The sequence below is a fragment of the Micromonospora sp. NPDC048898 genome (assembly GCF_043198035.1).
Lineage (GTDB): Bacteria > Actinomycetota > Actinomycetes > Mycobacteriales > Micromonosporaceae > Micromonospora.
In genome coordinates this window covers 55,495-110,433 of the sequence record NZ_JBICUF010000014.1, presented here as the reverse complement: position 1 = coordinate 110,433, position 54,939 = coordinate 55,495, and the positions used below count along the sequence as shown (strand labels likewise).

Here is a 54,939-nt window from a genome sequence, read left to right as displayed (position 1 = left end):
CGAGTTCTGCGTCCTGCGTGAGAAGTGAGCAGTGAGCGGTGAGCCGGGCGCCGCGGACGCGCGGTTGGTGCGGGAGGCGCCCAAGGACACCGGGCATCGCCGCTCACCGTACGAGCGGGACCGCGCTCGGGTGTTGCACTCGGCGGCGTTTCGTCGGCTGGCCACCAAGACCCAGGTGCACACCGCCGGCACTGACGACTTCCTGCGTACGCGGCTGACGCACTCGTTGGAGGTGGCGCAGATCGCCCGGGAGATGGGCGCCCGGTTGGGCTGCGATCCGGACGTGGTCGACGTCGCCGGGCTGGCCCACGATCTCGGGCATCCGCCGTTCGGGCACAACGGCGAGTCCGCTCTGGACCTGCTGGCCACGCCCTGCGGTGGCTTCGAGGGCAATGCGCAGACGTTGCGGGTGCTGACCCGGTTGGAGGCGAAGGTGCTCGCCCCGGACGGTTCGTCCGCCGGCCTGAACCTGACCCGCGCGTCGCTGGACGCGATCGGCAAGTACCCCTGGCCGCGCCGCCCGGGGCAGCGCAAGTTCGGGGTGTACGCCGACGACGCGGCGGTCTTCGGCTGGATCCGGGCCGGTGCTCCCGGCGACCGGCGCTGCCTGGAGGCGCAGGTGATGGACTGGGCGGACGACGTGGCGTACTCGGTGCACGACGTGGAGGACGGCATCCACGGCGGGTACGTGACTGTGGGTCCGCTGCTCGTGGACGCCGACGAGCGGGCCGCGCTGTGTGCCGACGTGGCCGCCGCGTACTCCGGCGAGTCCGCGGACGACCTGGCCGGGGTGCTGGTGGACCTGCTGGCCGACCCGCTGCTCGCCCCGCTTGTCGGTTACGACGGCAGTCACCGCGCCCAGGTCGCGCTGAAGGCCACCACCAGTGGGCTGACCGGCCGGTTCGTGTCGGCGGCGGTAGCCGCCACGGAGGAGCGCTCCGGCCCGGGCCCGCACCGCCGCTATGACGCGGATCTGGTGGTGCCGAGACTGGTCCGGGCCCAGTGCGCGCTGCTCAAGGGCATCGCCCTGCGGTACGTGATGCGGCGGTCCGGTTTCCGGGGCCGCTACGAACGGCAGCGGACGATGCTCGCCGAGTTGGTGGCCGCGCTGCTCCGGCGTGCGCCGGACGGGCTCGATCCGATCTTCGCGCCGATGTGGCGGGCGGCGGGGGATGACGCCGCCCGGCTGCGGGTGGTGATCGACCAGGTCGCCTCGCTCACCGACCCGGCGGCGGTGACCTGGCACACCCGCCTGGCCGGTAACGGCACACCGCCGAACGGTCACGAGTCAGCTTAGGCTAGCCTAACTGGCATGACGGAGTGCCCCAGGAACGTCACCTCGGTCCACGTGCTGCGCACCGAGCGGCCCACCCCGCACCTGATCCGGCTGGTCCTCGGTGGGGACGAGCTGACCGGCCTGCCGGTGGGCGACTTCACCGACCACTACATCAAGCTGGTGTTCCCGCAGGCCGGTGTCGCGTACCCGCAGCCGTTGGACCTCGCCGCGATCCGCCGGGACCTGCCCCGGGAGCAGTGGCCCCGGCTGCGCGCGTACACCGTGCGGCGCTGGGACCCGCTGGCCGAGGAGCTGACCGTGGACGTGGTGCACCACGGCGACGAGGGGTTGGCCGGCCCGTGGGCCGCCGCGCTGCGTCCGGGTGACCCGGTGCACTTCGTCGGCCCCGGCGGGGCGTACGCGCCGAGCCCGGACGCGGACTGGCATCTGCTGGTCGGCGACGAGAGCGCCCTGCCGGCGATCGCCGCCGCGTGCGAGCGCCTGCCGCTGGGTACGCCGGCCCACGTCTTCGTGGAGATCGCCGACCCGGCGGACGAGCAGAAGCTGCTCAGCCCCGGCGCGGTCGAGCTGACCTGGCTGCACCGGGGCGACCGCCCGGTGGGCGCGGCGCTTGTCGAGGCGGTACGGGCGTTGGAGTTCCCGGCCGGCCAGGTGCACGCGTTCGTGCACGGCGAGGCCGCCTTCGTCCGGGACCTGCGCCGGCTGCTGCGCGGCGAGCGGGGCGTACCCCTCGACCGGCTGTCCATCTCCGGCTACTGGCGGCGCGGCATGGACGACGAGGGGTGGCGTTCCACCAAGGCCGACTGGAACAGTCAGGTGGCCGCCGAGGAGGCCACCGCCGCCTGAGTCAGCCCTCGGGCGTACGGTTCGCCTCGCCGGCGCGGGTGAGTCGTCGGCTGAGCAGCACGGCGTACCCGACGACCGCCAGGGCGAGCAGCGACAGCAGCACCCTCGGTTGGTGCACGACCGCGGTGATCAGGGAGACCGAGAGCACCCCGTAGGCGGCGATCGCCAACCGGGCGATGCTCGGTCGGGTCCACAACCAGTACAGGGCCAGGCCACACACCGTCCAGATCACCATCGACGCGCCCAGCAGCAGCCGCAGCTCCAGCGGCAGCCGGGCCGCGTTGGCGTCGACCAGCCGGACCACCTGCCCGAGCGACCAGCCGAGCAACAGCAGCGCGCCGCCGAGCGGTATGTGCAGGTAGCTGTACGCCTGGCCGCCGCGCAGCCGACTCTGGAGCAGCCGGGTGGTGACGAATGTGGTGTAGACCCACCAGACCGCCGCCGGGATGAGGAAGGCCATCGCGGCGGTGAGGATCATGTGCGGCGGGGGGTGGTCCGGCACCGCGAAGAGCAGGCTGGCCAGCGCGCTGCCCAGCACGATGATGGTGAACTGGCCGATGCGTTCCGGCAGGTGCCGGTTGTCCACCGGCCAACGGTTGAGCCACCGCGCACCGACCCAGGGCGTGGCCAGTTCGATGACCATCGCGACGATCCACAGGACCGGGCGGAGTTCGGTGGGCAGGGTCAGCGACACCAGCCAGATCAGCCAGCCCGACCCGAAGCCGATCAGGTAGACGGTCGTCACCAGCCGGGCCATCGAGCTGGTCGGGCGGGCCCGCAGGTACAGCAGGAGCAGCACACCCCGCACGATCAGGTAGCCGACCGGCAGGAGCACGCTCTCCGGCACCTCGTCGACCCCGAGCGTCATCGCGCCCGCGCCGACAAGTGCGACAAGCACCAGCAGCCGGTGCAACGCGTCGTCCGGGTCGAACCGGGTGTCGTAGTAGACCTGCCCGATCCAGGCCCACTGGATCACCACGAAGAGCCCGATCACGGCCAGCACCGCCGTCGGCGACGGGGTCGGCTCGTTGCCCAGCCGGGCCACCACCGCCGCCAGCGCGTACACGAAGATGAGGTCGAGGAAGAGCTCCAACCAGGTGGCGTGCCGGTGGCCGGCCTCGTCGGCCTGCGGGGTCTGCCCGCGCAGCCCCATCCGAGCGGCCAGCCGGCTCGGCAGGTGGAGGGCGTCGGTGCGTACCCTGCGCATCTGGTCATGGTCCCCGCGCGGGCCCGGCCGGCGGGCCGGAACCGCCCAGCCGGCAGCGGTGGCCGCCACACCGGCGTCCCCCGGCCGGCGTGTCGTCGGCCCGGCAGGGCAGGATGTACGCCGAGGGGGTGGCGCATGGCTGGGCGGATCCGGGACGAGGACATCGCACTGGTCCGGGAACGCACCTCGATCGGGGATGTGATCTCCGAGACGGTCACCCTCAAGTCCGCCGGTGGCGGCAACCTCAAGGGTCTGTGCCCGTTCCACGACGAGAAGAGCCCGTCGTTCAACGTCTCCCCGGCCCGCAATGTCTGGTATTGCTTCGGCTGCGGGGCCGGCGGCGACGCGATCAAGTTCCTGATGGACGCCGACCACCTCAGCTTCGTCGAGTCGGTCGAGCGGCTGGCCGGCCGTGCCGGCATCCAACTGCGCTACATCGAGGACGACCGGGGCACCCCACGCCCCCGCCCGCAGCAGGGCCAACGGCAGCGCCTGGTCGCCGCGCACGCCGCCGCCGTCGAGTTCTACCGGGCGCAACTCAGCACGGCCGGGGCCCGGCCGGCACGGGAGTTCCTGGCCAAACGGGGTTTCGACCGGGCCGCCGCCGAGCGCTACGGCTGTGGCTTCGCCCCGGAGGGTTGGGACCTGCTCACCAAGCACCTGCGCCAGCAGGGTTTCACCCACCAGGAACTGGTCACGGCGGGGCTGTCCCGGGAGTCGCGCTCCGGCACCCTGATCGACAGGTTCCGCCGCCGGCTGCTCTGGCCGATCCGGGACCTCGCCGGTGACGTGATCGGCTTCGGCGCGCGCAAGCTCTTCGACGATGACGACGGCCCGAAATACCTGAACACCCCCGAGACGCCGATCTACAAGAAGTCGCACGTGCTCTACGGCATCGACCAGGCCAAGCGCGAGATCGCCAAGCAGGGTCGGGCGGTGATCGTCGAGGGGTACACCGACGTGATGGCCTGCCACCTCGCCGGGGTGACCACGGCGGTGGCGACCTGCGGCACCGCCTTCGCGGCGGACCACATCTCCGTGCTGCGGCGGCTGCTGTTCGACAGCGACGAGGTGGCCGGCGAGATCATCTTCACCTTCGACGGTGACGCGGCCGGCCAGAAGGCCGCGCTGCGGGCCTTCGAGGACGACCAGCGGTTCGTCGGGCGCACGTTCATCGCGGTCAGCCCGGACAACATGGACCCGTGCGATCTGCGGCTGGCCAAGGGCGACCTGGCCGTGCGGGACCTGGTCGCCCGCCGCGAGCCGCTCGTCGACTTCGCGTTGCGGCACGTGATCGGCCGCTTCGACCTGGACACCGTCGACGGCCGGGTCGAGGCGATGCGTCACGCCGCGCCGCTTGTCGCGCGCCTCAAGGACCGGGAAAAGCGCCCGGAGTACGTCCGCAAGCTCGCCATGGACCTCGGGATGGAGATCGAGCCGGTGCAGCGGGCGGTGCTCACCGCCGCCAACACCCCGCCGGCCGGCACCCGCGACGCCGCCCCCGCCGCCCGGCCCGCCTCGGCTCGTCCGGAGCCGGCCTTGGACAGCCCACAGTCGATGGTCGAGCGGGAGGCGCTGAAACTCGCCCTCCAGCAGCCCGTCCTGGCCGGGCCCATGTTCGACGCGGTCGAGGCGACCGAATACCGCCACCCGGTGCACGTGGCGGTGCGGGCGGCCATCGCGGCGGCCGGTGGCGCCGCCTCGGCGACCGGCGGCGCGGTCTGGATCGAGTCGGTCCGGGACGCCTGTGACGACCTGGCCGCGGCGGCGCTTGTCGGCGAGTTGGCGGTGGAGCCGCTGCGCATCGACGGGGAAGCAGACCCGCGCTACGTGTCGATCACCATGGCCCGGGTGCAGTTCGGGTCGGTGACCTCCCGCATCCGCGACATCAAGTCGCGCATCCAGCGGATCAATCCGGTCAACAACAAGGACGAGTACTTCGCCGCCTTCGGTGAGCTGCTGTCCCTGGAGCAGCACGCGCGGGCACTACGCGAGCAGGCTGCGGGAGGCCTCTAGATGGGACTGTTCAGCCGCAAGCCGAAGCTGCCACCGGCCAGTCGGCCGCCGCTGACCCCCGACGAACGGGTGCTGGCCTGGGCGGCTGCCGGCAACGGCGAGGGCGACGGGGTGGTGGTCGCCAGCAACCTCGGGCTGTGGCTGCCCGGTCGGGGGCACCGGCTCGGCTGGCACACCATCCTCAAGGCCGTCTGGTCCGGCCGGCAGTTGACAGTCACGCCCGCCGAGACCGTCGTCGAGCGCGACGGCTACACGGTGGTCGCCGACGGCCCGGCCGAAACGTACCTGCTGCTCGACCCGGGTGAGCTGCCGCACCAGGTGCGGGCGCGGGTGACCCGTTCGGTGGCGTACACCGAGCACCAGCCGGTGCCCGGCGGCGCGGCGCGGGTCGCGGCCCGCCGGGTGGCCGGGGCCGACGGTCTGACCTGGACGGTCCGTCTGGATCCCGGCACCCCGGCGGACGACGAGGCCCTGCTCGCCGAGACCGATCGCCTGGTCGGCGTGGCCCGCGCCGCCACGGCTCCCGGCGACCTGTGAGGGCACGCTCGATCGCTCAACTCCCCCGGTAGTAGCGGCTGGCACCGGGATGCAGCGGGATCGGCTCGCTCAGCGCGGCACTGGCCCGGGTGAAGTTCGCTGCCTCGGGATGGACGGCGATCAGCTCCGCCTGGTGTTCGAAGAGCATCCGGGTGAGGTCGTACGCCAGGCCGTCGGGCATGTCGGCGCTGACCAGGATCACGTTCGCCACGGTGATGGTGGGCGCGTCACTCGCCGTGTTGTAGACGTTGGCGGTCAGCGTCGAGGTGGTGTAGACGGGACCGTAGCCCTTTTCCAGCGGCGGGAGGAGGTTGTCCAGCGGTAGCAGCCGGAACGCGCCGGGCGAACTGGTGAGCAGGTCCTTGATGCCGGGGGTGGGCAGACCACCGGAGAAGAACATGGCGTCCAGGCTGTTGGCCCGCATCTGTTTCACCGTCTCGGGCAGCGACAGGGTGAGCCGTCGCACGTCGCGGTCCGGGTCGAGATTGGCCGCGGTGAGCAGCCGGCCGGCGATGATGTCGGTGCCGGACTTCGGCGAGCCGGTGGAGACCCGCTTGCCGCGCAGGCCGGCGACGTTCTCGATCTTGCTGTTGGCGCGCACGATCAGGTGGGTGTAGTTGCTGTAGATGCGGGCCAGCGCCCGGACCGACTGCGGCTTCCCGTCGAACGCGCCCCTTCCGTCGATGGCGTCGGCCGCGGTGTCGGCGAGACTGAACGCGATCTCCATGTCGCCGCTGGCCAGGCGGTTGATGTTCTCCACCGATGCGCCGGTCGGTTCGGCCCGTGCCTCGTAGCCGGGCAGATGTCGATTGATCAGGTCCGCGTAGCCGCCGCCGAGCTGGTAGTAGACACCTGTGGTGTTGCCGGTGGCCAGGAAGATCCGCCCGCCGTGCCAGGCGTCCGACGTGGACGGTTCGCCGCCGCAACCCGCGACGAGCACGGCCAGCAGCAGTGCCGCCCCCAGCCGCCGTACTCGTGTGGTCACCGGCGAACCGCCGGCTCCAGGGCCTCGGCCACCCGCTGCACCAGGGTCGCGGTTTCGTAGCCGATCTGGCCGAGGTCACAACCGGGTGCCGCGAGCACGCCGAGCAGCGCGCGTGAGCCGACAGCCATCACCAGCAGCACACCGCCGTCCATGTCGACGATCTGCTGGCGTACGCGGCCGGCGGACATCAGCCGAGCCGCGCCGACGGTCAGACTCGCCAGTCCGCTGATCACGGCGGCGAGCTGGTCGACCTGGTCGATCGAGAGGTGCGGGGAGGCGGCCAGTCGAAGCCCGTCCTCGGAGACCGCGAGGGCGTGCGACACGTCCGGAACCTGGTCCACGAAGTTCGCGAGCAGCCAGTCCAGGCCTGTTGTCACAGGTGGGTTCATCGGATTCTCCCGTTGGGTGTCGTGTACGGGTTGGAGCGGGCGGCGCTCGCAACGCCTTCGGCGAGGGCGGAGAGGCGACGCCGGACCACCTCGGGATCGAGCAGATCCGACTCGCTGACGGGGGTCGGTGGTGGGGGAGGCACGTACGTGGGCAACTGCGTGGGCAGTGAGTCACCGCGGCTCCGACGAGGCAGCCCACCGGCGGTGAGCTGCGGGGTTGGCGGGGCAGCCGGCGGCGACAGGGGGGCAGCGCCAGGGAATGGCCCGGTGGGCGGCGGCACCGTGGCGACGCCGCGAGCCTGCCCGCCCGCCGCGCCCTGGGCGGCGACGAGTGGCCGTGCCCCGGCCGCGGCGTCGCTGATCGGCCGGAACCAGGCCGCCGGCCGTCCGGCCAGCGGCCGACCCGCCACGGGCTGGTGATGGGCGACCGTCTCGATCCGGGTCAACAGCAGGTCGGGGAGTTCCACCTGGGCGATGGTGCCGGTGCCGGTGCTGTAGAGCTGCACCCGGATCCCGTACCGGACGGCCAGGTGAGCCACCACGTGCAACCCCATGCTGCCGGCCGCCGCACTGCTGATCATGGCTGGGCTCGCGAGCCGCGCGTTGATCGAGGCCAGCCGGCCCGGCCGGATGCCGATCCCGTGGTCGTGGACCCGCAGCAACAGCCCGTCCACCGTGTGCCGGCCGTCGACAAGCACCGGCGTGTGCGGCGGTGAGTAGACGGTGGCATTCTCCAACAGTTCGGCGAGCAGGTGCACCAGGCTGCCGACCGCCGCGCCCTGCACCCCGGCCGTCGGCAGGTTCAGCTCCACCCGGGGATAGTGCTCGATCTCCGAGGCCGCCGCCCGGACCACGTCCTCCAGGTGCAGCGGAGCCTCGTGCCCCCGGCTCGGTTCGCCGCCGGAGAGGACCAGCAGGTTCTCCCCGTTGCGACGGAGGCGTGCGGCGAGGTGATCCAGTGCGAAGAGGCGTTCGAGGATCCGGGGATCGGTCTCCTCGCGCTCGAAGTCGTCGAGCAGCCGTAGCTGACGGGTGATCAGGGTGCGGATCCGCCGGGCCAGCGCCTCGGCCATCCGCGTCATGTCCAGGCGCAACTCGGCCTGCGCGCCGGCGAGGCGCAGCGTGGCCTGGCTGACCGTGCCGAAAGCCGCGGCGACCTGGGCGACCTCGTCGCGACCACGCGCGATCGCGGCGGTGGCCGCCCCGGCGGCGCTCTCGTCCGGGCGCTCCGCCCCGGCGGCGATGGCGGTGATCCGCTCCGGTAGCTCGTGGTTCGCCATGGCCAACGCCGCCGCCCGGAGGCGGCTCAACCGCCGGCTGATCCGTATCGCCAGCACCACGGCCGTGATCAGCGAACCGAGCGCCACGGCACCGGTCACCCCACCGGTGAGCAGGGCCGTCCGCAGCGTGTCGCGGGCCAACGCCGCGGCGTCGCGGTCGAGGCCCTCGGAGAGTTCACGGCCGAGCAGGTTGTATCGGCGCAGGGTGCCACTCTGCGCCACGAACCAGGCGTCGCCGTCGGTCGTCATCGCCTGGGCGCCACCGTCGGTGTCCAGCACCGCGTCCCGCATGGTGCGGGCCGTCTCCACGTCACCGCCGGTCAGCAGCCGGGCCCAGGAACTGCTCGCCGTGTCGGTCGCGATCCGGAGGAACTCGGCCTCGCGCTGCTCCTGGGCACCGTTGAGCGAACCGAGCCGGGCAAGCTCGCCGGGGTTGAGCCGGCCCCGGACGAAGACGGCGCGCAGCAGGTCACGTTCGACGGAGGCCAGGTGCTCCTGGGTGGCGACGGAGGCGACCTCCCGGGCGGCGTTCGCCAACTCCGGGTCCCGCAACTGGGCCGGCAGCGCGTCCGCGACGGCCAGCAGGGACTCGACGGTGCGGGCGTACGCCACGTCCGCCTCCGTGCCGGTCAGCGCCAGGGCGCGGTTGGGGGAGAGCTGTTCGAGTTGACCTCTGGCACTGCCGAGCACCGACGACAGCGCGGGCACCGACTCCCGGGCCTGCTCATCTGCGGAGCGGAACCGCTCGACGGCGGCGTCGACGCGACGCCGTTGGGCGTCCACGAGGGGCCGTCCGGAGGTGCCGCCACGTTGGCGCAGCGCCGCCGTTTCGCCGAGTTCCCGCTCCAGTTCGTGAACCAACTGGACGGTGACGGTGGCGGTGCCGGAGAGGACACGGGCCCGTTCGGCGTCCGCGCTGGCGTCGAGCGCGGCGGTGGTCTGCGCGGCACCGAGCACGGTCAGACTGATGATGGTCACCAGGATCGGCGCGAGTAGCTGGGTGCGGATCGAACGAAGGTTCTCCAGAACACCGCCGGAGCGGTGCTGGCGTACGTGGGCGGGGAGCGGCACGGGGTCTCCCGGGTCGGGGTGGTGCCCGGCCCGGGCGCTGGGCCCGGGCCGGGACGATCGGATCAGCTTGCGGCGTTCAGCTTCGTCAGTGCCGTCTCCGCCCCACGGTGCAGCTGCACCGGGTCGGTCTTGCGTGCGTTCGTCAGGTCGATGCCCTTGGCTGCCGGGTTGGCCTGGCTGAGGGCATCCTTCTTCTCGAACACGGTCTTCGTGATGACGCAGGCGACGTTGGCGTCGAGGTCGTCGCGGACCAGCAGCACATTCGGCACCACGATGGTCGGGACGTCGGCGGGAGTCTTGTAGACGTCCTTGGTGATCGTCCCGGCCTGGTACGCGGGGTTCAGCTCTGCCATCTTCGGCAGCAGCGAACTGATGTCGATGAACTTCACCTTGTCGGCCGCGGTGGTGAAGAGGTCGGTGACGCCGCCGGTCGGGGTGCCGCCGGACCAGAAGAAACCGTCGATGCTGCCGTCCTTCATGCCGTCGACGGTCTTGGTCAGGTCGAGCCGCTGCGCCTGGATGTCCTTTGCCGGGTCGAGGCCGGCCGCGGTGAGCAGCCGCTGAGCGATGACCTCGGTGCCCGACTTGGGCGATCCGGTGGAGATCTTCTTGCCCTTCATCTCGGCGACCGAGGTGATTCCCGAGTCGGCCCGGACGACGACCTGGGTGTAGTTGTCGTAGATCCGCGCGAGCGCCTTCACCGGCTGCGGCCCCTTGAAGGTGCCCTTGCCCTGCGTCGCGTTGACCGCGGTGTCGAAGAGCGAGAAGGCGACGTCGTACTGTCCGGCGACGAGTTGCTCGATGTTCTGCACCGAGGCGCCGGTCTCGGCGGCGGTGCCGGTGAGCTTGCCGCCGCTGGCCGTGGCGAGTTGCCCGGCGAGCGCGTTGCCGACGACGTAGTAGACCCCGGTGGCGTTGCCGGTGGCGATGCCGACCCGGGTGTCCTTGGTGACCTCGCAGCCGACCGCGCTGGAGGTGTCGTCGGTGGCCGCGTTCTTCTGACGGCCTCCGCATCCGGCGACGCCGGCCGCGATCAGGGTCACTGCCCCGAGACTCGCGGCTATTCGCACGTTGATCCGTCTCACCTGTTCTCCTCCTGATGGTCTTTCCGGTTGACGCCCCTGTCCGCGGCGGCCGTCCGGTTGGCCGTTCCGCGACGGAGCAGAACACCCGCCACGGTGAGCGCGACAAGTGCGGCGCCGACCGTGACGGGGACAGGTTCGAGCCACAGCAGAACCAGCCCGGCGAGCGCGCCGACGATCCGCTCGGGTTTTCCGGCCGGGCCGATGCCGGGCAGCCATCCGCCGGCCGCCACCGCGAGCACCGCGACTCCGAGCGCGGTGGTCAGGCCGGCCAGCAGGATGCGTTCCACCCCGCCGATGCCGAGCAGCCCGAGCCCGGTTGGCGTGAGCACGAAGGCGATCGGGATGAGGTACGCGGGTAGCGCGTACCTCAGGGTCTGCCACATGGTCGGGACCAGTCGACCGCCGGTGACGGCGGCGGCGGCCACCGCGGCGAGCGCGGTCGGCGGCGACGCCTCGGAGAGCACCGCGAAGTAGAAGACGAACATCGCCGCGGCGGGTGCGTCGACACCCAGGTTGAGCAGCGCGGGGCCGATGATCACCCAGCCGATCACGAACGAGGCGGTGACCGGCACGGCCAGGCCGAGCAGCGTGAGGGCGAGCGCGGCGAGCAGGGCGGTGAGCAGGAGCACGACGAACGGGTCGGAGCTGACCGCCTGGGCGCCGCTGAGCAGCAGCGCCGCGGCCTGCGGGCCGAGCCCGGTCTTGGTGGTGGTCGCGGTGATGATGCCGGCGGCGGCGCAGACCGCGCTGACCGCCAGCACTCCGCGCACCCCGTTGGTGAGCGCCTCGACCAGGCGTGCGGGGGTGAGTCGGTGTCGCCGGTCCAGGAAGGAGAGCACGGCCGCCAACACGGTGGCCAGCACCACGGCCCTGGTCGCCGAGGCGCCGAGGGCGAGCATCACGACGATCACGATCAGCGAGAGGAAGTGGTAGCCGAAGCGGGCCAGCAGCGACCAGGCCGATCCGGCGTCGATCGTGACCCGACGTACCCCGGAGCGGCGGGCGTCGATCTCCACCGCGAGCAGGATGCCCAGGTAGTAGAGCAGCGTCGGCACGGTGGCCCAGCCGAGCACCTGGAGGTAAGAGACGCCGAGGTACTCGGCGATGATGAACGCGGCGGCCCCCAGCGTCGGCGGCGACAGGATCGCGCCGACGCCGGCGGCGGCGAGCATGCCGCCGGCCCGTTCCGGCGGATAGCCGGCTCGGCGCAGGATCGGCCAGGTGACCGAGCCGATGCTGACCGTGGTGGCCGCGCCCGAACCCGAGACGGTTCCGAGGAGGAAGCCGGCGGCCACCGCGGTGCGTCCCGGTGCGGTTCGGGAGCGGCGGAACGCGGCGGCGGAGAGTTCCACGAAGAATCGGCCAGCGCCGGAGAGGTCCAGCACCGCGCCATAGATGGTGAAGAGCACGATGTACGAGGCGGCCACGTCCAGTGGGGTGCCGTAGAAGCCGCTGTCGGAGTTGTAGAACGCGTCGACGAGCTGCCCGAAGTCGAGGCCGGCATGGGCCACTGGCCAGGACTGCGGTAGCAGCCCGCCGTAGTAGCCGAAGGCCAGGAAGAGCAGACAGACCGCCGGCAGGATCCAGCCGGTGGTCCGGCGGCACGCCTCCAGCAGCAGGAGCAGCAGCACGGTGCCCAGCACCAGGTCGACCGGGTCGAGCAGCCCCTGTCGATCGAGGAAGGCGTCGTATCCGCCGCCACCCGTACCGACGGCCATCGGCAACACCGGGTAGAGGCAGCTCAGCAACGCGGCCACGGCGAGCACCCAGTCGACCGGGGTGGGGCGCGTCCGGCTCGGCGAGCTGGCCGCCGGGTCGGCCGGCGCTGCCGGTGTGCCTCGTCGGGGCCGGCGCACTCCCGATGGATACGCCAGGAAGACCATCGGCAGGACGCCGGCGAGGAAGATGATCAGGTAGAACTTGCTGCCCTGCGCCAGCGGAAAGAAGACCTGGTAGATGGCGAGGAGAGCGACGGCGAGCGTGACGCCCGCGAAGAAGAAGCCGAGTGGCCCGGTGAACACCCGGCCCGGTTTCTCGTCCTCGAACTGTGCGGTCAACTCCGGGTCGGGCTGCCCGCCGACGGCTACGGGGGTGGGGTCGGTCCCACCGGGTTCGGCGGCCGGGCCCTTCTCGGCGGGTGGCCTCAGCGGCCGTTCGTCGACGTCGACCGATGCGGGCACGTCGTCGCCTCGGGGCGAGGGGACGGAGTCCTGAACGGGGTGCGCTGATGACACGCTGGGGGACAATACGGGGGACTGCGCTGTATGGGAATATTGTTGACCATGATTGCTCTGGGTGACTACTGTTTCGTGAGGGAAATCCCTGGGAATGTCGATTGTCGAATGGTTTTCGTGTTGGCAACAGTCTCATACAACGACGATTCGGCAGGTCGTGAAGGCTGCGTGGCCCCGCTCGCGGCGGCGGTGAGTTGTCGGCGTCCCAGACACGCATCCCCCAGCTCGCGATCACCGACAGTGACATCAACCGTCTGAGCGCGCCGGTTTGGTGCTGCTTTAGATAGCTTGGCCTGGTTGGATCTCGCCCGGCTGTCAGCCGAAAAAACTTGCCGGTGTGACCTTCTTGTTATCGCGCTGGCCAGTCGTATTGCCGAATCCCGCCGAACCTCATTGCCTCCATGATCACTGTGGATGGCCCGGGCCGGCAGCACCGTCGGGTCCTTGCATTTCTTTCGGGTTCTCTGGGGTGTTGGCTAGGGGTCGTTGACGCCTGCGGGGCCACCACTCGGCGCCGCTCCAAGATCGACTCGCCTTTCCTGAAGTCGGGGCATCGAGGCGGCCTTGACACTCCGATTTCATGAAAGCCGAGTCGATCAAATGTCGAAACGCCGGGCGCGGTCCGGGTTATCGGCGCGGGTCCACGGGGCATGTCGGAGGTGACACCACCACCGACGTGTGAGGAGGGGCGATGGCCTCGGACGAGTCTGCCGCCCACCGGACGCCTGCCGACGCCAGTGCGCCGGTCGGGCCCGACGCGGGGCCGGACAGCCCCACCGACCTGCCCGGCAGCGGCTGGAAGGCGGCGTTGCGGCGCACGGTCCGCGAATTCCAGGACGACAGCCTCACCGACTGGGCGGCGGCGCTCACCTACTACGGGGTGTTGTCCATCTTCCCCGGCCTGCTGGTGCTGATCTCGATCCTCGGTCTGCTGGGCGCGGGCGCCACCGAGGGGGTCAAGGACACCGTCAACCAGGCGGTGCCGGAGGGCAGCATCCGGCAGATCATCGTCGACGCGATCACCGCGGCGGACAAGAACGGCAGCCTGGCCAGCATCGCGGCGATCGCCGGTGTGGTGGCCGCGTTCTGGTCGGCGTCCGGCTACATCGGCGCGTTCATGCGCGCCTCGAACAGCATCTACGACGTGCCGGAGGGCCGGCCGATCTGGAAGACGCTGCCGATCCGGCTCGGCGTGACCGCGGTGGTCGGAGTGCTGCTGCTGGCCAGTGCGGTGATCGTGGTCTTCACCGGCCGCCTCGCCGAGACGGTGGGAGACGTGGTCGGCCTCGGCTCGGCGGCGGTCACGGTGTGGGACGTCGCCAAGTGGCCGGTGCTGCTGATCCTGGTCAGCCTGATGTTCGCGATCCTCTACTGGGCCTCACCCAACGCCCGGCACGGCGGTTTCCGCTGGGTCAGCCCGGGCGGTGTGCTGGCCGTGGTGATCTGGCTGGTGATCTCCGGCCTGTTCGCCTTCTACGTGAGCAACTTCGGCTCGTACGACAAGACGTACGGGGCGCTGGCCGGGGTGATCATCTTCTTGGTCTGGCTGTGGCTGAGCAACATCGCGATCCTGCTGGGTGCCGAGTTCGACGCCGAGTTGGAGCGGGGCCGCGCCATCGCGGCCGGTCACGGCGTCGACGACGAGCCGTACGTCGAGCTGCGCGACGACCGCAAGCTCCGCAAGAGGCGCAACGCCGCCAACCGCCGCTGACTCCCGCAGCGCCGGCGCCCCGCACCGGGAACGACCGGCGGCTCCGCACCGACCGTCCCCGCAGCCCATCGCCCCGCCAGTGAAGATCGACTGGCGGGGCGATTTCGTGCGTGTCGATGGAACTCCAGGCGAGCGGACGCGGGCGGCCCGTGATCCTTTTCTTGATCGACTAGTAGCTTTTGTTCTTTCGGACAAAAGTTCATCTCGGAACGGTTGAAGCTCTGGACACGCGGCACAGCGCGCTCCTACTGTGTCGGACACAACACTTCGACGTTGCGTCGATGTGAACGATGCCAATGAAGAGGTGACCCCCCGGTGCGGACCGCCGACCCCCTGCACGTGCGACTGTTGCGGTTGCTCCGCGACGAGGGGGCCGTCTCCCGCGCCGAGTTGGGCGACCGACTCCAGATGCCGCGCCCGCGCATGCTGGCCGAGCTGGATCGCCTGGTCGCGCTCGGTTATGTCGCCGAGGCGGGGCTCGCCGCCTCCCGGGGTGGGCGGCGCTCGACACTCGTCGAGCTGAACCCGAACCTGCGCTTCGCCGCCGTCGACCTCGGTGCCAGCTCGATGGACATCGAGGTGGTCAACGGCCGCCTCGAACCGGTCGCCCAGTACGCCGAGCCGGCCGACATCCGCAACGGACCGAAGGTGACCCTGCAGCGGGTCAACGAGCTGCTGCACAAGGCCCGGGTCGACGGCGCCTATGAGCGGTTGGACGCGGTGGGCATCGGCGTTCCCGGCCCGGTCAGCTTCCGCGACGGCGTTCCGGTGTCGCCGCCGATCATGCCGGGCTGGGACCGGTTCCCGGTGCGCGAGTTGCTCAGCCGGGAGCACGGCTGCCCGGCGGTGGTCGACAACGACGTCAACATCATGGCGATCGGCGAGCGGCACGGTGGGGTCGCCCACTCGGTGGACGACTTCCTCTTCATCAAGATCGGCACCGGCATCGGCTGCGGCATCTACCTCACCGGTGAGGTCTACCGGGGCACCGACGGCTGCGCCGGCGACATCGGCCACATCCAGGTCGACTCGCACGGTCCGATGTGCTCCTGCGGCAACGTCGGCTGCCTGGAGGCGCTGTTCAGCGGCGCCGCGCTGGCCAAGGACGCCCTGGCCGCCGCCCGCAGCGGGACGTCGCCGGCGCTGGCCGAGCGGCTGGCGCTGCGCGGGGTGGTCACCGCGCTGGACGTCGCCGAGGGCGCCGTCGAGGGCGACGTGACGTGCATCCAACTGATCCGTGACGGCGGACGGCGGGTCGGCGGAGTGCTCGCCGGCCTGGTCAGCTTCACCAACCCGTCGATGATCGTGATCGGCGGTGGGCTGGCCCAACTCGGGCACATCCTGCTCGCCGAGATCCGCAGTGTGGTCTACCGCCGGTCGCTGCCGCTGGCCACCGGCAACCTGCCGGTCGTGCTGTCCGAGTTGGGTGGACGTGCCGGTGTCACCGGCGCGGCGGTGCTCGCCGGCGATGTCGCCTTCGCGGAAGCCGCATGAACCAGACCGAGATCCTGTCGTGAGCGAGGAGGAGACTGTGGCTCTGTCCGAGGATGACCCCGCCACCGCGTCGGCCGAGGCCGCCGCCGAGGCACCGTTGGTCGAGGCTCCCGCCGACACCGTCGCGGGCGAGGTGGTCCTGCGCCTCACCGACGTGGTCAAGACCTTCCCCGGTGTACGCGCACTGGACGGCGTGCAGCTTGAGGTGCGTGCCGGCGAGGTGCACTGCCTGCTCGGGCAGAACGGCGCCGGCAAGTCGACCCTGATCAAGGTGCTCTCCGGTGTGCACCAACCGGATTCCGGGCAGGTGGAGTGGCGCGGCGAGCCGGCCACGTTCACCAACCCGCAGGCCGCGATGAAGGCCGGCATCGCCACCATCTACCAGGAGCTCGACCTCGTCGAGGACCTGTCGGTGGCGGAGAACGCCTTCCTCGGTCACGAGTACCGCAGCTTCGGGTTCGTCCGGCGCGGCCGGATGGCCCGGCACACCCGGCAGATCCTCAGCCGGCTGGGCCACGGTGAGATCCCGCCCGGGCGGATGGTCCGGTCGCTGCCGGCCGCCGGCAAGCAGATCGTCAGCATGGCCCGCGCGCTGTCGCACGAGGCACGACTGATCATCATGGACGAGCCGAGCGCGGTGCTGGCCCACGACGAGGTCGGCAACCTGTTCCGGATCATCCGGGAGCTGACCGCGCAGGGCATCGCCGTCATCTACATCTCCCACCGCATGGAGGAGATCCGCGAGATCGGCGACCGGGTCACCGTACTCAAGGACGGCCGGACCACGGCGGCGAACCTGCCGGCGCGCGACACCCCGACCCGCGACCTGGTCAGCCGGATGACCGGCCGCACCATCGAGTACGTCTTCCCGGACCGCCCGGCCGAGGACCCCGCCGGCGCCGACCTGCTCCAGGTGGAGGGGCTGACCCGCACGGGTGAGTTCGCCGACGTCTCGCTGAACGTGCGCGCCGGGGAGATCGTCGGCATCGCGGGCCTGGTCGGCTCCGGCCGCTCGGAGCTGCTGGAGACCATCTACGGCGCCCGCCTCGCGGAGGCCGGGTCGGTCCGGATGAACGGCAAGGTGCTGCGTCCCGGCGTCGGCGCCGCCGTGCGGGCCGGCATGGGAATGGCCCCGGAGGAACGCAAGAGTCAGGCGCTGCTGCTCGGCGAGCCGATCTACCGCAACGTCACGCTGGCCACCTTCGGTCGGTACGCGCGGCTCGGCTTCACCAACGCCGCCAAGGAGCGCGCCGAGGCGGACCGGATCGCCGAGAGCCTGGAGCTGCGGCCCCGGGACGTCGACCGGCCGGTACGCACGCTGTCCGGCGGCAACCAGCAGAAGGTGGTGGTCGGGCGGTGGCTGCTCGGCGGCACCAAGCTGTTGCTGCTCGACGAGCCCACCCGGGGCGTGGACGTGGGCGCCCGGGCTGAGCTCTACCAGGTCATCCGGGGTTTGGCCGCGCAGGGCGTCGGGGTGCTGCTGGTCTCCAGCGAGGTGCCCGAGGTGCTGGGTCTGGCCGACCGGGTGCTGGTGATGCGGGAAGGGCGGGTCGTGCGTGAAGCAGCGGCCGGCGAACTTGACGAAAACACTGTGCTCGACCTCGTGATGGCGGGGTCCTTGATGGAAGGCGCACCGGCATGAGCGACGCGACTCCCACTCCCACCGCGACACCGGAGCGCCCGCAGCTTCCGGCCCAGTCGCCGCCGGTGGACCCGGCGGAGACGGCGGTGGCCAGCGACAAGGCAGCATCCGGGGGCCGGCTCTCCTGGTGGCGGGGCGACGGCGGCGACGGCGCGAAGCGCAACCTGGGTCTGATCGGGGTCCTGGCCGCGCTCATCATCGTCGGCGCGATCACCAAGCCCGACCTGTACGGCGACCCGACCTGGGTCTGGAACAACGTGCTGGCCATCCTGCAACTCGCGTCGGTCGTCGGCGTGGTCACTGTCGGAATGACGTTCGTGATCATCGGCGGGGGCATCGACCTGTCGGTCGGTGCGATCGTCGCGCTGGCCGGTGTCTGGTGCACCACGGTGGCCACCCAGAGCTACGGCGCCGGCGGCATGATCTTCACCGCGCTGGTGGTCGGCATCTGCGTCGGCCTGGTCAACGGCGTGCTCATCTCGTACGGGAAGCTCGTTCCCTTCATCGCGACGCTCGCGATGCTGGTGGCGGCTCGCGGGCTCGCGGCGTCGATCTCCAACAAGCAGACCCAGGTGTCGAGCAGCACCTTCATCAACGACATCGCGGCGCGCAAGGTTCTCGGGATCCCGATCCTCGTCTACATCCTGGGCGCGGTGGTGGTAGCCGGCTGGATCCTGCTCAACCGGACGACCTTCGGCCGGCGGACCATCGCCGTGGGCGGCAACCCGGAGGCGGCCCGGCTGGCCGGCATCAACGTCCGGCGGCACACCATGCTGCTCTACGCGCTCTCCGGTCTGTGCTGCGGCATCGCGGCCATCATGCTCACCTCGCAGGCCACCTCGGCGCAGGCGGCGATGGCCAACCTGTACGAGTTGGACGCGATCGCCGCGGCGATCATCGGTGGGACGCTGCTCAGCGGTGGCCGGGGCACGATCGTCGGCTCGCTGCTCGGCGTCATCATCTTCGCCACGATCACGAACCTCTTCGCCATCAACGGCCTCTCCATCGAGGCACAGAACATGGTCAAGGGCGGCATCATCGTCGCCGCCGTCCTGATCCAGCAGTTCCAGTTCAAGTCCGTCACTCGGCTCCTCGCGCGGAACAGGGTCACCACCGCAACCTGACGCACCGCACCGATGTCCCGGGCCACGTCGAGAAATTCGACGGCGGCCGGGCCCCGCACACCCTTATCAACTGAAATTCCGCTCCCAGGAGGTCGTTCATGACCCAGCACAGTCGCGACCTGTCGCGCCGCCGGTTGCTCTTCGGTGGAGCCGCAGTTGGCGCCGCCACCCTGCTCACCGCCTGCACCAGCAACGAGACCCCGGCGGCGAGCACCCAGACCAAGGCCGCCGGCAACGCCGAGGGCAACAACGCCCCGGGCAAGAAGGTCGTCATCGGCTTCTCCGCCCCGGCCGCCGACCACGGCTGGATGGGCGCCATCCACGCCAACGCCAAGGCGCAGGCCGCGGCCTACTCGGACGTGGAGTTCAAGGAGGTCGACGGCGGGTCGAACTCGGAGGCCCAGCGCTCCACGCTCGGCACGCTGATCGCCCAGAAGCCGGACATCATCGTCGTGCTGCCGCACGACGGCAAGGAGGTCAACGCCGTTGCCCTCCAGGCGATGCAGGCGGGCATCCCGATCGTGAACCTCGACCGGGCGTTCCCCGACGCGCTGGCCTCCCGGCTGGTGATCAAGGGTGACAACTACGGCATGGGCGTCTCGGCCGGGCACTTCATCGGCAAGATGCTCAAGGACAAGGGTGTCACCAACCCGGTCATCGGTGAGATCGCCGGTCTGGAGATCCCGCTGACCGTCGAGCGCAGCGAGGGCTTCAAGGCCGCCCTGGCGACCTACGGCTTCACGGTGAAGAACCGCCGTTCGGCGGAGTTCACCTCGGACAGCGGCCAGCGCGAGGCGTCCCAGCTGCTCCAGGCGCTGCCGAAGATCGACGCGATCTGGAACCACGACGACGACCAGGGCATCGGTGTGCTCGCGGCCATCAAGCAGGCCAACCGGTCGGAGTTCTTCATGGTCGGCGGCGCCGGCTCCAAGCTCGCGATCGACGCGATCAAGGCCGACAACACGGTGCTCAAGGCGACTGTCACCTACAACCCGTCGATGGCCTCGTCGGCTATCTCGCTCGCGCGGCTCATCGCGCAGGGTCGGGGCCTGGGCGACCTGACGGAGCTGCAGGTTCCGAAGGAAGTGACCCTGGCTTCGGAGACGATCACCAAGGAGAACGCGAGCAGCTACGACAAGCTCGGGTTCTGACATACCAGGGGAGGCCACCTTGTCCACGACACACAAAGAACTGCGGGTCGGCATGGTCGGCTACGCGTTCATGGGCGCCGCGCACTCACAGGCGTGGCGCACCGTGAACCGCGTTTTCGACCTGCCGGCGCGGGCCCGGATGGCGCTGATCTGCGGCCGAGACACAACGAAGGTGGCAGATGCCGCCGATCGGCTCGGCTGGGACGCGTCCACCACGGACTGGCGTGAACTGATCAACCGGGACGATATCGACGTCGTCGACATCTGCACCCCGGGCGACAGTCACGCCGAGATCGCCCTGGCCGCGCTAGCCGCCGGCAAGCACGTCCTGTGCGAGAAGCCGTTGGCCAACACGGTGGCGGAGGCGCGGGCGATGACCGCTGCGGCGGACGTCGCCCGGGCCGCCGGAGTGCGGTCGATGTGCGGGTTCAACTACCGCCGGGTCCCCGCGGTCACGATGATGCGCCAGATGGTCGCCGACGGACGACTCGGGGTGATTCGACACGTCCGTGCGACGTACCTACAGGACTGGATCGTGGACCCGCAGTTCCCGCTGGTCTGGCGGTTGCAGAAGGACAGGGCGGGCTCCGGCGCGCTCGGTGACATCGGTGCGCACATCATCGATCTGACCCAGTTCGTCACCGGTCAGCGGATCAGCGGGGTCAGCGCGGTCACCGAGACCTTCGTCAAGGAGCGGCCGTTGCCGGCCGAGTCCAGCGGTCTGGCGGCCACCGTGGACGGCGGCTCGGTGCCCACCGGGCCGGTCACCGTCGACGACGCCGCGGTCTTCGTGGCCCGGCTCGACGGCGGCGCCCTGGCCACGTACGAGGCGAGCCGGTTCGCCACCGGTCGCAAGAACGCGCTGCGTGTCGAGATCAACGGCTCGCTGGGCAGTGTGGTCTTCGACCTGGAGCGGCTCAACGAGCTGGAGTTCTACGACGCCACCCGGCCCACCGTGGAACAGGGCTTCAGCCGCATCCTGGTGACCGAGGGCGAGCACCCGTACATGTCGGCGTGGTGGCCGCCGGGCCACATCATCGGCTACGAGCACTCGTTCACGCACGAGATGCGCGACTTCATCGAGGCGGTCGCCACCGGCGTCGACCCGACTCCCTCCTTCGCCGACGCGTTGCAGGTCCAGCTGGTGCTGGACGCGGTGGCCCGCTCGGCGGAGCTCGGCTCCTCCTGGGCCGAGGTGGAACCGGCGCTTGTCACAGCCGCCGCCTGACCTCTGACCATCCGCGACGGCGGTGTTCGCACCGCCGTCGCCCGACCGGCTTTCCGACGCCGACCGGCGAGGGACCGACCGCGGATTGCGCCCCGCGGTCGGGACGAGGTCGGCGGCGGGGAGCGTGCAGCCGGGCCGTACGGCCCGGTGGCGCACGAGCAGGACGGTCGTCCGGTGCGACCGGACCGGGATTCCCCGGCCGCACCGGAGGACCGCCACCACCGGTGGAGACCGGATGCGGGGGAGGCAGGGTCGAGACGCCGACCCGACCCTGCCTACCAACCCCGTCCGCCCGCACCCGTACCGGGGACCGGTCCGTCGTCGTCGCCGCCGACGCCGACGTCGGAAAACCGGTGCCGTCCCGGTGCGGAGCGGGTGGGCGGGGTCCATCCAAGCAAGGCCGTATCTTTCCGAAACTTATTCTGATATTCCTATATTTAGCGGTACCGACGATTCCTCGAGGACGGGGAAGGAGCACCATGCGAACAGGTGTCTGGCTGATAGGAGCGCGTGGTTCCGTCGCGACCACCAGCATCGTCGGAGGGCTCGCGTTGCGAGCCGGTCTGGCCGGGCCGACCGGCTGCGTCACCGAGCTACCCGAGCTGCGCGGCCCCGCCCTGCCGGCCTTCGCGGACCTCGTCTTCGGTGGGCACGACCTGGCCGCCACCCCGCTGTCCAAGCGGGCCGAGGCGCTGGCCGACGCGGGCGTCATCCCCTGGCGGCTGGTCGCCGCGCTCCGCGACGAGCTGAGCGTGGTCGAGCAGGAGCTGCGCCCCGCACCGGTCGGCGACAGCCAGGCCGACCGGGCCGACGCCGTGGTCCGCGACCTCACCAGCTTCCGCGAGCGGCACGGGCTGGACCGGGTGGTGGTCGTCAACGTCTCCGCCACCGAGGCCACCGCAGCACCGCACCCCGGGCACACCGACCCCGACGCGTTGCGCGCCGCGCTCACCGGCCCGGACGAGGTGCTGCCACCCAGCTCCCTCTACGCGTACGCGGCGCTGCTGGCCGGCTGCCCGTTCGTCGACTTCACCCCGTCCACCGGGCTGCGGCTGCCCGCGTTGGCGGCGCTTGCCGAGCAGGCCGGCCTGCCGTACGCCGGGCACGACGGCAAGACCGGGGAGACCCTGGTCAAGTCCGTGCTCGCGCCGATGTTCGCGATGCGCAACCTGGACGTGCGCTCCTGGTCCGGGTTCAACCTGCTCGGCGGTGGCGACGGCGCCACCCTCGCCGACCCGGCCGCCAACGCCGCGAAGGTGCAGAGCAAGCAGCGGGTGCTCGGTGAGACGCTGGGCTACGTCCCGCAGGGCGGCACCCGCATCGAGTACGTCGAGGAGCTGGGCGACTTCAAGACCGCCTGGGATCTGATCACCTTCGCCGGCTTCCTCGGCACCGGCATGCGGATGGAGTTCACCTGGCACGGCTGCGACTCCGCGTTGGCCGCGCCGCTGGTGCTCGACCTGGCCCGACTCACCGCCGCCGCGCACGCCGCCGGGCACGTGGGGCCGCTGACCGAGCTGGGCTTCTTCTTCAAGGACCCGCTCGGCTCGCCCAGCCACTCGCTGGGTGAGCAGTGGGCGCGGCTGACCGACTTCACGCGGCTGCTGCACACCGGCGGGGACGGTGCCGATGACCACGCTGGCTGACCTCGCCGAGCTGGTCCGGGCGCCGGCCGCGCTCTCGGTCCCCGGTGACGTGGTCGCCGGCGCGGCGGCGGCCGGCGCGTTGGGTCCGCGTACCCCCGCCCTGGCCGGCGCCTCGGTGCTGCTCTACTGGGCCGGCATGGCCGCCAACGACTGGGCCGACCGTGGCCTGGACGCGGTGGAGCGGCCCGAGCGGCCGATCCCCAGCGGGCGGATCACCCCGGCCGCCGCGGTCGGCCTCGCGGCGGGCCTCACGGCCGCCGGCGTGGGCCTGGCCGCCGCCGTGGGCGGTCGCCGCGCCGCCGCGCTCGCCGTGCCGCTGGCCGCCACCATCTGGGGGTACGACCTGCTGGCGAAGAACACCGCCGCCGGTCCGGCCGTGATGGCCGCCTGTCGTGGCCTGGATGTGCTGCTCGGCGCGTCCGGCGGCCGGGTGACCAGGGCGTTGCCGGCGGCGGTCACCGTCGCCGCGCACACCTGGACGGTCACCGCGCTGTCCCGCCGGGAGGTCAGTGGCGCCGACGCCGCGCTGCCGATGCGCACCCTCGCGGGCACCGCGCTGGTCGCCGCCAGCGCCGCCCTCCCGCACACCCGACGCGCAGCCGCCAGTGCCGCCGACCGGAGCGGTGCCACCGCCCGGGGCCCGGCCGACGAGGTCGGCGGGCGTGCTGGTCGTACCCGCTCGGCCGGGGTCGCGGCCGTGCTGCCCGCCGTGCTGGCCGGGTGGTACGCGGTCCGCTACGGCGCGGCCCAGGTCGAGGTGATCCGGGATCCGTCGGCCGGGCGGGTTCGTGCCGCCGTCGGTGCCGGGATCACCGGCCTGCCCGCCCTCCAGGGGGCGCTGACCGCGCGCGGTGGCGCCGGCCTGCTCGGGTTGGCCGTCGCGGCGGCCGCGCCGCTGGGTCGACGCCTGGCCCGGAAAGTCTCGCCGACATGACAGCTCCCCAGCCCCGATCCGCACCGCCGACGGCAGACGCCACGACGCTGCGACTCGGGTACGGCACGAACGGTTTCGCCAACCACCGACTCGACGACGCGCTCGCCGTCCTCGCCGACCTCGGCTACGACGGGGTGGCGCTCACCCTGGACCACGACCACCTGGACCCGTTCGCGCCGGGGCTCGCGCGCCGGGTCGCCGTCCTCGGCCGCCGGTTGGAGGAGCTGGGTCTGGCGGTGGTGATCGAGACCGGGGCCCGTTACCTGCTCGACCCGTGGCACAAGCACGCCCCGACGTTGCTGCACGACGACCCGACCCGGCGGATCGAGTTCCTGCGCCGGGCCGTCCGGATCGGCGCGGACCTGGGCGCGGAGGCGGTCTCGTTCTGGGCCGGTGTGCGGCCCGAGACGGTGTCACCGCAGTGCGCCTGGGACCGGCTGGTGGCCGGCTGCGCCACAGTGGTCGACGCGGCGGACGCCGCCGACGTCACCCTCGGCTTCGAGCCGGAGCCGGGGATGCTGGTGCAGGACATCGCCGACTGGCGTCGGCTCCGCACGGCCCTCGGTGACCCGGCCCGCTTCGGCATCACCCTCGACATCGGCCACTGCCGGTGCCTGGAGCCGTGGCCGGTGCCGCAGTGCGTCGCCGAGGTGGCCGACCACCTGGTCAACGTGCAGATCGACGACATGCGCCGGGGCGTGCACGAGCACCTGGAGTTCGGCGTCGGCGAGATCGACTTCCCGCCGGTGCTGGCCGCCCTGGCCGAGGCCGGCTATCGGGGCCTGGTCGCCGTCGAGTTGCCCCGCGACTCGCACGCCGCACCGGAGGTGGCCGCCCGGTCGATCGATTTCCTGCGCGCCGCCGCCGCGACACCCGCTGCGGCGGCACCTGCTGAGGCGACACCCGCCGACGAGGCTCCGGCGCATATATAGGTGCAGAGCAAAGGGTGATGGGGGCACCTGGAGCAGCACGAGGGAGGAGACGGGATGACACCGGATTCACTGCGGGCCGCGCTGGGAGGCGTACCCGATCCCGACTGGCTGGACACGGCGCTGCGCCGGGTCGCTTCCGAGCCCACCGCGATCACCCGGCTCTTCCCCGCCGCCGGCCGACGTTGCGGTCGGGCCGCGCTGCCCGACGCCCCCGGCTGGACCGCCGACGACGCGGCCCGGGTGCTGCTGCTGACCAGCCTGCCCGGCGACCACGCGACGTACGCCGAGAGCCTCTACCAGCACGGTGACGCGGCCGAGCGGCGTGCCGTGCTGCGGGCGCTGCCCCTGCTGCCGATCGGCGCCGCCGGGGTGCCGCTGCTGCACGACGCGATCCGCACCAACGACACCCGGCTGGTCGCCGCGGCCCTCGGCCCGTACGCCCGGCACCTCGCCCCGGCCGCCTGGCGGCAGGCGGTGCTCAAGTGCGTGTTCAGCGGGGTGCCGTTGGCCGCGGTCGCCGACCTGGAGACCCGCGCCGACGGGGAGTTGGCCGCGATGCTGGCCGCGCTGGCCGCGGAGCGGAACGCCGCCGGCCGGGAGTTGCCCGCCGACGCCACCGACCTGCTCGACCGGCTCACCGCCGCACTGCCCCGGGAGGCGTGACATGCGAATCTTCGACCCGCACATCCACATGACCTCGCGCACCACCGACGACTACGAACGGATGGCCGCCGCCGGCGTACGTGCCGTGGTGGAGCCGTCGTTCTGGCTGGGTCAGCCGCGCACCAGCGCCGCCTCGTTCACCGACTACTTCGACTCGCTGATCGGCTGGGAGCCGTTTCGGGCCGGGCAGTTCGGGGTGCGGCACTTCGCCACCGTGGCCCTGAACCCCAAGGAGGCCAACGACCCGCGTTGCCGCCCGGTGCTCGACCTGCTGCCCCGCTACCTGGACAAGGACGCGGTGGTGGCGGTCGGCGAGATCGGGTACGACTCGATGACGCCGGAGGAGGACGAGGCGTTCGCCGCGCAGCTCGCCCTCGCCGTGGCGTACGACCTGCCGGCGCTCGTGCACACCCCGCACCGGGACAAGGCGCGCGGCTGCGAACGCACCCTCGCCGTGGTCGCCGAATCCGGCATCGAGGCGGGTCGCGTGGTGGTCGACCACCTCAACGAGGTGACCGTCAAGCTGGTCCGGGACAGCGGCTGCTGGTTGGGCTTCTCCATCTACCCGGACACCAAGATGACCCCGTCGCGGATGGTCGAGTTGCTGCGGGAGTACGGCACCGAGCGGATGCTGGTCAACTCGGCGGCCGACTGGGGGCGCTCCGACCCGCTGCTGACCCGGGCCACCGGCGAGGCGATGCTCGCCGCCGGCTTCAGCGACGACGACGTCGACAGGGTGCTGTGGCGCAACCCGGTGGAGTTCTACGGGCAGTCCGGGCGGCTCGACCTCAGCGACCTGGACGTCACCGCCAAGGTGGACCCGCAGACCGGCAACTCGATCCTGCGCGGCGGCAGCTGATGCGGCTGCGACACGCCGGCGGCGACACCGTCCACCTCAGTTACTGCACGAACGTGCACCCCGCCGAGGACCTCGCCGGCATCCTCGGTCAACTGGACACCTACGCCGTGCCGGTCCGCGAGACGCTCGGCGGTGACCTGCTCGGGCTCGGCCTGTGGCTGGCCGCCCCGGTCGCCGCCGAGCTGGCCGCCGACCCGACGCTGCGCCGCCGGCTGCGCACCGAGCTGGACGCGCGCGGGCTGGAGGTGGTCACCCTCAACGGTTTCCCGTACGCGGCCTTCCAGGCCCCGGTGGTCAAGCAGGACGTGTACCACCCGGACTGGACCACCGGGCAGCGTCTGACGTACACCCTGGATCTGGCCCGGGTGCTCGCCGACCTGCTGCCCGACGACGCCGCCCGGGGCTCGATCTCCACCCTGCCGCTGGCCTGGCGGCAACCGTGGGACACCGCGCGGGCCGACGCGGCCCGAGGCCGGTTGGATGAGCTGGCCGCCGGCTTGGCCGCCGTGCAGCGGGACACCGGCCGCGAGGTGCGGGTCGCCTTCGAGCCGGAGCCCGGCTGCGTCGTGGAGAGCACCGGTCAGGCGGCCGAGCTGCTGTCCGGGATGGACACCGAACGGTTGGGCGTCTGCGTCGACCTGGCGCACCTGGCGTGCGCCTGGGAGGAGCCGGCCGAGGCCCTGGAGCGTCTGCGGGCCGCCGGGCTGCCGGTGGTGAAGGTGCAGGTCTCCGCCGCCGTCGAGGCCGCCGACCCGGAGGGCGGGGCCGACGCGCTGCGCCGCTGGGTGGAGCCGCGCTTCCTGCACCAGACCCGGGGCGCCGGGTGCGCCGGTCTGGCCGACCCGGCCGACCCGGCGTACGCGGCCGACGACCTGGACGAGGCACTGGACCGGGAGCTGCCCGGCCCGTGGCGGGTGCACTACCACGTGCCGCTGCACGCCCCACCCGAGGAGCCGCTCGGCTCGACCCTGCCGGTGCTCCGCGCGGCCCTGAGAGCGCTCTTCGACGGCCCGGCCGCCGGCTGCGACCACCTCGACGTCGAGACGTACACCTGGGGGGTGCTGCCGGCCGCACGACGGCCCGGCACCGACGCGGAGCTGGCCGCCGGCATCGCCGCGGAGCTGGCCTTCGCCCGAGACGAACTGGTCGGCCTCGGCCTGACCACAGACCGAACCGTGAGCATGGGGGTGACGCGATGAGCCGACGACTTGTGGTCCTCGACGTGGTGGGGTTGACGCCCCGACTACTGGCGCACATGCCCCGGCTGCGGGGTGTCGCCGACGGCGGCTTCCGGGCCGAGCTGGGCACCGTGCTGCCCGCGGTGACCTGCTCGGTGCAGTCCACCTTCCTCACCGGCGAGCCGCCCAGCGGGCACGGGATCGTCGGCAACGGGTGGTATTTCCGGGAGCTGGGTGAGGTGTTGCTGTGGCGGCAGCACAACGCGCTGGTCGGCGGGGACAAGCTCTGGCAGGCCGCCCGTCGGGCCGAGCCCGGCTACACCGTGGCCAACGTCTGCTGGTGGTACGCCATGGGCGCGGACGTCAACTGGACGGTGACGCCCCGCCCGGTCTACTACGCCGACGGGCGCAAGGAACCGGACTGCTACACCGACCCGCCGGAGCTGCACGACGCGCTCACCGGGCGGCTGGGCACGTTCCCGCTGTTCACCTACTGGGGGCCGACCGCCGGGTTGCCGTCGTCGCGATGGATCTGCCAGGCGGCCGAGCAGATCCTGGCCGACGTGTCACCCGACCTCACCCTGGTCTACGTCCCCCACCTCGACTACGACCTGCAACGCTTCGGCCCGTCGTCGGCCCAGGCCGCCGCCGCGGCAGCCGAGCTGGACGCGGTGCTCGGGCCGCTGCTGGACGCCGCCCGCGCCCGCGACGCCACGGTGGTGGTGCTGTCCGAGTACGGCATCACCGACGTGTCCCGGCCGGTGGACGTCAACCGGCTGCTGCGCGCCGAGGGGCTGCTGCGGGTGCACACCCAGGCCGGAATGGAATACCTCGACCCGTGGACGTCGAAGGCGTTCGCGGTCGCCGACCACCAGATCGCGCACGTCTACGTGAAGGATCCGGCCGACGTGCCGGCGGTGGCGAAGCTCTGCGCCGGCCTGCCCGGGGTGGCCGAGGTGCTCGACGCCGAGGGCAAGGCCGCGCACGGTCTGGACCATCCGCGCGCCGGTGAGCTGGTGTTGGTGGCCGAGCCGGACGCCTGGTTCACGTACTACTACTGGCTCGACGACGACCGGGCACCGGACTTCGCCCGGCTGGTGGAGATCCACCGCAAGCCCGGGTACGACCCGGCCGAGCTGTTCTTCGACCCGGCCAACCCCGGTGCCGCGAAGGCCCGCGCCGGGGTGGCCCTGGCCCGCAAGAAGCTCGGCATGCGGTACCTGATGAGCGCCGTCGGCCTGGACGCCGGAGCGCGGGCGGTGAAGGGCTCGCACGGACGGCTGCCGGACGACCCGGCGGACGCCCCGGTGCTGCTCTGCTCCGATCCGACGGCCGCCCGGGACAAGATCGCGGCCACCGAGGTCAAGGCGCTGCTGCTGGAGCTGGCCGGGCTGCGTGACGGCGGGCCGGGGGAGGGGTCGTGACGCTGACCGTCGCGCCCGCCGACGCCGGCGGGCTGCGGGCGCGTTTCGACGCCGAGTTGGCCGGGTTCCTCGAACGGCAGGGCCCGGACTGGCCCGACGGCGCGCCGCGCGGCGTGTTCACCGCGTTGCAACGGTTCGTGCTGGCCGGCGGCAAGCGGCTCCGCCCGCTGTTCTGCTACTGGGGCTGGCGCGGCGCGGGGGCACCCGACGGCACCCCGATCGTGGTGGCCGCGGCGGCGCTGGAGCTGTTCCACGCGTTCGCGCTGATCCACGACGACATCCTGGACGGCAGTGACCGCCGCCGGGGTGAGCCGTCGGTGCACCGGCTCTTCGCCGACCTGCACGCCCGCTCGGCGTGGCGCGGCGACCCGGAGGCGTACGGGCGCAACACCGCCCTGCTCTGCGGGGACCTCTGCGCGGCCTGGTCGGATCAGATGTTCCACGAGTGCGGGCTGAGCACCGAGCAGGTGCACCGGGGGTACGGCGTGTTCGCGCTGATGCGGACCGAGGTGATCGCGGGGGAGTACCTGGACCTGGTCTCGGGTGTGGGTGACGGTTCGGTGGCCAGCGCGCTCACCGTGATCCGGATGAAGGCCGCCCGCTACACGGTGACCCGGCCGTTGCAGATCGGGGCGGCCCTGGCCGGCGCGGAGCCGGACCTGATCGCCGCGCTCGGCGAGTTCGGTGACCCGTTGGGTGACGCGTTCCAGCTCCGTGACGACGTGCTTGGCGTCTTCGGGGACCCGGCGGTCACCGGCAAGTCGGTCCTGGACGACCTGCGTGAGGGCAAGCCCACGGTGATGATGGCGCTGGCGCGCAGTGCCGCCGACCGGTCGCAGACCGTCCGGCTGCGGGAGTTGTTCGGCAATCCGGCGCTGGACGCCGACGGCGCGGCGGAGCTGCGCGGGATCATCGAGACGACAGGTGCCCTGGAACGGATCGAGCAGATGATCCGTGTCCGGACCGAGGCCGCGCTCGGTGCCCTCCAGAACGCGATGGTGGCCGACGAGGCGCGTGCGGCGCTTGTTGCGCTGGCCGGACAGGCGATCGACCGCCGGGCGTGATCGCCAACTTTCGATCAGATCGACGAAAGTTGGCGCTTGGCCGCCGGAAGGTATGGACACATCGACACCCTTAACTTAGTGTCGTGGCCAACACGACAATGTTTCGTCGAGGTGAACCGGCGGCGCGGTAACCCATCGACCCCCACCATCACCGCTACGGCATCCGGCGCGACGGCGCGCGCCCGCCTGGCAGTCACTCGTCAGGAAGGGGCAGCACACATGTCCATGAAGGACGCTCCACACCATCGCTCTCGACGATGGTCCTCCGCTGGCTCAGCGCTGCTGCTGGCGGTCACCGCCGGCACCGTCGCCCTGGCCGCCGGTTCGGCCCCCGCACAGGCGCACACGATCGTCGCCACCGACTTCCAGCAGGTCGAGCTCGCCCGTGGCGTGACCGACATGGGCGAGCCGATGTCGCTGGCCGTGCTGCCGGACCGTTCCGTCCTGCACACCGCCCGCAACGGCACCCTGCGCCGCACCGACGCGAGCGGCACCACCTCCGTGATCGGCACCCTGTCGGTCTACAACCACGACGAGGAGGGGCTGCAGGGCGTCGGGGTCGACCCCAACTTCGCCAGCAACCGGCAGATCTTCCTCTACTACGCGCCGCCGCTGTCCACCCCCGGCGGCGACGCGCCGGCCACCGGCACCGACTTCTCCGCCTGGCAGGGAGTGAACCGCCTCTCCCGGTTCACCCTCAACGCCGACTTCACGATCAACCAGTCCAGCAAGGTCGACGTGCTCGACGTGCCGGCCGACCGCGGCCTGTGCTGCCACGTCGGCGGCGACATCGACTTCGACGCCGCCGGCAACCTGTACCTGTCCACCGGTGACGACACCAACCCGTTCGAGTCCGCCGGCTACTCGCCGCTGGACGAGCGGACCAACCGCAACCCGGGGTACGACGCGCAACGCAGCGCCGGCAACACCAACGACCTGCGCGGCAAGATCCTGCGGATCAAGGTGAACGCCAACGGCACGTACTCCATCCCGTCGGGCAACCTGTTCGCCCCCGGCACGGCCAGGACCCGGCCGGAGATCTACGCGATGGGTTTCCGCAACCCGTTCCGGATCAGCGTGGACAAGGCCACCGGGGTCGTCTACGTCGGTGACTACGGGCCGGACGCCGGCACCACCAGCTCCACCCGCGGGCCGTCCGGTCAGGTCGAGTTCAACCGGGTCGCCGCACCGGGCAACTACGGCTGGCCGTACTGCACCGGCACCAACACCTCCACCGAGACGTACAACGAGTGGGACTTCGCCGCCAACACCGGCGGCGCCAAGTACAACTGCGCCAGCGGGCCCACCAACAACTCGTTCCGCAACACCGGCCTGACCACCCTGCCGCCGGCCCAGCCCGCCTGGATCCGGTACGCCGGCGACGCCGGCACCCCGACCGAGTTCGGCGGCGGCTCCGAGTCGCCGATGGGTGGCCCGGTCTACCGGCACAACGCCTCGTCGACCTCCACCACCAAGTTCCCGCAGTCCTTCGACGGGCAGTTCTTCGCCACCGAGTTCGGCCGGGGCTGGATCAAGCCGATCCACGTCAACTCCGACGGCTCCCGGGGCGCCATCGACACCTTCCCCTGGGTCGGCAAGCAGGTGATGGACTCCGCGTTCGGCCCGGACGGCGCGTACTACGTGCTCGACTACGGCACCGGCTACTTCAACGGCGACGCCAACTCGGCGCTCTACCGCTTCGACCACGTCGGCGGCGGCAACCGGGCACCGACGGCCGTGGCCGGCGCCAACCGGACCTCCGGTGCGGCACCGCTCGCGGTGACCTTCTCCTCGGCGGGCTCGTCCGACCCCGAGGGCGGCACGCTGACGTACTCGTGGGCCTTCGGCGACGGGACCACCTCGACCGCCGCCAACCCGACGAAGACCTACACCACCAACGGCACCTACACCGCCACGCTGACGGTGCGGGACCCGCAGGGCGCCACCGGCAGCAGCAGCGTGCGGATCAGCGTCGGCAACACCGCGCCCACCGTCACCATCAACAACCCCGGCAACGGCCAGCTGTTCGGCTTCGGCGACACGGTGCCGTACAGCATCACGGTCACCGACCCGGAGGACGGCACGATCGACTGCACGAAGGTCAAGATGACCTACGTGCTCGGCCACGACCAGCACGGGCACCAGATCACCTCGAAGACCGGGTGCTCCGGCTCGATCACCATCCCGGTCGACGGTGAGCACGACGACGCGGCGAACATCTTCGCGATCTTCGACGCCGAGTACACCGATGCCGGCGGGCTGACCACCCACACCCAGCACACGCTGCCGCCGCGGCACCGGCAGGCCGAGTTCTACGGCACCTCGTCCGGGATCAACGTGTTCAGCAAGGCCACGGCCGAGGGCGGCAAGACCGTCGGCGACATCAACAACGGTGACTGGATCGCGTTCCAGCCGTACCGGCTGGGCAACGTGACCTCGTTCAACGCCCGGGTCTCCTCGGCGGGTGCCGGCGGCACCCTCCAGGTCCGGGCCGGCTCGGCCACCGGCACGGTGCTCGGCTCGGCCACGGTCCCGGTGACCGGCGGCTGGGAAACGTTCGCCACCGTGACCGGCACGATCACCAACCCACCGACGGGTACGACCACGCTGTACCTGACCTTCGCCGGGGCGGGCACCGCTGCGCTCTACGACCTGGACGCGTTCACGTTCGTCACCGGCACCGCCACCAGCGGGAGTGGCCCGATCAAGGGTCTGGGTGGCAAGTGCCTGGACGTCCGCAACGCCGCCACCGCCGACGGCACGCAGATCCAGATCTACACCTGCAACGGCAGCGCGGCCCAGACCTGGGCGGTCACGCCGAACTCCACGATCAAGTCGTTGGGTAAGTGCCTGGACGTCGCCGGCGCGGGCACCGCCGACGGCACCAAGATCCAGCTCTACACCTGCAACGGGACCGGCGCCCAGAACTGGGCCGCGCAGGCCGACGGCACGCTACGCAACGCGGCGTCGGGCAAGTGCCTCGACGTCTCCGGCAACAGCTCCGCCGACAACACGGCGGTCCACCTCTGGACCTGCCTCGGCGCGACCAACCAAAAGTGGATCCTGCCCTGAGCTGAGTGGTGGGGCCCCCTGTCGACGCCTACGGTTGGGCAGGGGGCCCTTCCTAACCACAGTTAGGAGAGCGATATGCGCAGACGCCTGCGACCCGTCCTCGGTGCGGCCCTGGCGGCACTCGCCGTCATCGCCTGCACCACCCCCGCAAGCCCGGCCAGCGCCGCCGACGCCCCGTACGACGTGCTGGTCTTCTCCAAGACCGCCGGTTTCCGGCACGACGCGATCCCGGTCGGCATCCAGACCATCCGTGACCTGGGCGCGGCGAACAACTTCACCGTCACCGCCACCGAGGACGCGGCCACGTTCACCACCGCCAACCTCGCCCAGTACGAGGCGGTCGTCTTCCTCAACACCACAGGCGACGTGCTCAACGCCACCCAACAGACCGCCTTCGAGTCGTACATCGCCTCCGGTCGCGGTTACGTCGGCGTGCACGCCGCCTCCGACACCGAGTACGACTGGCCGTTCTACGGCAACCTGGTGGGCGCGTGGTTCGCCTCGCACCCGGCGATCCAGCAGGCCAACGTCAAGGTGGAGGACCGGGCGCACGCCGCGACCGGTCACCTGCCGCAGACCTGGACCCGCACCGACGAGTGGTACAACTACCGGACCAACGCCCGCTCCACCGCCCACGTGCTCGCCACGCTCGACGAGTCCTCGTACTCCGGCGGCGGCATGGGCGCCGACCACCCGTTGAGCTGGTGCAAGAGCTACAACGGCGGCCGGTCCTTCTACACCGGGGCCGGGCACACCCAGGCGTCGTACGCCGAGCCGGCGTTCCGGACCCACCTACTCGGTGGCATCCGGTACGCCTCCGGTCGGAGCAAGGCCGACTGCCGTCCGGAGACCGGCTACACCCCGCTCTACAACGGCTCGACGACCGGCTGGTCCCAGGCCGGCCCGGGCAACTTCACCAACTCCGACGCCACCCTGACGTCGGTGGGCGGCCTGGGGTTGCTCTGGTACAACGTCAAGCAGTTCACCAACTACTCGCTCAAGCTGGACTGGAAGGTGGCCGGGGACGACAACTCCGGCGTCTTCATCGGCTTCCCGCCGTCGAGTGACCCGAATTCGGCGATGAACAACGGCTACGAGGTCCAGATCGACGCCACCGACGCGGTCGACCGCACCACCGGCGCGATCTACTCCTTCAAGGCCGCCGACACCGCGGCCCGTGACGCGGCGCTCAACGCGCCGGGGGAGTGGAACGCCTACGAGCTGCTGGTCGAGGGCGAGCGGCTCCAGGTCTTCCTCAACGGGGTGAAGATCAACGACTTCACCAACACCGACCCGGTCCGCTCGCTCGCCGGCCACATCGGCATCCAGAACCACGGCACCGGTGACGACGTCGCGTTCCGCAACATCCGGATCAAGGAACTCGGCACCACCCCGACGCCCGGCGTCGGCCCGATCAAGGGCCTGGCGGGCAAGTGCCTGGACGTGCGCGGCGGCAGCAGCGCCAACGGCACCCAGATCCAGCTCTACACCTGCAACGGCGGCCCGGCGCAGACCTGGACCGTGTCCGGCTCGACCATCAGGGCGCTCGGCAAGTGTCTGGACGTCAACGGTGCTGCCACCGCCAACGGCACCAAGATCCAGCTCTGGACCTGCAACGGCGGCGGCGCGCAGAACTGGGCGGCCCAGTCCTCCGACAGCAGCCTGCGTAACCCGTCGTCGGGCAAGTGCCTCGACGTCTCCGGCAACAACTCGGCGGACGGCACCGCCGTACACCTCTGGACCTGCCTCGGCGCGGCCAACCAGAAGTGGACCCTGCCCTAACCAACGAGAACGGGCGGGGCCGACGCACAAAGCGTCGGCCCCGCCCGCGCCACCCCGCCCCGCGAGTGCGGCGCGGGAGACCGGCGCGCGGCGGACTGCCGTACCTTGACCTGCATGGGGCGGTTCGCGCAGTGGCGCGGGATGGTGCTGGAGCAGGGGCATCGGCTGCGCGGTGCGCTTCGGCGCCCGGAGGAGCTGGACGACCCGTTCGACCCGACGGGCAGTCTGACCCGCCTCGACGCGCTGGTGGAGGGCTTCGCCGCCGGCCAGCCGGTGCGGTGGACCCTGGCCGGGCAGCCCCGGCCGCTGCCGGGGCCGGTCGACGCGGTGGCGTACCGGATCATCGAGGAATCGTTGACCAACGCCTGCCGGCACGCCCGGGGCGCGCCGGTCGCGGTCCGCCTGCGCTACGACGCCACGGGCATCACCATCGAGGTCCGCGACGAGGGTGCCGGCCCCCTGCCGTCCGGCGGTGGCAGCTCGGACTCCGGGCGGGGTCTGCTCGGGGTACGCAGGCGCACGGAACGCCTCGGCGGCACGTTGTCCGCCGGCCCGCGCGCCGGTGGTGGCTTCACCGTGCGGGCCGCCCTGCCGGCGCCCGAGGAGGTGGCCGAATGATGATCGAGCCGCAGGGCTTTCGCAATGGGGTGCCACGCAAATAGGGTGGGGGTGGCGACCGTGTTGGTGGCCGGTGACCCGGTGGGAGGCGCAACCCGCCGGGCTCAGGTGCGCTTCGCACCCGCCGGTGACCGTTCGGTGCCGCGTACGCCCGGTCACCCTCGCCCCGGTCCGCACCTGGAATCCCCATGACAACAGGGGAGTAGAACAATGGCGCGACCCATCACGCTCTTCACCGGCCAGTGGGCCGATCTGCCTTTCGAGGAGGTCTGCCGGCTCGCCTCCGAGTGGGGCTACGACGGCCTGGAGATCGCCTGCTGGGGCGACCACTTCGAGGTCGACAAGGCGCTCGCCGACGACTCGTACGTCGAGCGCAAGCGGGAGACCCTCGCGAAGCACAACCTCGAGGTCTTCACGATCTCCAACCACCTGGTTGGTCAGGCGGTCTGCGACCACCCGATCGACGAGCGGCACCAGGACATCCTGCCCGGCCGTATCTGGGGCGACGGGGAGCCCGAGGGGGTCCGCCAGCGGGCCGCCGAGGAGATCAAGGACACCGCGCGGGCGGCGGCGAAGCTCGGCGTGAAGACCGTCGTCGGCTTCACCGGGTCGTCGATCTGGCACACCCTGGCGATGTTCCCGCCGGTGCCGCCGTCGATGATCGAGCGCGGCTACCAGGACTTCGCCGACCGGTGGAACCCGATCCTCGACGTGTTCGACGAGGTGGGGGTGCGGTTCGCGCACGAGGTGCACCCCAGCGAGATCGCGTACGACTACTGGACGACGAAGCGGACGCTGGAAGCGATCGGCAACCGGCCCGCGTTCGGGCTGAACTGGGACCCGTCGCACTTCGTCTGGCAGGAGCTGGACCCGGTGAACTTCATCTTCGACTTCGCCGACCGGATCTACCACGTGGACTGCAAGGACGCCAAGGTCCGTACCGGGGATGGCCGGCGTGGCCGGCTCGCCTCGCACCTGCCCTGGGCCGACCTGCGCCGCGGGTGGGACTTCGTCTCCACCGGGCACGGCGACGTGCCCTGGGAGGACTGCTTCCGCGCCCTGAACGCGATCGGCTACACCGGCCCGATCTCGGTCGAGTGGGAAGACGCCGGAATGGACCGGCTGCTCGGCGCCCCGGAGGCGTTGCAGTTCGTCCGCCGGCTCGCCTTCGACGCCCCGAGCGCGGCCTTCGACGCGGCGTTCAGCAGCAAGGACTGACCGCACTCCGGACAGACCACGGGCCGGTCGCCCTGCGGCGACCGGCCCGTCGACGTGCGATTGGTCAGAGCGTGCTGGCGTTCGTGCCCGAGCCGGACGGCTTGGTGCGGGGGGTGTTGGTGGACGACGGCGACCCGGAGGTCGTGCCGACCGTGCTGGTGCCCGCCTTGGCGCCCACGGTGGCGGGCGTGCCGGCGAACGCGTCGTCGGCGGCGGTCAGCTCCTGCTTGCCGGTGCTGCCGTTGCCGGTGCCCAGCTTCTCGGCCAGTCTGGTCTGGCCGAGTTTGTCCTTGCCCTCGCTGTAGAGCTTGTTGGCCTGGGCCTGCGCGACCCCGGCCGCCTCCTGGACGGTCGGGTGGTCGAGCACCTTGCGGCCCCGAACAACGAGCTCCTCGTACTTTTCCCGGCCGGCACGGGCGCCCAGGACGAATCCCGCAGCCAGCCCGCCAAGAAACATGATCTTTCCGCGCATGGCGGCTCCTTCCGTACCTGACGCGCCGTCGCCCCGGCGAGTTGCCCCGTCGGAAGGCGACCTGTTCGCGCCTGCGTCCTCTGTCCGCAGCTAACTACCCATCCTGCTCCCCGCTCACGCATACTTGTGCCGGGATGACGATTTACCCTAATTGTCGATGCGTTGCGGGCGCTGGCCTGCGCACCTCGATCAAGGGCGTGCGGGGCGGAACCCACTGGACCACCACCGGGGGATGTCCTGTATTCTTTTCCCGTCGCACGGCACCAGCATGATCCGGGGCCGGGCGGTGCACGATCCCCTGTAGCTCAATTGGCAGAGCAGCCGGCTGTTAACCGGCAGGTTATTGGTTCGAGTCCAATCGGGGGAGCCTCTCCACCCAACGCCCGTCGGCCTCCGGCCGACGGGCGTTCCCGTACCCCCACCTCCACCTCCACCCCCACCCCCGTCGATCATGGAGTTGTGGTGCCGGGTTGAGGCGGTATTGCACCTTTCGTCCACCTCCACAACTCCTTGATCGACGCCGTTGGGATTCCGGTTTCGGTCCTTCGGACCTGCTGGGCCGGCAGGATGGTCGACGTCGACCGCCGCGTCGATTTACGGGGGGAGTGCGGATGTCCGGACGGGGCGGCCGGGCCACGCTGATCGCGGTGGCGGTCGTGCTGGCCTGGCTGGTGATCGGCGGCGTGGCCGGCCCGTACGCCGGGCGCCTCAGCGAGGTCGCCACCAACGACAACGCGGCGTTCCTGCCCACCAACGCCGAGGCGACCCGCGCCCAGGACCTCACCGACGACTTCGTCGACCGGCAGAGCATCCCGGCGCTTGTCGTCTACGAGCGGCCGGCCGGGATCACCGACGCGGACCGGCAGCGGGTCAGCGCCGACGCCGCCCGGTTCGCCCAGGTGCCCGGCGTGCTCACCCCGCTGCCCCCGCCCATCCCGAGCGAGGACGGTCAGGCCCTCCAGGTCGTCGTGCCGGTGGACGACGCCGAGGGGGAGGAGATCGAAGCGGTCGTCGAACGGCTACGCGACATCACCGGCGGTGACCGGGACGGGCTCACCGTGGACGTCTCCGGACCCGCCGGCCTGCTCGCCGACCTGATCAAGGTGTTCTCCGCCATCGACGGGCCACTGCTGCTTGTCACCCTGGTGGTGGTGCTCGTCATCCTGCTGGTGGTCTACCGCAGCCCGGTGCTCTGGATCTTCCCGCTGCTCGCCGCCGGCATGTCGTACGCCCTGGCCTCGGTCTTCGTCTACCTGCTCGCCGACGCGGACGTGGTCAAGCTCAACGGGCAGGCGCAGGGCATCCTCACCGTGCTCGTCTTCGGCGCCGGCACCGACTACGCGCTGCTGCTGATCGCCCGCTACCGGGAGGAACTGCACCGCCACGACCGACCGTGGGACGCCATGCGGACGGCGTGGAAGGGTGCCGCGCCCGCCATCATCGCCTCCGGCGGCACGGTCATCGTCAGCCTGCTCTGCCTGCTGCTGTCCAGCCTCAACTCCAACCGGGCGCTCGGCCCGGTCGCCGCCATCGGCATCGCCGCCACCCTGCTGGTGATGCTGACCTTCCTGCCCGCCCTGCTGGTGCTGGGCGGCCGGTGGGCGTTCTGGCCGCGACGGCCCCGAGCCGACCAGGCCGACCCGCGCGCCGAGCACGGCATCTGGAGCCGCGTCGCCGGCTTCGTGGCCCGGCACGCCCGACCGATCTGGCTGAGCACCGCCGTCGTGCTGGCCGCCCTCACGCTGGGCCTCACCCAGCTCGGTGCCACCACGCTCGGGCAGTCCGACCTGTTCACCCAGCGCACCGACTCGGTGGACGGTCAGGAGGTGATCGCCCGGCACTTCCCCGCCGGCACGGGCAGCCCGGCCACCATCTTCACCACCCAGCAGACCGCCCAACAGGTCGCCCAGGTGGCGCAGGGCGTGCCCGGCGTCGCCGACGTCCGACCCCGCAGCGCCGGCCCGCAGACCGGCCCACCCGAGGAGAACGCCCCACCCAAGGTCGTCGACGGGCGGGTGCAACTGGAAGCGACCCTGGCCGACCCGCCCGACAGCGACGGCGCCGAGCGGACCATCCGGGAGCTGCGTGTCGCCGTACACCGGGTGGCCGGCGCGGACGCGGTGGTCGGCGGCTTCACCGCGATCAACGTGGACACCTCCGACGCCGCGAAGCGCGACCAGAACGTCATCATCCCGGTGGTGCTGGTGGTCATCGCGGTCATCCTGGCCCTGCTGCTTCGGGCACTGCTCGCCCCGCTGTTGCTGATCGGCACCGTGCTGCTCAGCTTCGCGGCGACCCTCGGCCTCTGCGCGCTGCTGTTCCGGCACGTGTTCGACTTTCCCGGTGTGGACTCGTCGTTCCCGCTGTTCGCGTTCGTCTTCCTGGTCGCCCTCGGCATCGACTACAACATCTTCCTCATGAGCCGGGTCCGCGAGGAGTCGGTCAAGCGCGGCACCCGCGCCGGTGTGCTCACCGGCCTCGCCGTCACCGGCGGAGTGATCACCTCCGCCGGCATCGTGCTCGCGGCGACCTTCTCCGCCCTCGCCGTCCTGCCACTCGTGGTGCTCGTCGAGCTGGGTACGGCGGTCGCGATCGGGGTACTGATCGACACGATCATCGTCCGGTCGTTGCTGGTGCCCGCGCTCGCGTACGACATCGGGCCGAAGATCTGGTGGCCGGGCCGGTTGTCCCGGGCGAACGGTGAGCGGGAGGCGCGTGATGCTGGCTGAGACGGACGTGGTCATCGTCGGCGGTGGCCTGGCCGGCCTCGCCGCCGCCCGCCGGCTGCACCGCGCCGGTGTGCCCTGGCGGCTGCTGGAGGCCAGCGGCCGGCTCGGCGGCCGGGTCGCCACCGACGTCGTCGACGGCTACCTCATCGACCGTGGGTTCCAGGTGCTCAACACCGCATACCCGCAGCTCGGCACGTTGCTCGACACCGACCGGCTGCACCTCGGATACTTCACCTCCGGCGTGCTGGTGCGCCGGGGCGACGACCTGCTGCGGCTGGTCAACCCGCTGCGCGAGCCGACCGGCGCCCCCGGCACCGCGCTCGCCGGAGTCGGCTCCCTGCTCGACCGGCTCCGCTTCGCCGCGCTCGCGACCGGCTGCGCCACCCTGCCGGTGTCCCGGCTGCTCGCCGCGCCGGAGACCAGCGCCGAGACGGCACTGCGCCGGGCGGGCCTCTCCGACGCCATCATCGAGGAGCTGCTGCGGCCATTCCTGTCCGGTGTGTTCATCGACCGGGAGTTGGCCACGTCCAGCCACGTACTCGCGATGGTGTTGCGCTCCTTCGCCCGCGGCCGGATCGGCCTGCCCGCCGAGGGCATGGCCGCGCTGCCCCGGGCCATCGCCGACCCGCTGCCCGCCGACCTGCTCGACCTGGACACCCCCGTCGCGGAGGTCGCGCCCGGCCGGGTCCGCACCCAGGCCGGCGACATCCACTGCCGGGCCGTCGTGGTCGCCGTCGACCCACCCGCGGCGCCCGCGCTGCTGCCGGCCCTGGCGACGGTACGCATGCACAGCTACACCACCTACTACCACAGCGCACCGGAGCCGCCGCTCACCGAGCCGATCCTGCTCGTCGACGGCGACCGGCGGGAGATCATGGCCAACACGGTGGTGCTCAGCAACGCCACGGCGACCTACGCGCCCGCCGGTCGGCACCTGGTGGCCACCTCGGTGGTCGGCCCGACCGCCCCACCCGAGTCGACCATCCGGGCCGAGTTGACCCGGCTGTACGGCCGATCCACCACCGACTGGACCCACCTCACCACAGTGGCCGTCCCCCAGGCGCTGCCCGCCGCACCGCCACCGCAGGGACGGCTGCGCAAGCCCGTGTCGTTGGGGGAGGGCCTGTTCGTGGCCGGTGACCACCGGGACAGCCCATCGATCCAGGGCGCTCTGGCCAGCGGGTGGCGAGCTGCCGGCGCGGTGCTGGACGAGCTGCGCGCCGGCTGACAGTCGTACCCGAGCACGCTGTTATATTCCTGTAGCCCATCGTGCTGGTGCAGGCGTGGGCACCGGCCGGCACGGTGCTGGCTGCTGATCGCCGAGCGGGATAAGATCCGGCGCGGTGTTTCGGGGCGGTAGCTCAGCCGGTTAGAGCAGTCGACTCATAATCGATCGGTCACGGGTTCGAGTCCCGTCCGCCCCACCCAACTTTCTGCCCTGCTGTTTCGTGGCGACAGGTGGTCACCATGCGAACCATTGGCGTGTCGTCTGACGTATTGGTGGACGTCCTGGCAGCTTTTTGGTCATACTTGTGACCATGACGACACTGCCGTTGGGGGAAGTGAAGACTCGGCTTTCTGAGCTGGTGGGGCGGGTACACGACCACCACGAGCGGGTGACGGTCACGGTGCACGGCCGGCCGTCCGCCGTGCTGGTTTCGGTGGAGGATCTGGAGCGGCTCGAGGAAACCGTCGCGATTCTCGGGGATGCGGGCACCCTGCGGCGGCTGGCCGACTCCGACGCGGAACTGGCCCGAGGTGAAGAGGTGTCCGCCGACCAGCTTGCGGAGACCATTCGCGCCCGTCGCGCCTCGGCCGCGTGAGCCCCCGGCCGCCGGAAGATCCGTACACGCTCCGCACCACGCCGACCGTCCGTCGAGCACTCGCCGAACGGTTGCCGGAGGCCGTCGCGGTGGCCGCGTACGAGTTCATGACCGGGCCGTTGGTGCGAGACCCCTACCGGGTCGGGAAGCGCTTGCTGCCGCCGTTGTCGGATCGGTTCAGCGCCCGGCGAGGCACCTACCGGATCATCTACCGCATCGACGACGACAACCACACCGTGACCGTTGTGGACATTGCTCATCGAAGGGATGTATACCGCTCCTGGCGCCCCTGGCCCTCCCTGCCCGATGATGCCATGGCATTCAGCGCCGCGAGCACCGTGTCGATGAGCGTGGCTGACGAGGCTGCAGCCCTTGAGGCCGAGGTGGAGCAGCATCCGGACGATCGAGGTGAGATCCTGCTCGAGGCTGCCGACGCATGGCGCCGGGCAGGGCGGCTCGAGCGAGCAGTTCAGTACAAGAAGTGTTGCGGCCAAACGGTCTGAGTACCCTCCGACGCGACGTACGGGAGGGCCCGTCACTACGCGCATCCCTACCTGCCAGCGCTCCTGTTGGTGGCAGGGGTAGCGGGTCGCCGACGATCGTGGCGGTGTGGTTCGCATGGTGGTTGGACCCGGCCGATCACACCTTGAGGACATCCACGTCGTACAGCGCTATCGACGCGTCGCGGGAGGCCAGGGTCAGATTCTCGGTGATCGCCTGGGCCACCAGCATGCGATCGAACGGATCGCGGTGATGCGGTGGCAGGCGGCCGGCGGCGATGGCGTGGGCGTGGGTCACCGGGAGCTCGCGGAAGCCCATGTCTCTTACCCGCTCGGCGAGGTCAGGGGGTCCGGGGAGTTTCCCCGCACGCTGTTTGATGGTGATCTCCCACAGGGTGACCGGGGAGAGGAAGATGTCCGGCTCGTGGCGTAGCCGGTCGAGGAACTCGGTGCCGAGGGTCGCGTCGCCGGTGATGGCCCAGAGCGCGACGTGGGTGTCCAGCAGCAGGGTCATGCGCCGATGCCGAAGTCGGCGGCGATCTCGGCGTTGGTCTGTGATGAGTCCCAGTCGCCGGAGAGGTCCAGTTGCCCGGCGAGGGAACCGACTGCGGTGCGGTTGGCCCGCCGAACCAGCGGCACGACCTTCGCCACCGGAGTACCGGCCCGGTCGATGATGATCTCCTCGCCGCGTTCGACCCGTTCGATGATGCGCGACAGATGGGTCTTGGCGTCATGCATGTTGTAGTGCACGGCCTCGGCCGACATGGCGCAACCTCCTCGGTTAGCTAAGGGCTTAGTCTAACCTTCTTGGCCCCATGCGCCAGCGGTTCGGCTGCTCGGGTCGACGCGGCGCGCGCCGCACACGGCCGGCACCGGGAGAAGGCCGAGGAGTTGTGTACCCCACCGAGGCGATCGGCGTCGAGGCGCAGCAGGTGCTGGCCGATGTCGGGCGCACGACCGACGAGATCGCGGCAGCCGAGGCGACGCTGCACGCCGCAGTGCTCGGCCCGATACGCAACCGGGCGGGTGGACGCAAGCGGGAAGCCGTCGGGCGCGACGCGGTGCTGTCGATCGCAGCCGACGGTCGGCACGCCGGCGCCGGCTGGTACGAGGAATGGCTCGACGGCCTGCGCCGGGACGGTTCGTTGACCCGGATCGTCTGCGGCGGTCTATGTTCGGCGAGGTGGTGACGGTGCGCGACGCGCTGCCCGCGGCCGACGAGCCCCTGCCCGCCTTCGCCGAGCGGATCCTCGACGACGTCGTACCGTTGCTGGTCGGCTAGGGAGTGACAACCGTTGTCAACCACAAAGGTGGGGTAAGTAAAGCCAGAGTCGCGCCGAACGCAACAAGGGTCACGGGCGGGGGAGTTGGTTGTGACCTGAGGGCCATGCATCAGCCCTCGGCCGCGGGTTCGAGTCCCGCCCGCCCACCAGATTTCTCTAACCCCCGGTTCTTGGCAGTGTCGCAGTCATCATGCGCACACGTGATCGAAGCTTTCAGTCTTTCCTGGTGAGCGAGTGATGCTGCATGCATAATGAATGCATGGTTGCTCTCCAGATCCGGGACGTGCCGGAAGAAGTACGAGACGTGCTGGCGGCGCAGGCCAAGGCGCGCGGGCAGTCACTCCAGGCGTACCTGCTGGACCTGGTGGAGACGCAGGCTCGACGGCTGCGCAACACGGCTGCCCTTGATCGCTTCGCCGGCCGATCGGACGGTGCTCGCTCCCTGCCAGGGGAGAGCGCGGCCGAATTGAATGACCAGCGGGAGCAACGCGGACCATGGGGAAGCGCCGCGTGATCGTCGTGGACGCGTCAGTTCTGGCCGATGCCCTGATAGACGACGGGCCGGTCGGCGACGCGGCGCGGGCGGAGCTGATCGGAGATCCGCACTGGGCCGCACCGAGCCATCTTCTGGTCGAGGTCATGTCGGTGATCAGAGGCAAGGTCCTCGGTGGGAAGCTGGGCCTGGCCCGGGCTCAGGAGGCGATCGACACCCTGCCTTCATTGGTCATCGACGAGGTTGACATCGCTGTGCTGCTCGACCGGATGTGGCAGTTGCGGGGCAATGTCACGGCGTACGACGCGGCTTACGTCGCGGCGGCGGAGATGTTGGCCTGCCCACTCGTGACAAGTGATGCTCGGCTCGCCAAGGCCGGCGGCGTTCGCTGTGAGTTCCTACTGCTCACGGTGTCCTGACGGTGGCTGCCCGAGGGTCACACCGCTTATCGATTCTGGCGGTCGAGGTGGGAGGTCCCGAAGCGGTCCAACGCGTCGATGACCACGTCGCCGACGCCGCGCCCGCTGCCGTGGCCAGCATCGTCGATCAGCTCCAACCGTGCCTCAGGCCACAGCTTGGACAGTTGCCAGGGAATGTCGACCGGGCTCCCGAGGTCGAGCCGGCCGTGTACGAGCACACCGGGAATGCCGGCGAGCCGGTGTGCACCGGCCATCAACTCGCCGTCGGCGAACCAACCGTCGTGCGCCCAGTAGTGGGTGACGAGACGCGCGAAGGTCATCCGGAACACCGGGTCCTCGTACCGTGGGTCCGGTCCGCTGCCGGGCAGGTTCGAGACGAGGGCATCCTCCCAGGCACACCAGTTGCGGGCGGCCCGGTCCCGCACGCCCTCGTCCGGATCGGCCAGCAGGCGGGCGTAGGCGGCGGGCAGATTGCCGTCGCGTTCGGCCGCCGGCACCGCGTCCCGGAACCTCTCCCACTGTTCGGGGAAGATCCGTCCGAGGTCGCGGGTGAGCCACCGATGCTCTGCCGGCGTGCTGGTGACGACGCTGAACAGCACGATCTCGGTGACCCGGTCGGGGTGCCGCTCGGCGTAGCCGAGGCCGAGGGCGCTGCCCCACGACCCGCCGAGCAGTAGCCACCTGTCTATGTCCAGGTGCGTGCGCAGTTTTTCGATGTCGGCCAGCAGGTGCGGCATGGTGTTTGTCGACAGGTCCGAGCGCACGTCGCCCGCGTCTGGTGTGCTGCGTCCGCACCCCCGCTGATCGAACAGGACCACCCGATAGACGGCCGGGTCGAAGAATCGCCGCCAGGAGGCGCCGGCTCCGGAGCCGGGGCCACCGTGCAACACCAGGGCCGGCTTTCCGGCGGGGTTGCCGCTGCTCTCCCAGTAGACGTGGTGGCCGTCCCCGACGTCGAGCATGCCGTGTGCGAAGGGTTCGATCTCTGGATACAGGCGGGCCATTTCAGCGATCCAACCAGTGAACTCGCTGCCGCGCACTCCTGTTCTAACGCTGGACGGGGACTCTTGCCGCCGGAGTGTGTCGGCGGCGGATCGCCACCAGGCGGTCACCGCCTTGGCGGTCATGATTCACCAGTGGTGGTCGGGCGGCCGAGCGGCGGTCCCCGTTGACCTGGACGCTGCGGTGCCAACGCTGCGGAGTGCCCTCTAGCTGCCCCGCGCCTCACGGCCAGCCCCATCCGACCCGACATCCCGTTGCCTTCTGCGGTGGAGTCCGTTCGGAGTTGTGCAGGGCGGCACATTTCTTGGCCGTCCCAATGGTCTTGGCAGACGACCCATGAAAGGGTGTCCCGATGGGCATCACCTTAGCTGTGAGTTACCGGACCGGTATCCTGGGTGTTGGCTACGAGGGCCGCTCGATCGATGAGTTCGTGACCGGTCTCGGGGACATGGGCGTCACACGCCTAGTTGATGTCCGGATGACGCCGATCTCTCGCAAGCGTGGCTTCAGCAAGTCGGCCCTCTGCCAGGCACTCGCGGCGCAAGGCATCGTTTACGAGCATCGCCGGGAGCTTGGTAACCCGAAGGAGAACCGCCCCGGGTTCGGTGGTAACCCCGAAGAGTTGCGATCCGCGCGGGCGGTGTATGCCTCTCGGCTGCACCACGCTGAGTCGCTGGCGGCGCTCGATGCGCTCGCCAAGACGGCGCAACGCGAGCTGGTAGCGCTGCTCTGTTTCGAGGCGGATGAGAGTCGGTGTCACCGCCAGGTCGTGATGCGCGCACTCGAGGACCGGATGCCTATCGTTTCGGCCAGTACACGCCCAGCACGCTGAAGACGTGCACACGCTTGGCTTGGTTGCCTACGTAGAAGGCGACGTCACGGTTCGGCGCGCACATCTCTCCCAGAAACTTGGCCTCCAGAGCTTCCCGCAGCGCGGCATCCGAGTAGCCAGCGAGCCGACGTTGTAGCGCTACCAGCTCCCAGTCGATGACGTGCTGCTTGTGTCCGTTGCATCCAGGCTCGTGACACCGGTAGTGATACGCCGCCTTGAAGCGGGGCGCCTGTAGCGGGGATCTACTCCGGCCGCTGAAGAGGTCGGGCTGACTCGCGTAAGCCTCGATCCTGCGCTGCTCGTCAGCGGTCCAGCCAGGGTGCGGCGTGACCTTGAGAGCGCGGACCTCCTTGGGACGCACAAGTGCCAACGATTGCGCGTCAGCCCGCTCCTGAGCGTCGCGGTTGAGACGGCACATCGAGTCCTCAACAGCTGGGTCAAGCAACGGCTGTCGCGACCTCCAGCCGTCGAGATGACGCTCCTTCTGGATCCGATCCATGATCGGCTTCCAACTTTCGCGCCGTTGGTCCTGCCGTGCCGGCTTGACGTCAACGGAGACGATGTCGTACTTCTTGAACGCCTCGTCGCTGTCCAAATGCCGAAAGTTGATCGGGTAGAGGCGTACCCACGTCGGGCGCAGCACGTCCGTCCGCAGCCCCGCTACGCAGACGGTTTCTCCGTACTTCTCAGAGGGGTTCGGTGCAGCCTTCACGGTGATCAGGAGTTGTAGCCGCACGGGGCGGTCGTCGGCCGGCTTGGGGTCAGGCCCGGCCTCACTGGGACCGAAGAGCGACATTTGGGCCATGCGCACCTCCAGCGGAGATAGCCGTAGGTAGTCGTGCGATCACGCGAAGGATTCAGGTTCTCATGGGAGCGGCGGGTCGGCATAGAGGGCGTGGTGCCGCTTTTGGTGCGGGGCAAGACTGGTTCAAGTGGTTGCAGTGCTGGGGAGTCAGCTCGACTGTGGCTGTAGTTGCAACTGGTGGGCGCGGTCCCTTAGCCGCGCGGGTTCGAGCCCGCCCGCCCTGCCCGCCGGCCGCGTTGTCGAGTTGGGGGCCTGGCCGAGCACGCCGAAGGAGGCGTCAGCCGGTGCCGGTCGAAGCGACAATGCCGGTACGCAGGAGTGCGACCAGGCGGCGGGCCTGCGCGGGGTCGGCGGTGAGGGCCGCGCCGCTGGCCAGGGTCAGCACGTCGGTGGTGGTGAGGTCGGAACGGAGTGCTGGTTGCGCACGTCGGACGAGGCGGTCGGCGATCGAGGTGATCGACACGTGCCAGTCACGAAACAGCGAGGTACGGCTCTTGTCGGAGCCTTCCGTCGCGGCCAGGGCGAGGGGGCGCTTGGTGGCCACGTGCACCACGAACTCGTCGAGCCAGGCGAACAGCGCGTCCGTCGGCTCCGCCGCCCCCAACAACTGCTCGCCGCGTTGGCACAGTGCGGCGACCTCGTCGGCATAGACGGCGACGAGCAGATCGGCGCGCGTCGGGAAGTGGCGGTACAGGGTGGCGTTGCCGACCCCGGCGCGTCGGGCGATCACGTCAAATGCGACGTCGTTGCCTGCCTCGGCCAGCGCCTCACGGGCTGCGGCGACGAGCCGCGCACGGTTACGGGACGCGTCGGAGCGCGGGCCGCGCTTGCTAACTGGGGACATCCCCGGATACGTTACCGGCAACTAAGTGGGGGGTTCCCCGTTTAGGAGGCGGAGGGGAGTACGATGCCCATCACCATGGATGACCGGATCACCATCACGGATCTGATCAACTCGCATGGCCACCTGACAGATCGCGGCGACTTCGACGGCCTGGCGGCGCTGTTCACCGACGACGTCGTCTACGACGTGTCGGCTCTCGGCGGCGGCACGTTGATCGGTCTCGCCGCAGCCCGGGAAGCCGGCCTGGCACTGGGCGACGCCAACCCGGTAGCCCACCACGTGACAAATATCGTGCTGCGCGAGACGGCGGACGGCACGGTCAATGCCCTGTCCAAGGGATTCGGGGTCATGGCTGATGGATCGACCGGCAGCGTCACGTACGAGGACACCGTCGAACGAACGGCTGCCGGATGGCGTATCACGCACCGAATCGTGCGAGCCCGACGCAGGCCCCTACAGCAGGACTGACACCAACACGATCCAGTGTCCGCTCATGCCTGAGGGTGTACTTCAGGGTGTACTCGGCCTCCAGAGCAAGATCGTTCCCATCCTGTCTGTGGCCTTCGCCTGATCATCAGGTGCCGGGGCGCTCGGCCGTCTCAAAGACGTCAGGACGGTGGCGGTTTCCGGGCTTTGCTCGGGCGACCCCTGCCGTGCCGGCGGAAACGCTCGGCCGCAGACAGAGTGGTGGGCCAGATCCCGGGCTGCCGCCGGCGGCACTCCGGCTCGCGGCAGTAACACCACCACTTCACGCCTTCGTCGTGGATCTTGTTGCCGACGCAGTCGTGTGTGGACCCGGGGAGGATCCGGGGCATGCAGCCCGGGCACCTCGCCCGGCCGGTCGGGATGGGCCGACCGCCCGATGTGTCGATCGGCCCATCCATCATCGGCTCAGAAGTCCTGGCCGGCGCGGATGCTGGCCACGAACGGTTCCCATTCGTCCTTGTCGACGATGATCTGCTCGCCGGGGCGCTTGGAGCTGCGGACGATCCGGTTGAGGTTGGCGTCGATGGCGACCTCGACGCAGTTCGGGCCGGAGTTGTCGCACCGGTTCGGGCGAACGAAGGTGAGTTCATCCATGGTGTGTTGCTCCTTCAGGTCAGCCGGCCGGGGTGCGGCCGGTCGTCGGGTTATCGGGGCAGCAGGAGGTCGTGGGCGACGAGTTGGGCGAACGCCTCGGCCCATTCCCAGCAGCGGCCAGCGGTCTGGCAGATCGGGCATCGGCCGTCGACGGCCTGGTGCTCGACGAGGGTCCGCCGCCACCGCGCCTCGGGCAGCACCACGGCCTGGACGGGTTGGGCCACGGTCTGCACGGTCATGGCCGCTCACCGGCTGCGGTCGCTGCCAGGACGTCGACGCTGATCAGCACCTCGAAGCAGAACGGAACGGGGCAGTCTGTGGACTCCCACGCACAGTCCGGCCCGTGCCCGTACACCCAGGCATACGCGGGGTCGTGCGACTGGTGGGCCGAGACGATGACGATGACGTGGTAGGTGTGCCCCTTGACGCCGGGGCTGGGCTGCCACTCGCCGGGCCGCACAGAAACCCGGGTGCCCGGTCCGGGCATCGTCCGGGCGGTCACCGGACCAGCCCACTGTGGCGGTGCGCCTGCGCGAGTATCCGGGCCTTCGCCGCCGCCTGCTCGCGGGTCTGGATGCGCTGACCGATGCTGGGCTGGGCCGGAGGAGCCGGTTTGCGTGCCAGCAGTCGCCGCAGTCTGAGGACGATGTGCACGTGTCGCCTCCCTCGCTCTGAGGGACGCGGCTCAACCGATGGTTAACGGTGAGTGACCGCGTCCTGACCTCAGAGTTCCGGGTGCGACAGTCGACCATCTAGACCATGACTGTCCGCAACCGGGTGGCGGACACGTCCCGGACAGTTCAACCGCCAGCCACGGCCAGAGCCTGCCGGTACTCAACCGTCCACTCCGCGCCGCACTGATCCTCGGGGAGCGCGTTCAGTCCCGCGCGCAGGTTGTCCGCGGCAGCGACGCGGTCCCCAAGCGCTAGGTAGGCCAGGCCAAGGCCCATGCGCGAGAACGTCGGCGTCAACCAGTACGCGAGCGCGGGCGGCGGGTGCGATTCGGCGGCGGTGGTCAGGTCGCCGGCCTCGCCGAGGAGCCGCACCGCAGAGGGCCGGTCACCAAGCAGGGCATATCCGTGGGCGGCCTGCACCGCGTCACCAACCCGTTGCAGTGGCGACGATCCCGGGGTGTGGTACGCGGCGAGGAAGTGCCGCACGACGCCCCGAGCATTGCCCCGCTGGCGCTCGATGTAGCCGCGGAAGTTCTCCGTCTGCGCGGCGAGTGGACCACTGTCTACCGCGTCAGCCTCCTGGGCGGCCTCGATGAGCACCCGTACCGCCTGGTTGTCATTGCGCGCCTCGGCGTGCAACCACCCGATGAACTGCGTCCATTCGGCCGCGACGGCGTGCAGTTCGGGCGCGTGGCGTCCTCGGGCCTGGGCCGCGAGGTCGCGGACCGTGTGCCAATGAGGTAGCGACACCGGCAGCATCATCGGTGCGGGCAACGCGTCGTCGAGCCGTCTCTGAGCGGCCAGCACGTCGGCGAGTAACTGCACCCCGACGCTGTCCAGCCTGGTCGGGTTGGTGACCAGGTATGCGAGCCGAGCACCGTCATCGGCGGTGGTGACGGCTGGCGGGTCGACGACCATGGCGGCGAGTGCCCCGCCGGCTTCGAGAGCGGCGTCCAGTTGGCGTGCGACGTCGGAGGTGGGACGGGTGCGTCCGCTCTCCAGGTCGTGTAGGAAGCTCTTGCTGTAGTGCCCGAGGCGGGCCAGATCCCGCAGAGACAGGTCTCGCTCGGTGCGTCTACGGGTCAACTCGGTGGGAAACCGCGGGTCCACGGCAGTACGAATACGAGCGGGCATGTGACGCTCCCAGGTAAAGGACTGGGCGGCGGCCCCGCCGGCCTCTACCCCGGCGGGCCACTATGTACGACCGTACGACTTCAGCACCGCCAATGCATCCAATTGGACAGTCGTCGCGTACAGACGGAGTTCAGCGGTCAGCCCAATACAAGCCGCTCGCATCGAAGCCGTGGGGGAGGTGAGCATGCACGCCGGCCTGGATGAGCTACACGTCATCTGGAACCATGCCGCCGACTACGGCCTGGAATGACGGGTCTCCACCGAGCTGTTCCTGGAGTCGAGTCGTGACCTGGCGCGGCTGTCGGCGGCGTACGACAATCTGAAGACGCTGGCGATGTCGCCCGCCGAGTCGGTCACGTTCATCAAGGAGCTGAGCAAGCATGGAACGTAACGCCTGGCGCACGTCCAGCCGTTCCGGCAACAACGGCCAGTGCGTGGAGGTGCGTGACCGGCGCGTCCAGGTCGACGTCCGCGACTCCACGGCCCCCGACGCCGGGATGCTGAGCTTCGCGCCCGCCGCCTGGGACGCGTTCGTCCACACGATCAAGACGAACGCGCGCCGCCCCTGACCGGGAGGGCCGGCGGCCTGACGACTGCGGAGAACGCGAAGAACACGAAGATCGCCACCCGCCACCAGCTGCTCGATCCGCTCGGGCCGGGCGGCGATCGACGTTTCCAACACGCGGTGTACGACCGCAGTGCGGATGCCGCGGTGTCCCCGCCGGTCACGACTGCCCCGGTCGACGCCGTGCTGGTCTTCGACGGCGTCTTCCTTCTGCGCCGGCCACGCGCGTAACGCCCGCGGCAGAGGGCTGGGTCGGCCGGCGGGCGTGCGTCGGATGCCAGGTCGAGCTGGGTACGGCGCTGACGGCGACGGTCGACGCCGTACCCCTGCGGCCCTTGTCGGCGACCCGCCCGGCCGACCTCGACAGTGCGCCCGGCGCGCACCGGGCGGTCTCCGCGCCGTGGACCTTTCGGGGCTGAGTCAGGACGGGTACCTTGCACCAGCGCCAGAAATCACGTGGGGAGCACGCCGTGACCGACCCTTACCAAGCCCAGCAGCCGCAGCCGCCCTACCCGCAGGGCGGTCCGGTGTATCCGCCGCAGCAGCCGCAGCCCCAGCCGATCGGGCAGCCGGAACCCGGGGCAGGTCCGCCCGACCCCCTGCCGTCGCCGCCGCCGGCCAACTCACGCGCAAAGCCGCTGCTGATCGCCGGCCTCGCCTTCGTCGCCGTCCTGATGGTCGCGGCCAGCGGGTACGCCGTGTACGACGGGTTCATCAAGGAGGATTCCGGGGTTGCCGCCTGCAAGGCGATGGCCGCGGGCAAGAACCCCGACGGCACCACCACGAACCCCGGCGACGACAAGCTCACCGAAGCCGAGTATCGCAAGACCCGCGAGCTGTTCGAGGACTCCCGGCACGAGGACATCCGCAAGCACGGCACCGCGCTGATCGACATCGCCTGGCAGATGACCCAGCTGCCGGAGGGGCAGAAGGAGAGGGCGCTCGGGTTCATCGCGCCGCTGGGGGCCGCGGTGGCGGGTTTCCAGTCGGCATGCGCCGACCAGGGTGTGACCGTCAACCTCAACGACAACTAGCCGCCTACCGGTTGCCCGGGGGACGGGAGATCCACGTGGTCGCCGAACGGCTCGACGGACCCATCCCACCCGTTCCAACCGTCCTGGGTGATCTGCCCGTCGGCGTAGGTGTAGGACCAGCTCGCGCCGTCCTCGCCTTCGATCTGGACGGTGCCCGAGCGGACGAACGGTGCGATGGCGACGTAGAAGGCCGTCGCCCGGTTCGACCACTTGGGGTCGCCCTCGTCGTCGTACCCGAACTCGATCCAGTCTCCGTCGCGGACGATCGAGGCTCTGGCCACCTCCGCCAGGTCGACAAGCGTGCCGTTCGACGGAGACGCCTCCGGCCGGTACCAGGCACCCTGTCCGGCCAAGGCGGCCTGGACAGCGGCGACCGCGGCGGCGTCGTCCGACTCTGGAAGGTTCAGACGGCCCGAGGGCAACACCGTGTATCCCACGGTGGGCACCCTACAACTGTCGATGCCGACCACGGCTGGTACACCACCTGGCCGAGTCGGCCTCAGCCGATGTTCAGCAACAACACCTGGTCGTCGGCGAGTTCGGCGATGCTGTCGCGCAACACCCTCAGCGTGTCCAGACCGGCCGTGCCGCTCTCCTCGAAGTCCATTCCCATCTCCTCGAAGTGGGCGACCAGATCCTCCTCGCGGTGGGCGCGGGGATCGAGCTGATCCAGTAACCGCGGGGCCGGGGTGATGAGTGTGGTGAAGCCGTACGCGCTGTTGATGGCCTCCGACTCGGCATTGAACTCCGACTGCTCCACGTCGATGCCGCGCTCGTCCAGATAGGTCAGGACGTACAGCATGCAGTAGCCGGACCAGTCGTACGTCTGCCGCGCCTGTCTCCCGTGTTCCGCCAGGTACGCGTGGAGCGACGACGGCGATGTGCGGGCCAGGCTGGCCAGCTCGGTGATGCTGTCCCTGGGCACCAGGGTCAAGGACGCGATCGCAGACACCACACTCTCCCTCGTACGACGTGGCCGCCACAGCCTTCGGTCGGTTCGCCGGGCAGGCTACGGGGAGGGAGTGACACCGCTTCGGGGCGGCACGCGGTAGGTCACGTGCACGACCGAACTTGCCGCCCGCGCCGTCACCTGTTCGAGGTTCAGTGGCGGGACACCCTCGAACATCCGCATGCCGGCGCCGAGGGTGACCGGCACGATGTGCAGCCGCAGTTCGTCGACCAGACCCGCGGCCAGATACTGGTTGATGGTGGTGGCACCTCCGTGGATCGAGATGTCGCCGCCACCGGCCGCCGCGCGGGCCTGTGCGAGTGCCGCCTCGATCCCTTCGGTGACGAAGTGGAAGGTGGTGCCGCCCTTCATCGGCTGCGGCTCCCGCGCATGGTGGGTGAGCACGAAGACCGGGGTGTGGAACGGCGGGTCCTCACCCCACCAGCCGTTCCACTGCCGATCCCACTCGCCACGCACCGGGCCGAACATGTTGCGCCCCATGATGACCGCTGAAGCGGCGTCGATCTGGTCGACCTCGGCCCGGTTCTCCTCGGCGGCGTCGAACATCCAGGAATGCAGCCGGCCGCCCCAGCCGTCGCCGCCGTCGTCACCGAACGGGCGGTCCTCGGTCTGGTTGAGCCCGGCCGAGTACCCGTCGGCCGAGATGGTCTGGTTGACGATCACCTTGCCGTTATGTGTGGTCATTGCGGATTCTCCATTGACGTCGGTGTGTGCCGGACAGTCAGCCTATGGCCGCGATGATCAGCGCGATGCCCACGCCGACGTCGACGACCGCGCAGAACTGCGCCCATGAGCGAGTCACCACCAGGTTGACGCGGTAGTGGTAGGCGTCCCAGATGCCGTGCGCCAGGAAGCCGACCCCCGCCACGGCGGTGCCCACCCGCGGTTGCGTCGCCGCGGTCAGCAGCGTGATCGCGCCGAAGACCAGCATGCCGGCGGTCTGCACCGAGAACGTCCGGGTGGGGCTGAGCCGACGTCGCGCCACCGCCCAGACCCACAACGGCACCAGCAGCAGCGTCATCCCGACCGCCGGGTCGACCGGCAGCGTGCGCAGCCGCGCCAACAGGTGCAGGCCGGCCACCACGGCGCTCAGGACGACGAAGGCCAGCCACGCGGTCCCCGGCCGGCCGAGGGCGTACGCCATGAGGTAGATGCCAGCCATGGTGGCCACCGCCGGCCCGAACAGCTCGGCCCGCTCGTTCACCACAGCGATCACCGTGGCCGCGCCCACGACGACGACGAGTGCGACAGCGATCGGCCATCGGTCGGCCAGTCCCGGTCTGCGCGCTGACGGCTGCTCAGTCATGGCCACGATCCTGCCGGCGTCGCGGCGGTCGGCACCGCTTCGGGATCGATCGTGTCCGAATCGCTGGGGCGCAGGGCCGAAGCCCTGGTATCAACCCGTGGGCGCTGCCTGCGTCGCCCGGTAGCGGGCGGGCGGCATCGCGTACCTGTCGACGAACGCCTGCCGCAGTGACTCCGGTGAGCCGAATCCGCACCGTCGTGCCACGGCCACCAGTGGCAGACCGGTCGAGGCCAACAGTTGCGCGGCGGCCTCGGTCCGCACCCGGCGCACGTAGCGCCCCGGCGTCT

56 protein-coding genes, 3 tRNA genes and 1 pseudogene (2 of these 60 cut by a window edge) are annotated in these 54,939 nt (G+C 70.6%); 38 read left to right on the top strand and 22 right to left on the bottom strand.

What is annotated here, in order from left to right; genetic code table 11:
• The 3 genes in view from ACGFIQ_RS28260 to ACGFIQ_RS28250 are tightly spaced (at most 15 nt apart) and all read left to right on the top strand, a layout consistent with a single transcriptional unit that may run on beyond the window.
• Positions 1-28, top strand: partial view of a VOC family protein gene (locus tag ACGFIQ_RS28260; RefSeq protein ID WP_393248525.1) — the end only. It extends 320 nt beyond the left edge of the window; the window shows 28 of its 348 coding nt (coding positions 321-348); the start codon falls outside the window, past its left edge; its stop codon occupies positions 26-28.
• A 3-nt stretch (positions 29-31) separates the two neighbouring features.
• On the top strand, positions 32-1,297 hold the full coding sequence (locus tag ACGFIQ_RS28255; RefSeq protein ID WP_393248524.1) for a deoxyguanosinetriphosphate triphosphohydrolase: 1,266 nt from the start codon (positions 32-34) through the stop codon (positions 1,295-1,297).
• 15 nt (positions 1,298-1,312) lie between these two features.
• Positions 1,313-2,143 carry a siderophore-interacting protein gene (locus ACGFIQ_RS28250; protein ID WP_393248523.1) on the top strand — a complete coding sequence of 277 codons (831 nt, stop codon included), beginning with the start codon at positions 1,313-1,315 and terminating at the stop codon, positions 2,141-2,143.
• A 1-nt stretch (position 2,144) separates the two neighbouring features.
• On the opposite strand, the gene ACGFIQ_RS28245 is transcribed toward ACGFIQ_RS28250, so the two are convergent.
• Positions 2,145-3,350, bottom strand: coding sequence for a low temperature requirement protein A (locus tag ACGFIQ_RS28245; RefSeq protein WP_393248522.1), 1,206 nt, complete (start codon positions 3,348-3,350; stop codon positions 2,145-2,147).
• Between the two features lie 113 nt (positions 3,351-3,463).
• Between ACGFIQ_RS28245 and dnaG the strand changes: the two are divergent.
• Both dnaG and ACGFIQ_RS28235 read left to right on the top strand, forming a co-directional pair.
• Positions 3,464-5,366 (top strand): annotated as a pseudogene (gene dnaG / locus ACGFIQ_RS28240) (DNA primase).
• Positions 5,367-5,903 (top strand): hypothetical protein, encoded by a 537-nt coding sequence (locus ACGFIQ_RS28235; RefSeq protein ID WP_393248521.1) that lies wholly within the window; start codon positions 5,367-5,369, stop codon positions 5,901-5,903.
• 16 nt (positions 5,904-5,919) lie between these two features.
• On the opposite strand, the gene ACGFIQ_RS28230 is transcribed toward ACGFIQ_RS28235, so the two are convergent.
• The 5 genes from ACGFIQ_RS28230 to ACGFIQ_RS28210 form a co-directional block, all read right to left on the bottom strand.
• The gene (locus tag ACGFIQ_RS28230) at positions 5,920-6,888 is read right to left on the bottom strand and encodes a TAXI family TRAP transporter solute-binding subunit (RefSeq protein ID WP_393248520.1); all 969 of its coding nucleotides are present in this window, start codon (positions 6,886-6,888) and stop codon (positions 5,920-5,922) included.
• Positions 6,885-7,277, bottom strand: coding sequence for a roadblock/LC7 domain-containing protein (locus ACGFIQ_RS28225; protein ID WP_357070995.1), 393 nt, complete (start codon positions 7,275-7,277; stop codon positions 6,885-6,887). Before ACGFIQ_RS28225 ends, ACGFIQ_RS28230 begins: the two co-directional genes overlap by 4 nt.
• The gene (locus tag ACGFIQ_RS28220) at positions 7,274-9,628 is read right to left on the bottom strand and encodes a nitrate- and nitrite sensing domain-containing protein (RefSeq protein ID WP_393248519.1); all 2,355 of its coding nucleotides are present in this window, start codon (positions 9,626-9,628) and stop codon (positions 7,274-7,276) included. The genes ACGFIQ_RS28225 and ACGFIQ_RS28220 overlap by 4 nt, the downstream gene beginning before the upstream one ends.
• 62 nt (positions 9,629-9,690) lie before the next feature.
• Positions 9,691-10,713 carry a TAXI family TRAP transporter solute-binding subunit gene (locus tag ACGFIQ_RS28215; protein WP_393248518.1) on the bottom strand — a complete coding sequence of 341 codons (1,023 nt, stop codon included), beginning with the start codon at positions 10,711-10,713 and terminating at the stop codon, positions 9,691-9,693.
• Positions 10,710-12,770, bottom strand: a complete 2,061-nt coding sequence (locus ACGFIQ_RS28210) for a TRAP transporter permease (RefSeq protein ID WP_393248620.1) — start codon at positions 12,768-12,770, stop codon at positions 10,710-10,712. Before ACGFIQ_RS28210 ends, ACGFIQ_RS28215 begins: the two co-directional genes overlap by 4 nt.
• 868 nt (positions 12,771-13,638) lie before the next feature.
• On the opposite strand from ACGFIQ_RS28210, the gene ACGFIQ_RS28205 reads away from it, so the two are divergent.
• The 18 genes from ACGFIQ_RS28205 (at position 13,639) to ACGFIQ_RS28120 (ending at position 36,687) form a co-directional block, all read left to right on the top strand.
• Positions 13,639-14,658, top strand: a complete 1,020-nt coding sequence (locus ACGFIQ_RS28205; RefSeq protein ID WP_393248517.1) for a YihY/virulence factor BrkB family protein — start codon at positions 13,639-13,641, stop codon at positions 14,656-14,658.
• A 315-nt stretch (positions 14,659-14,973) separates the two neighbouring features.
• Complete coding sequence (locus tag ACGFIQ_RS28200; protein ID WP_393248516.1) at positions 14,974-16,152, top strand: ROK family protein; 1,179 nt, start codon at positions 14,974-14,976, stop codon at positions 16,150-16,152.
• A gap of 133 nt (positions 16,153-16,285) precedes the next feature.
• Entirely contained in the window at positions 16,286-17,794 is a 1,509-nt protein-coding gene (locus ACGFIQ_RS28195) for a sugar ABC transporter ATP-binding protein (protein WP_357071062.1), read from the top strand.
• Entirely contained in the window at positions 17,791-18,918 is a 1,128-nt protein-coding gene (locus ACGFIQ_RS28190) for an ABC transporter permease (protein ID WP_393248515.1), read from the top strand. Before ACGFIQ_RS28195 ends, ACGFIQ_RS28190 begins: the two co-directional genes overlap by 4 nt.
• 98 nt (positions 18,919-19,016) lie before the next feature.
• Positions 19,017-20,069 carry a substrate-binding domain-containing protein gene (locus tag ACGFIQ_RS28185; RefSeq protein ID WP_393248514.1) on the top strand — a complete coding sequence of 351 codons (1,053 nt, stop codon included), beginning with the start codon at positions 19,017-19,019 and terminating at the stop codon, positions 20,067-20,069.
• A gap of 52 nt (positions 20,070-20,121) precedes the next feature.
• A complete protein-coding gene (locus ACGFIQ_RS28180) occupies positions 20,122-21,297 on the top strand; it encodes a Gfo/Idh/MocA family protein (RefSeq protein WP_393248619.1) in 1,176 nt (391 codons plus the stop codon).
• Between the two features lie 479 nt (positions 21,298-21,776).
• A complete protein-coding gene (locus ACGFIQ_RS28175) occupies positions 21,777-22,943 on the top strand; it encodes an inositol-3-phosphate synthase (protein WP_393248513.1) in 1,167 nt (388 codons plus the stop codon).
• Complete coding sequence (locus ACGFIQ_RS28170; RefSeq protein WP_393248512.1) at positions 22,927-23,877, top strand: SCO3242 family prenyltransferase; 951 nt, start codon at positions 22,927-22,929, stop codon at positions 23,875-23,877. Before ACGFIQ_RS28175 ends, ACGFIQ_RS28170 begins: the two co-directional genes overlap by 17 nt.
• Positions 23,874-24,809 (top strand): sugar phosphate isomerase/epimerase family protein, encoded by a 936-nt coding sequence (locus ACGFIQ_RS28165; RefSeq protein ID WP_393248511.1) that lies wholly within the window; start codon positions 23,874-23,876, stop codon positions 24,807-24,809. The genes ACGFIQ_RS28170 and ACGFIQ_RS28165 overlap by 4 nt, the downstream gene beginning before the upstream one ends.
• A gap of 54 nt (positions 24,810-24,863) precedes the next feature.
• Entirely contained in the window at positions 24,864-25,472 is a 609-nt protein-coding gene (locus tag ACGFIQ_RS28160) for an EboA domain-containing protein (protein ID WP_393248510.1), read from the top strand.
• Position 25,473: 1 nt separating this feature from the next.
• The gene (locus ACGFIQ_RS28155) at positions 25,474-26,331 is read left to right on the top strand and encodes a TatD family hydrolase (protein WP_393248509.1); all 858 of its coding nucleotides are present in this window, start codon (positions 25,474-25,476) and stop codon (positions 26,329-26,331) included.
• A complete protein-coding gene (eboE, locus tag ACGFIQ_RS28150; RefSeq protein WP_393248508.1) occupies positions 26,331-27,530 on the top strand; it encodes a metabolite traffic protein EboE in 1,200 nt (399 codons plus the stop codon). The genes ACGFIQ_RS28155 and eboE overlap by 1 nt, the downstream gene beginning before the upstream one ends.
• A complete protein-coding gene (locus ACGFIQ_RS28145; RefSeq protein WP_393248507.1) occupies positions 27,527-28,933 on the top strand; it encodes an alkaline phosphatase family protein in 1,407 nt (468 codons plus the stop codon). The genes eboE and ACGFIQ_RS28145 overlap by 4 nt, the downstream gene beginning before the upstream one ends.
• Positions 28,930-29,997: a polyprenyl synthetase family protein gene (locus tag ACGFIQ_RS28140; protein WP_393248506.1), complete on the top strand. Its 1,068-nt coding sequence runs from the start codon at positions 28,930-28,932 to the stop codon at positions 29,995-29,997. The genes ACGFIQ_RS28145 and ACGFIQ_RS28140 overlap by 4 nt, the downstream gene beginning before the upstream one ends.
• A gap of 219 nt (positions 29,998-30,216) precedes the next feature.
• Positions 30,217-33,069, top strand: coding sequence for an RICIN domain-containing protein (locus ACGFIQ_RS28135; RefSeq protein WP_393248505.1), 2,853 nt, complete (start codon positions 30,217-30,219; stop codon positions 33,067-33,069).
• A 75-nt stretch (positions 33,070-33,144) separates the two neighbouring features.
• Complete coding sequence (locus ACGFIQ_RS28130) at positions 33,145-34,851, top strand: ThuA domain-containing protein (RefSeq protein ID WP_393248504.1); 1,707 nt, start codon at positions 33,145-33,147, stop codon at positions 34,849-34,851.
• A 114-nt stretch (positions 34,852-34,965) separates the two neighbouring features.
• Positions 34,966-35,469 (top strand): sensor histidine kinase, encoded by a 504-nt coding sequence (locus ACGFIQ_RS28125; protein WP_393248503.1) that lies wholly within the window; start codon positions 34,966-34,968, stop codon positions 35,467-35,469.
• A 210-nt stretch (positions 35,470-35,679) separates the two neighbouring features.
• A complete protein-coding gene (locus tag ACGFIQ_RS28120) occupies positions 35,680-36,687 on the top strand; it encodes a sugar phosphate isomerase/epimerase family protein (protein ID WP_357070937.1) in 1,008 nt (335 codons plus the stop codon).
• A 64-nt stretch (positions 36,688-36,751) separates the two neighbouring features.
• On the opposite strand, the gene ACGFIQ_RS28115 is transcribed toward ACGFIQ_RS28120, so the two are convergent.
• On the bottom strand, positions 36,752-37,159 hold the full coding sequence (locus ACGFIQ_RS28115) for a hypothetical protein (protein ID WP_393248502.1): 408 nt from the start codon (positions 37,157-37,159) through the stop codon (positions 36,752-36,754).
• 294 nt (positions 37,160-37,453) lie between these two features.
• On the opposite strand from ACGFIQ_RS28115, the gene ACGFIQ_RS28110 reads away from it, so the two are divergent.
• The 6 genes from ACGFIQ_RS28110 to ACGFIQ_RS28085 all read left to right on the top strand — a co-directional run bounded on the left by ACGFIQ_RS28110 (position 37,454) and on the right by ACGFIQ_RS28085 (position 42,214).
• Positions 37,454-37,526, top strand: a tRNA-Asn gene (locus ACGFIQ_RS28110).
• Positions 37,527-37,770: 244 nt separating this feature from the next.
• Entirely contained in the window at positions 37,771-39,888 is a 2,118-nt protein-coding gene (locus tag ACGFIQ_RS28105; protein ID WP_393248501.1) for an MMPL family transporter, read from the top strand.
• Positions 39,878-41,116, top strand: coding sequence for an NAD(P)/FAD-dependent oxidoreductase (locus tag ACGFIQ_RS28100; protein WP_393248500.1), 1,239 nt, complete (start codon positions 39,878-39,880; stop codon positions 41,114-41,116). Before ACGFIQ_RS28105 ends, ACGFIQ_RS28100 begins: the two co-directional genes overlap by 11 nt.
• A 122-nt stretch (positions 41,117-41,238) precedes the next feature.
• A tRNA-Ile gene (locus ACGFIQ_RS28095) sits at positions 41,239-41,312 on the top strand.
• A gap of 114 nt (positions 41,313-41,426) precedes the next feature.
• Complete coding sequence (locus ACGFIQ_RS28090) at positions 41,427-41,711, top strand: type II toxin-antitoxin system Phd/YefM family antitoxin (protein WP_357070883.1); 285 nt, start codon at positions 41,427-41,429, stop codon at positions 41,709-41,711.
• Complete coding sequence (locus ACGFIQ_RS28085; protein ID WP_393248499.1) at positions 41,708-42,214, top strand: type II toxin-antitoxin system RelE/ParE family toxin; 507 nt, start codon at positions 41,708-41,710, stop codon at positions 42,212-42,214. Before ACGFIQ_RS28090 ends, ACGFIQ_RS28085 begins: the two co-directional genes overlap by 4 nt.
• A 136-nt stretch (positions 42,215-42,350) precedes the next feature.
• Here ACGFIQ_RS28085 and ACGFIQ_RS28080 read toward each other — a convergent pair whose 3' ends face one another.
• Together ACGFIQ_RS28080 and ACGFIQ_RS28075 are read right to left on the bottom strand one after the other, a co-directional pair.
• Positions 42,351-42,725, bottom strand: coding sequence for a type II toxin-antitoxin system VapC family toxin (locus tag ACGFIQ_RS28080; RefSeq protein ID WP_393248498.1), 375 nt, complete (start codon positions 42,723-42,725; stop codon positions 42,351-42,353).
• A complete protein-coding gene (locus ACGFIQ_RS28075) occupies positions 42,722-42,976 on the bottom strand; it encodes a type II toxin-antitoxin system prevent-host-death family antitoxin (protein WP_357070875.1) in 255 nt (84 codons plus the stop codon). The genes ACGFIQ_RS28080 and ACGFIQ_RS28075 overlap by 4 nt, the downstream gene beginning before the upstream one ends.
• Before the next feature lie 128 nt (positions 42,977-43,104).
• On the opposite strand from ACGFIQ_RS28075, the gene ACGFIQ_RS28070 reads away from it, so the two are divergent.
• From ACGFIQ_RS28070 to ACGFIQ_RS28055, 4 genes are all read left to right on the top strand, one after another.
• Entirely contained in the window at positions 43,105-43,401 is a 297-nt protein-coding gene (locus tag ACGFIQ_RS28070) for a hypothetical protein (RefSeq protein ID WP_393248497.1), read from the top strand.
• Positions 43,402-43,567: 166 nt separating this feature from the next.
• A tRNA-Ala gene (locus tag ACGFIQ_RS28065) sits at positions 43,568-43,643 on the top strand.
• Positions 43,644-43,753: 110 nt separating this feature from the next.
• A complete protein-coding gene (locus tag ACGFIQ_RS28060) occupies positions 43,754-44,008 on the top strand; it encodes a hypothetical protein (RefSeq protein ID WP_393248496.1) in 255 nt (84 codons plus the stop codon).
• Positions 43,990-44,406 carry a type II toxin-antitoxin system VapC family toxin gene (locus tag ACGFIQ_RS28055; protein ID WP_393248495.1) on the top strand — a complete coding sequence of 139 codons (417 nt, stop codon included), beginning with the start codon at positions 43,990-43,992 and terminating at the stop codon, positions 44,404-44,406. Before ACGFIQ_RS28060 ends, ACGFIQ_RS28055 begins: the two co-directional genes overlap by 19 nt.
• 26 nt (positions 44,407-44,432) lie before the next feature.
• Here the strand turns inward: ACGFIQ_RS28055 and pip are convergent, their stop codons facing one another.
• Positions 44,433-45,410: a prolyl aminopeptidase gene (pip, locus tag ACGFIQ_RS28050; RefSeq protein WP_393248494.1), complete on the bottom strand. Its 978-nt coding sequence runs from the start codon at positions 45,408-45,410 to the stop codon at positions 44,433-44,435.
• A 350-nt stretch (positions 45,411-45,760) separates the two neighbouring features.
• On the opposite strand from pip, the gene ACGFIQ_RS28045 reads away from it, so the two are divergent.
• Positions 45,761-46,240: a DUF488 family protein gene (locus ACGFIQ_RS28045; RefSeq protein ID WP_393248493.1), complete on the top strand. Its 480-nt coding sequence runs from the start codon at positions 45,761-45,763 to the stop codon at positions 46,238-46,240.
• Here the strand turns inward: ACGFIQ_RS28045 and ACGFIQ_RS28040 are convergent.
• Both ACGFIQ_RS28040 and ACGFIQ_RS28035 read right to left on the bottom strand, forming a co-directional pair.
• Positions 46,206-47,045 (bottom strand): hypothetical protein, encoded by an 840-nt coding sequence (locus ACGFIQ_RS28040; protein ID WP_393248492.1) that lies wholly within the window; start codon positions 47,043-47,045, stop codon positions 46,206-46,208. The genes ACGFIQ_RS28045 and ACGFIQ_RS28040 overlap by 35 nt on opposite strands.
• A gap of 277 nt (positions 47,046-47,322) precedes the next feature.
• The gene (locus ACGFIQ_RS28035) at positions 47,323-47,889 is read right to left on the bottom strand and encodes a TetR/AcrR family transcriptional regulator (RefSeq protein WP_393248491.1); all 567 of its coding nucleotides are present in this window, start codon (positions 47,887-47,889) and stop codon (positions 47,323-47,325) included.
• 63 nt (positions 47,890-47,952) lie between these two features.
• Between ACGFIQ_RS28035 and ACGFIQ_RS28030 the strand changes: the two genes are divergently transcribed.
• Complete coding sequence (locus ACGFIQ_RS28030; protein WP_393248490.1) at positions 47,953-48,357, top strand: nuclear transport factor 2 family protein; 405 nt, start codon at positions 47,953-47,955, stop codon at positions 48,355-48,357.
• Positions 48,358-48,780: 423 nt separating this feature from the next.
• Here the strand turns inward: ACGFIQ_RS28030 and ACGFIQ_RS28025 are convergent, their stop codons facing one another.
• The 5 genes from ACGFIQ_RS28025 to ACGFIQ_RS28005 form a co-directional block, all read right to left on the bottom strand.
• Positions 48,781-48,969 carry a DUF397 domain-containing protein gene (locus ACGFIQ_RS28025; protein ID WP_393248489.1) on the bottom strand — a complete coding sequence of 63 codons (189 nt, stop codon included), beginning with the start codon at positions 48,967-48,969 and terminating at the stop codon, positions 48,781-48,783.
• 50 nt (positions 48,970-49,019) lie between these two features.
• Positions 49,020-49,208 (bottom strand): hypothetical protein, encoded by a 189-nt coding sequence (locus tag ACGFIQ_RS28020; RefSeq protein ID WP_393248488.1) that lies wholly within the window; start codon positions 49,206-49,208, stop codon positions 49,020-49,022.
• The gene (locus ACGFIQ_RS28015; protein ID WP_393248487.1) at positions 49,205-49,471 is read right to left on the bottom strand and encodes a hypothetical protein; all 267 of its coding nucleotides are present in this window, start codon (positions 49,469-49,471) and stop codon (positions 49,205-49,207) included. The genes ACGFIQ_RS28020 and ACGFIQ_RS28015 overlap by 4 nt, the downstream gene beginning before the upstream one ends.
• Complete coding sequence (locus ACGFIQ_RS28010) at positions 49,468-49,623, bottom strand: hypothetical protein (RefSeq protein WP_393248486.1); 156 nt, start codon at positions 49,621-49,623, stop codon at positions 49,468-49,470. Before ACGFIQ_RS28010 ends, ACGFIQ_RS28015 begins: the two co-directional genes overlap by 4 nt.
• A gap of 146 nt (positions 49,624-49,769) precedes the next feature.
• Positions 49,770-50,777: a multiprotein-bridging factor 1 family protein gene (locus ACGFIQ_RS28005; RefSeq protein WP_393248485.1), complete on the bottom strand. Its 1,008-nt coding sequence runs from the start codon at positions 50,775-50,777 to the stop codon at positions 49,770-49,772.
• A gap of 265 nt (positions 50,778-51,042) precedes the next feature.
• Here ACGFIQ_RS28005 and ACGFIQ_RS28000 point away from each other — a divergent pair, with 265 nt between their 5' ends.
• The 3 genes from ACGFIQ_RS28000 to ACGFIQ_RS27990 all read left to right on the top strand — a co-directional run bounded on the left by ACGFIQ_RS28000 (position 51,043) and on the right by ACGFIQ_RS27990 (position 52,376).
• A complete protein-coding gene (locus tag ACGFIQ_RS28000; RefSeq protein ID WP_393248618.1) occupies positions 51,043-51,168 on the top strand; it encodes a Scr1 family TA system antitoxin-like transcriptional regulator in 126 nt (41 codons plus the stop codon).
• Entirely contained in the window at positions 51,158-51,346 is a 189-nt protein-coding gene (locus tag ACGFIQ_RS27995) for a DUF397 domain-containing protein (RefSeq protein WP_393248484.1), read from the top strand. The genes ACGFIQ_RS28000 and ACGFIQ_RS27995 overlap by 11 nt, the downstream gene beginning before the upstream one ends.
• Before the next feature lie 466 nt (positions 51,347-51,812).
• Complete coding sequence (locus tag ACGFIQ_RS27990) at positions 51,813-52,376, top strand: hypothetical protein (protein WP_393248483.1); 564 nt, start codon at positions 51,813-51,815, stop codon at positions 52,374-52,376.
• On the opposite strand, the gene ACGFIQ_RS27985 is transcribed toward ACGFIQ_RS27990, so the two are convergent.
• The 5 genes from ACGFIQ_RS27985 to ACGFIQ_RS27965 all read right to left on the bottom strand — a co-directional run.
• Positions 52,373-52,822 carry a hypothetical protein gene (locus tag ACGFIQ_RS27985; protein ID WP_393248482.1) on the bottom strand — a complete coding sequence of 150 codons (450 nt, stop codon included), beginning with the start codon at positions 52,820-52,822 and terminating at the stop codon, positions 52,373-52,375. The two genes, ACGFIQ_RS27990 and ACGFIQ_RS27985, sit on opposite strands and share 4 nt — an antisense overlap.
• Before the next feature lie 53 nt (positions 52,823-52,875).
• Positions 52,876-53,328, bottom strand: a complete 453-nt coding sequence (locus tag ACGFIQ_RS27980; protein ID WP_393248481.1) for a hypothetical protein — start codon at positions 53,326-53,328, stop codon at positions 52,876-52,878.
• Between the two features lie 57 nt (positions 53,329-53,385).
• Entirely contained in the window at positions 53,386-54,030 is a 645-nt protein-coding gene (locus ACGFIQ_RS27975; RefSeq protein ID WP_393248480.1) for a dihydrofolate reductase family protein, read from the bottom strand.
• A gap of 37 nt (positions 54,031-54,067) precedes the next feature.
• Complete coding sequence (locus ACGFIQ_RS27970; protein ID WP_393248479.1) at positions 54,068-54,652, bottom strand: hypothetical protein; 585 nt, start codon at positions 54,650-54,652, stop codon at positions 54,068-54,070.
• Positions 54,653-54,742: 90 nt separating this feature from the next.
• On the bottom strand, positions 54,743-54,939 hold the 3' end of the coding sequence (locus tag ACGFIQ_RS27965) for a GlxA family transcriptional regulator (protein ID WP_393248478.1). 772 nt of this gene lie beyond the right edge of the window; only the last 197 of its 969 coding nucleotides appear in the window; its start codon lies beyond the right edge, outside the window; its stop codon occupies positions 54,743-54,745.

Excerpts from the sequence above, each read along its gene's own strand:
- ACGFIQ_RS28045 (WP_393248493.1), top strand. The coding sequence starts at position 45,761 with ATGGGCATCACCTTAGCTGTGAGTTACCGGACCGGTATCCTGGGTGTT.
- ACGFIQ_RS28115 (WP_393248502.1), bottom strand. The coding sequence starts at position 37,159 with ATGCGCGGAAAGATCATGTTTCTTGGCGGGCTGGCTGCGGGATTCGTC.
- ACGFIQ_RS28005 (WP_393248485.1), bottom strand. The coding sequence starts at position 50,777 with ATGCCCGCTCGTATTCGTACTGCCGTGGACCCGCGGTTTCCCACCGAG.
- ACGFIQ_RS28180 (WP_393248619.1), top strand. The coding sequence starts at position 20,122 with ATGGTCGGCTACGCGTTCATGGGCGCCGCGCACTCACAGGCGTGGCGC.
- ACGFIQ_RS28060 (WP_393248496.1), top strand. The coding sequence starts at position 43,754 with ATGGTTGCTCTCCAGATCCGGGACGTGCCGGAAGAAGTACGAGACGTG.
- ACGFIQ_RS28145 (WP_393248507.1), top strand. The coding sequence starts at position 27,527 with ATGAGCCGACGACTTGTGGTCCTCGACGTGGTGGGGTTGACGCCCCGA.
- ACGFIQ_RS28185 (WP_393248514.1), top strand. The coding sequence starts at position 19,017 with ATGACCCAGCACAGTCGCGACCTGTCGCGCCGCCGGTTGCTCTTCGGT.
- eboE (WP_393248508.1), top strand. The coding sequence starts at position 26,331 with ATGCGGCTGCGACACGCCGGCGGCGACACCGTCCACCTCAGTTACTGC.
- ACGFIQ_RS28225 (WP_357070995.1), bottom strand. The coding sequence starts at position 7,277 with ATGAACCCACCTGTGACAACAGGCCTGGACTGGCTGCTCGCGAACTTC.
- ACGFIQ_RS28155 (WP_393248509.1), top strand. The coding sequence starts at position 25,474 with ATGCGAATCTTCGACCCGCACATCCACATGACCTCGCGCACCACCGAC.
- ACGFIQ_RS28135 (WP_393248505.1), top strand. The coding sequence starts at position 30,217 with ATGTCCATGAAGGACGCTCCACACCATCGCTCTCGACGATGGTCCTCC.
- ACGFIQ_RS28080 (WP_393248498.1), bottom strand. The coding sequence starts at position 42,725 with ATGACCCTGCTGCTGGACACCCACGTCGCGCTCTGGGCCATCACCGGC.
- ACGFIQ_RS28190 (WP_393248515.1), top strand. The coding sequence starts at position 17,791 with ATGAGCGACGCGACTCCCACTCCCACCGCGACACCGGAGCGCCCGCAG.
- ACGFIQ_RS28120 (WP_357070937.1), top strand. The coding sequence starts at position 35,680 with ATGGCGCGACCCATCACGCTCTTCACCGGCCAGTGGGCCGATCTGCCT.
- ACGFIQ_RS27970 (WP_393248479.1), bottom strand. The coding sequence starts at position 54,652 with ATGACTGAGCAGCCGTCAGCGCGCAGACCGGGACTGGCCGACCGATGG.
- ACGFIQ_RS28175 (WP_393248513.1), top strand. The coding sequence starts at position 21,777 with ATGCGAACAGGTGTCTGGCTGATAGGAGCGCGTGGTTCCGTCGCGACC.
- ACGFIQ_RS28040 (WP_393248492.1), bottom strand. The coding sequence starts at position 47,045 with ATGGCCCAAATGTCGCTCTTCGGTCCCAGTGAGGCCGGGCCTGACCCC.
- ACGFIQ_RS28025 (WP_393248489.1), bottom strand. The coding sequence starts at position 48,969 with ATGGATGAACTCACCTTCGTTCGCCCGAACCGGTGCGACAACTCCGGC.
- ACGFIQ_RS28030 (WP_393248490.1), top strand. The coding sequence starts at position 47,953 with ATGCCCATCACCATGGATGACCGGATCACCATCACGGATCTGATCAAC.
- ACGFIQ_RS28250 (WP_393248523.1), top strand. The coding sequence starts at position 1,313 with ATGACGGAGTGCCCCAGGAACGTCACCTCGGTCCACGTGCTGCGCACC.
- ACGFIQ_RS28075 (WP_357070875.1), bottom strand. The coding sequence starts at position 42,976 with ATGTCGGCCGAGGCCGTGCACTACAACATGCATGACGCCAAGACCCAT.
- pip (WP_393248494.1), bottom strand. The coding sequence starts at position 45,410 with ATGGCCCGCCTGTATCCAGAGATCGAACCCTTCGCACACGGCATGCTC.
- ACGFIQ_RS28100 (WP_393248500.1), top strand. The coding sequence starts at position 39,878 with ATGCTGGCTGAGACGGACGTGGTCATCGTCGGCGGTGGCCTGGCCGGC.
- ACGFIQ_RS27995 (WP_393248484.1), top strand. The coding sequence starts at position 51,158 with ATGGAACGTAACGCCTGGCGCACGTCCAGCCGTTCCGGCAACAACGGC.
- ACGFIQ_RS28170 (WP_393248512.1), top strand. The coding sequence starts at position 22,927 with ATGACCACGCTGGCTGACCTCGCCGAGCTGGTCCGGGCGCCGGCCGCG.
- ACGFIQ_RS27975 (WP_393248480.1), bottom strand. The coding sequence starts at position 54,030 with ATGACCACACATAACGGCAAGGTGATCGTCAACCAGACCATCTCGGCC.
- ACGFIQ_RS28105 (WP_393248501.1), top strand. The coding sequence starts at position 37,771 with ATGTCCGGACGGGGCGGCCGGGCCACGCTGATCGCGGTGGCGGTCGTG.
- ACGFIQ_RS28125 (WP_393248503.1), top strand. The coding sequence starts at position 34,966 with ATGGGGCGGTTCGCGCAGTGGCGCGGGATGGTGCTGGAGCAGGGGCAT.
- ACGFIQ_RS28035 (WP_393248491.1), bottom strand. The coding sequence starts at position 47,889 with ATGTCCCCAGTTAGCAAGCGCGGCCCGCGCTCCGACGCGTCCCGTAAC.
- ACGFIQ_RS28130 (WP_393248504.1), top strand. The coding sequence starts at position 33,145 with ATGCGCAGACGCCTGCGACCCGTCCTCGGTGCGGCCCTGGCGGCACTC.
- ACGFIQ_RS28055 (WP_393248495.1), top strand. The coding sequence starts at position 43,990 with ATGGGGAAGCGCCGCGTGATCGTCGTGGACGCGTCAGTTCTGGCCGAT.
- ACGFIQ_RS28165 (WP_393248511.1), top strand. The coding sequence starts at position 23,874 with ATGACAGCTCCCCAGCCCCGATCCGCACCGCCGACGGCAGACGCCACG.
- ACGFIQ_RS28090 (WP_357070883.1), top strand. The coding sequence starts at position 41,427 with ATGACGACACTGCCGTTGGGGGAAGTGAAGACTCGGCTTTCTGAGCTG.
- ACGFIQ_RS28160 (WP_393248510.1), top strand. The coding sequence starts at position 24,864 with ATGACACCGGATTCACTGCGGGCCGCGCTGGGAGGCGTACCCGATCCC.
- ACGFIQ_RS28245 (WP_393248522.1), bottom strand. The coding sequence starts at position 3,350 with ATGCGCAGGGTACGCACCGACGCCCTCCACCTGCCGAGCCGGCTGGCC.
- ACGFIQ_RS28205 (WP_393248517.1), top strand. The coding sequence starts at position 13,639 with ATGGCCTCGGACGAGTCTGCCGCCCACCGGACGCCTGCCGACGCCAGT.
- ACGFIQ_RS28235 (WP_393248521.1), top strand. The coding sequence starts at position 5,367 with ATGGGACTGTTCAGCCGCAAGCCGAAGCTGCCACCGGCCAGTCGGCCG.
- ACGFIQ_RS28020 (WP_393248488.1), bottom strand. The coding sequence starts at position 49,208 with ATGACCGTGCAGACCGTGGCCCAACCCGTCCAGGCCGTGGTGCTGCCC.